Origin of the sequence: Pelomonas sp. V22 (genome assembly GCF_030014915.1) — a bacterium.
GTDB lineage: Bacteria > Pseudomonadota > Gammaproteobacteria > Burkholderiales > Burkholderiaceae_C > JAUASW01.
Genome location: NZ_JAGIXS010000008.1, coordinates 53,972 through 111,642, shown reverse-complemented (window position 1 = coordinate 111,642; position 57,671 = coordinate 53,972). Strand labels below are relative to the sequence as shown.

Annotated in this window: 48 protein-coding genes (2 of these 48 running past the window's edge); 13 read left to right on the top strand and 35 right to left on the bottom strand. The window is 67.1% G+C overall.

Annotated features, from left to right (window positions below; all coding sequences use genetic code 11):
• Positions 1–361, bottom strand: the beginning of a protein-coding gene (locus J7U46_RS21455; protein WP_282829265.1) for a methyltransferase domain-containing protein. 425 nt of this gene lie to the left of the window's left edge; the window shows 361 of its 786 coding nt (coding positions 1–361); its start codon is at positions 359–361; its stop codon lies off the left edge, out of view.
• A 44-nt stretch (positions 362–405) separates the two neighbouring features.
• Between J7U46_RS21455 and J7U46_RS21450 the strand changes: the two genes are divergently transcribed.
• Positions 406–618 (top strand): DUF3820 family protein, encoded by a 213-nt coding sequence (locus tag J7U46_RS21450; protein ID WP_282829264.1) that lies wholly within the window; start codon positions 406–408, stop codon positions 616–618.
• 10 nt (positions 619–628) lie between these two features.
• On the opposite strand, the gene J7U46_RS21445 is transcribed toward J7U46_RS21450, so the two are convergent.
• Positions 629–1,285, bottom strand: a complete 657-nt coding sequence (locus tag J7U46_RS21445; protein ID WP_282829263.1) for a hypothetical protein — start codon at positions 1,283–1,285, stop codon at positions 629–631.
• A 93-nt stretch (positions 1,286–1,378) separates the two neighbouring features.
• Complete coding sequence (locus tag J7U46_RS21440) at positions 1,379–1,633, bottom strand: hypothetical protein (RefSeq protein ID WP_282829262.1); 255 nt, start codon at positions 1,631–1,633, stop codon at positions 1,379–1,381.
• Positions 1,634–1,829: 196 nt separating this feature from the next.
• On the opposite strand from J7U46_RS21440, the gene J7U46_RS21435 reads away from it, so the two are divergent.
• Positions 1,830–2,768 (top strand): M14 family metallocarboxypeptidase, encoded by a 939-nt coding sequence (locus J7U46_RS21435; RefSeq protein ID WP_282829261.1) that lies wholly within the window; start codon positions 1,830–1,832, stop codon positions 2,766–2,768.
• A 280-nt stretch (positions 2,769–3,048) separates the two neighbouring features.
• Positions 3,049–3,513: a hypothetical protein gene (locus J7U46_RS21430; protein ID WP_282829260.1), complete on the top strand. Its 465-nt coding sequence runs from the start codon at positions 3,049–3,051 to the stop codon at positions 3,511–3,513.
• A gap of 14 nt (positions 3,514–3,527) precedes the next feature.
• Here the strand turns inward: J7U46_RS21430 and J7U46_RS21425 are convergent, their stop codons facing one another.
• From J7U46_RS21425 to J7U46_RS21340, 18 genes are all read right to left on the bottom strand, one after another.
• A complete protein-coding gene (locus tag J7U46_RS21425) occupies positions 3,528–4,418 on the bottom strand; it encodes a hypothetical protein (RefSeq protein ID WP_282829259.1) in 891 nt (296 codons plus the stop codon).
• An 84-nt stretch (positions 4,419–4,502) separates the two neighbouring features.
• A complete protein-coding gene (locus tag J7U46_RS21420) occupies positions 4,503–4,754 on the bottom strand; it encodes a hypothetical protein (protein WP_282829258.1) in 252 nt (83 codons plus the stop codon).
• A gap of 71 nt (positions 4,755–4,825) precedes the next feature.
• Positions 4,826–5,797 (bottom strand): glycoside hydrolase family 43 protein, encoded by a 972-nt coding sequence (locus tag J7U46_RS21415; RefSeq protein ID WP_282829257.1) that lies wholly within the window; start codon positions 5,795–5,797, stop codon positions 4,826–4,828.
• An 8-nt stretch (positions 5,798–5,805) separates the two neighbouring features.
• Positions 5,806–6,786: a galactofuranose ABC transporter, permease protein YjfF gene (yjfF, locus tag J7U46_RS21410; protein WP_282829256.1), complete on the bottom strand. Its 981-nt coding sequence runs from the start codon at positions 6,784–6,786 to the stop codon at positions 5,806–5,808.
• The gene (locus J7U46_RS21405) at positions 6,783–7,742 is read right to left on the bottom strand and encodes an ABC transporter permease (protein WP_282829255.1); all 960 of its coding nucleotides are present in this window, start codon (positions 7,740–7,742) and stop codon (positions 6,783–6,785) included. The genes yjfF and J7U46_RS21405 overlap by 4 nt, the downstream gene beginning before the upstream one ends.
• Positions 7,739–9,250: a sugar ABC transporter ATP-binding protein gene (locus J7U46_RS21400; RefSeq protein ID WP_282829254.1), complete on the bottom strand. Its 1,512-nt coding sequence runs from the start codon at positions 9,248–9,250 to the stop codon at positions 7,739–7,741. Before J7U46_RS21400 ends, J7U46_RS21405 begins: the two co-directional genes overlap by 4 nt.
• A 1-nt stretch (position 9,251) precedes the next feature.
• Positions 9,252–10,211 carry an ABC transporter substrate-binding protein gene (locus J7U46_RS21395; protein ID WP_282829253.1) on the bottom strand — a complete coding sequence of 320 codons (960 nt, stop codon included), beginning with the start codon at positions 10,209–10,211 and terminating at the stop codon, positions 9,252–9,254.
• A gap of 78 nt (positions 10,212–10,289) precedes the next feature.
• On the bottom strand, positions 10,290–12,644 hold the full coding sequence (locus J7U46_RS21390) for a glycoside hydrolase family 127 protein (RefSeq protein ID WP_282829252.1): 2,355 nt from the start codon (positions 12,642–12,644) through the stop codon (positions 10,290–10,292).
• A gap of 3 nt (positions 12,645–12,647) precedes the next feature.
• Positions 12,648–14,252 carry a glycoside hydrolase family 43 protein gene (locus J7U46_RS21385; protein WP_282829251.1) on the bottom strand — a complete coding sequence of 535 codons (1,605 nt, stop codon included), beginning with the start codon at positions 14,250–14,252 and terminating at the stop codon, positions 12,648–12,650.
• Positions 14,253–14,254: 2 nt separating this feature from the next.
• A complete protein-coding gene (locus J7U46_RS21380) occupies positions 14,255–15,799 on the bottom strand; it encodes an alpha-L-arabinofuranosidase C-terminal domain-containing protein (RefSeq protein WP_282829250.1) in 1,545 nt (514 codons plus the stop codon).
• Positions 15,800–15,841: 42 nt separating this feature from the next.
• The gene (locus J7U46_RS21375) at positions 15,842–17,431 is read right to left on the bottom strand and encodes an aldehyde dehydrogenase (NADP(+)) (RefSeq protein WP_282829249.1); all 1,590 of its coding nucleotides are present in this window, start codon (positions 17,429–17,431) and stop codon (positions 15,842–15,844) included.
• Positions 17,432–17,449: 18 nt separating this feature from the next.
• Positions 17,450–19,207 carry an IlvD/Edd family dehydratase gene (locus tag J7U46_RS21370; RefSeq protein ID WP_282829248.1) on the bottom strand — a complete coding sequence of 586 codons (1,758 nt, stop codon included), beginning with the start codon at positions 19,205–19,207 and terminating at the stop codon, positions 17,450–17,452.
• A 140-nt stretch (positions 19,208–19,347) separates the two neighbouring features.
• A complete protein-coding gene (locus tag J7U46_RS21365; protein WP_282829247.1) occupies positions 19,348–20,298 on the bottom strand; it encodes a glycoside hydrolase family 43 protein in 951 nt (316 codons plus the stop codon).
• A 96-nt stretch (positions 20,299–20,394) separates the two neighbouring features.
• The gene (locus tag J7U46_RS21360; protein WP_282829246.1) at positions 20,395–22,986 is read right to left on the bottom strand and encodes a TonB-dependent receptor; all 2,592 of its coding nucleotides are present in this window, start codon (positions 22,984–22,986) and stop codon (positions 20,395–20,397) included.
• A 212-nt stretch (positions 22,987–23,198) separates the two neighbouring features.
• Positions 23,199–24,104, bottom strand: coding sequence for a TIGR02285 family protein (locus J7U46_RS21355; RefSeq protein WP_282829245.1), 906 nt, complete (start codon positions 24,102–24,104; stop codon positions 23,199–23,201).
• Positions 24,105–24,111: 7 nt separating this feature from the next.
• Positions 24,112–24,345 (bottom strand): DUF2805 domain-containing protein, encoded by a 234-nt coding sequence (locus J7U46_RS21350; protein ID WP_282829244.1) that lies wholly within the window; start codon positions 24,343–24,345, stop codon positions 24,112–24,114.
• A 20-nt stretch (positions 24,346–24,365) separates the two neighbouring features.
• Positions 24,366–25,649, bottom strand: coding sequence for an AGE family epimerase/isomerase (locus J7U46_RS21345; RefSeq protein WP_282829243.1), 1,284 nt, complete (start codon positions 25,647–25,649; stop codon positions 24,366–24,368).
• Entirely contained in the window at positions 25,642–26,190 is a 549-nt protein-coding gene (locus J7U46_RS21340; RefSeq protein WP_282829242.1) for an adenine phosphoribosyltransferase, read from the bottom strand. Before J7U46_RS21340 ends, J7U46_RS21345 begins: the two co-directional genes overlap by 8 nt.
• Before the next feature lie 142 nt (positions 26,191–26,332).
• On the opposite strand from J7U46_RS21340, the gene J7U46_RS21335 reads away from it, so the two are divergent.
• Entirely contained in the window at positions 26,333–27,343 is a 1,011-nt protein-coding gene (locus J7U46_RS21335; protein ID WP_282829241.1) for a Gfo/Idh/MocA family oxidoreductase, read from the top strand.
• On the opposite strand, the gene J7U46_RS21330 is transcribed toward J7U46_RS21335, so the two are convergent.
• Both J7U46_RS21330 and J7U46_RS21325 read right to left on the bottom strand, forming a co-directional pair.
• The gene (locus J7U46_RS21330) at positions 27,328–30,009 is read right to left on the bottom strand and encodes a serine/threonine-protein kinase (protein WP_282829240.1); all 2,682 of its coding nucleotides are present in this window, start codon (positions 30,007–30,009) and stop codon (positions 27,328–27,330) included. The genes J7U46_RS21335 and J7U46_RS21330 overlap by 16 nt on opposite strands.
• A 61-nt stretch (positions 30,010–30,070) precedes the next feature.
• Entirely contained in the window at positions 30,071–31,510 is a 1,440-nt protein-coding gene (locus J7U46_RS21325) for a hypothetical protein (protein ID WP_282829239.1), read from the bottom strand.
• A gap of 102 nt (positions 31,511–31,612) precedes the next feature.
• On the opposite strand from J7U46_RS21325, the gene J7U46_RS21320 reads away from it, so the two are divergent.
• From J7U46_RS21320 to J7U46_RS21300, 5 genes are all read left to right on the top strand, one after another.
• A complete protein-coding gene (locus J7U46_RS21320) occupies positions 31,613–32,209 on the top strand; it encodes an ECF-type sigma factor (RefSeq protein WP_282829238.1) in 597 nt (198 codons plus the stop codon).
• A 69-nt stretch (positions 32,210–32,278) separates the two neighbouring features.
• Positions 32,279–32,797 carry an RNA polymerase sigma factor gene (locus tag J7U46_RS21315; protein ID WP_282829237.1) on the top strand — a complete coding sequence of 173 codons (519 nt, stop codon included), beginning with the start codon at positions 32,279–32,281 and terminating at the stop codon, positions 32,795–32,797.
• Positions 32,797–33,786, top strand: a complete 990-nt coding sequence (locus tag J7U46_RS21310) for a FecR domain-containing protein (RefSeq protein WP_282829236.1) — start codon at positions 32,797–32,799, stop codon at positions 33,784–33,786. Before J7U46_RS21315 ends, J7U46_RS21310 begins: the two co-directional genes overlap by 1 nt.
• A gap of 174 nt (positions 33,787–33,960) precedes the next feature.
• Positions 33,961–37,206, top strand: coding sequence for a TonB-dependent receptor (locus tag J7U46_RS21305; RefSeq protein WP_282829235.1), 3,246 nt, complete (start codon positions 33,961–33,963; stop codon positions 37,204–37,206).
• Positions 37,207–37,259: 53 nt separating this feature from the next.
• A complete protein-coding gene (locus J7U46_RS21300; protein ID WP_282829234.1) occupies positions 37,260–39,830 on the top strand; it encodes a zinc-dependent metalloprotease in 2,571 nt (856 codons plus the stop codon).
• Positions 39,831–40,011: 181 nt separating this feature from the next.
• Here the strand turns inward: J7U46_RS21300 and J7U46_RS21295 are convergent, their stop codons facing one another.
• The 3 genes from J7U46_RS21295 to J7U46_RS21285 are packed head-to-tail and all read right to left on the bottom strand — an operon-like array spanning position 40,012 to position 42,805.
• The gene (locus J7U46_RS21295) at positions 40,012–41,301 is read right to left on the bottom strand and encodes a TRAP transporter large permease (RefSeq protein WP_282829233.1); all 1,290 of its coding nucleotides are present in this window, start codon (positions 41,299–41,301) and stop codon (positions 40,012–40,014) included.
• Positions 41,292–41,780, bottom strand: a complete 489-nt coding sequence (locus J7U46_RS21290; protein WP_282829472.1) for a TRAP transporter small permease — start codon at positions 41,778–41,780, stop codon at positions 41,292–41,294. The genes J7U46_RS21295 and J7U46_RS21290 overlap by 10 nt, the downstream gene beginning before the upstream one ends.
• A 53-nt stretch (positions 41,781–41,833) precedes the next feature.
• Positions 41,834–42,805 (bottom strand): TRAP transporter substrate-binding protein, encoded by a 972-nt coding sequence (locus J7U46_RS21285; protein ID WP_282829232.1) that lies wholly within the window; start codon positions 42,803–42,805, stop codon positions 41,834–41,836.
• A gap of 147 nt (positions 42,806–42,952) precedes the next feature.
• Between J7U46_RS21285 and J7U46_RS21280 the strand changes: the two genes are divergently transcribed.
• Complete coding sequence (locus tag J7U46_RS21280) at positions 42,953–44,269, top strand: hypothetical protein (RefSeq protein ID WP_282829231.1); 1,317 nt, start codon at positions 42,953–42,955, stop codon at positions 44,267–44,269.
• A gap of 53 nt (positions 44,270–44,322) precedes the next feature.
• On the opposite strand, the gene ubiA is transcribed toward J7U46_RS21280, so the two are convergent.
• From ubiA to J7U46_RS21235, 9 genes are all read right to left on the bottom strand, one after another.
• Complete coding sequence (ubiA, locus tag J7U46_RS21275; RefSeq protein ID WP_282829230.1) at positions 44,323–45,228, bottom strand: 4-hydroxybenzoate octaprenyltransferase; 906 nt, start codon at positions 45,226–45,228, stop codon at positions 44,323–44,325.
• The gene (locus J7U46_RS21270; RefSeq protein WP_282829229.1) at positions 45,225–45,602 is read right to left on the bottom strand and encodes a hypothetical protein; all 378 of its coding nucleotides are present in this window, start codon (positions 45,600–45,602) and stop codon (positions 45,225–45,227) included. Before J7U46_RS21270 ends, ubiA begins: the two co-directional genes overlap by 4 nt.
• 142 nt (positions 45,603–45,744) lie before the next feature.
• Entirely contained in the window at positions 45,745–46,239 is a 495-nt protein-coding gene (locus J7U46_RS21265) for a hypothetical protein (protein WP_282829228.1), read from the bottom strand.
• Between the two features lies 1 nt (position 46,240).
• Positions 46,241–47,476: a hypothetical protein gene (locus J7U46_RS21260; RefSeq protein WP_282829227.1), complete on the bottom strand. Its 1,236-nt coding sequence runs from the start codon at positions 47,474–47,476 to the stop codon at positions 46,241–46,243.
• Positions 47,477–47,513: 37 nt separating this feature from the next.
• Positions 47,514–48,713 (bottom strand): hypothetical protein, encoded by a 1,200-nt coding sequence (locus J7U46_RS21255; protein ID WP_282829226.1) that lies wholly within the window; start codon positions 48,711–48,713, stop codon positions 47,514–47,516.
• 178 nt (positions 48,714–48,891) lie between these two features.
• Positions 48,892–49,350, bottom strand: coding sequence for a hypothetical protein (locus J7U46_RS21250; protein ID WP_282829225.1), 459 nt, complete (start codon positions 49,348–49,350; stop codon positions 48,892–48,894).
• On the bottom strand, positions 49,347–52,037 hold the full coding sequence (locus J7U46_RS21245) for a hypothetical protein (RefSeq protein WP_282829224.1): 2,691 nt from the start codon (positions 52,035–52,037) through the stop codon (positions 49,347–49,349). The genes J7U46_RS21250 and J7U46_RS21245 overlap by 4 nt, the downstream gene beginning before the upstream one ends.
• A 74-nt stretch (positions 52,038–52,111) precedes the next feature.
• Positions 52,112–53,002 (bottom strand): caspase family protein, encoded by an 891-nt coding sequence (locus J7U46_RS21240; RefSeq protein ID WP_282829223.1) that lies wholly within the window; start codon positions 53,000–53,002, stop codon positions 52,112–52,114.
• On the bottom strand, positions 53,002–56,028 hold the full coding sequence (locus tag J7U46_RS21235; protein WP_282829222.1) for a CHAT domain-containing protein: 3,027 nt from the start codon (positions 56,026–56,028) through the stop codon (positions 53,002–53,004). Before J7U46_RS21235 ends, J7U46_RS21240 begins: the two co-directional genes overlap by 1 nt.
• Here J7U46_RS21235 and J7U46_RS21230 point away from each other — a divergent pair.
• From J7U46_RS21230 to J7U46_RS21220, 3 genes are all read left to right on the top strand, one after another.
• Complete coding sequence (locus J7U46_RS21230; protein ID WP_282829221.1) at positions 55,997–56,527, top strand: RNA polymerase sigma factor; 531 nt, start codon at positions 55,997–55,999, stop codon at positions 56,525–56,527. The two genes, J7U46_RS21235 and J7U46_RS21230, sit on opposite strands and share 32 nt — an antisense overlap.
• Positions 56,517–57,068: a hypothetical protein gene (locus tag J7U46_RS21225; RefSeq protein WP_282829220.1), complete on the top strand. Its 552-nt coding sequence runs from the start codon at positions 56,517–56,519 to the stop codon at positions 57,066–57,068. Before J7U46_RS21230 ends, J7U46_RS21225 begins: the two co-directional genes overlap by 11 nt.
• A gap of 77 nt (positions 57,069–57,145) precedes the next feature.
• A protein-coding gene (locus J7U46_RS21220) for a YebC/PmpR family DNA-binding transcriptional regulator (RefSeq protein WP_282829219.1) crosses the window boundary here: on the top strand, positions 57,146–57,671 show its 5' portion. The gene runs 176 nt beyond the window's last position; the window shows 526 of its 702 coding nt (coding positions 1–526); the start codon lies at positions 57,146–57,148; its stop codon lies beyond the right edge, outside the window.

The following is a 57,671-nucleotide window of genomic DNA, read 5'->3' as shown; positions in this document are numbered from 1 at the left end:
CCTTGGGGTCGGGCACGAAGAACAGCACCAGGGCCATGGTGGCGGCATCGCAGCTGGCATCGGCCAGCGGCAGCTGCATCGCGTCACCGAGCTCCCACTGAACCGGCGATCCGGCGGGCAGCCGGCCGCGCGCGTACTCGATCTGAGCAGGCGCCGGGTCGAAAGCCTGCACCCTCGCCGGCTGGCAGCGCTGCACCACCAGCTCGGTGAAGGCGCCGTTGCCGCAGCCGATGTCGACCCAGGTCGATGCCGGCGGCACGCCAATCCAGTCGAGGAAGCGCTCGCCGACGATGCGGCTCCAGCGGCCCATCATCAGCTCGTAGCTGGCGCCGTCATCGAAACGTATGGTCTGGTCGGTCATGGGGCCCCCTTGCCTACACTGTGCGTGCACTGTAGCCGCGCACGATGAATCCTGAAGACCTGCAAAAACTCGTCAGCCAGACCATGCCCTTCGGCAAGCACCAGGGTGTGCTGCTGGCTGATCTGCCGGCCAACTACCTCGGCTGGTTCGCACGCGAGGGCTTTCCCAAGGGTGAGATCGGCCGCCTGCTGGCGCTGATGTACGAGATCGACCACAACGGCCTGGGCGATCTGCTGAAGCCGCTGCGAGGGGGCTGAGGGCGCGCGCCTACTGGGCCTTCAGGCAGCGTGCGCAGGCCTCGGCCGTGAAGCGGAAACGGCAGATGTTGCGCCCCGGGTATTTCTGCTCCAGCTCGATCTGCTGCTGGCAGCTCTCGGGCCGCAGGGTGTCGATGGCAGGAATCTGCTGCACCACCTTGCGCTCGGCCTCAAGGCTCATGCGGGCCCCGTTGTCATCGGTGCGGAACTCCAGCGCCCGCTGCTGGCCGCCAAGGCGCAGCGCGGCCGCTTCCTCCTTGTCCGGGCCCACGACCATGTGGGCCACCATGTGATGCTTGGAGTCGAGTGAGAGCATGGCATTGCTGCCCGTGTCCATGGTCACGTAGCCGCCGCGCTCTATGCCTTCCTCGTCGTAGATCATGAAGCCGGCGGCCTTGGTGCCGCGCTTGGCCACGCGGCCGCCCGCCATCACGGCATCCGGCATGTCGCCGCTCATGCGGGCGCGGACCACGTTGTTGGCATCGACCACCAGGATCTCGCGGGCCCGTATCGTGTCGACCGTGTTGTCGCCGCCGGCCCGCGAAATGCCGGCATAGGCACCGAGCACGATGGCCAGGCCCGCGACGCTCTGCAGCGCGAGCAGCTTGCGCAATCTGCGGTTCTCCTGCTCGCAGGCCAGGACGCGCTGATTCAGTGGTTCTTGCATGTCTCCCTCTTCCCCTCGTTCACTTGCTGACTTGGCTTGTCGTCGTCGGCGCCCTCTGGCGGGGCGGCCGACGCGCTGTCGATGACCTGTCGATCAGATGGACTGGCCGTCCGGCGTGATGGCGGCCACATTGCGGTCCAGATGGGCCACCGTGCGGCCGAGGATCACCACTCGCGGCAGTTGGGCCGTCACGGCCGAGGCTTCGGCACGCTTGCCAGTGATCACCACGCGTTCCAGCTTCACGATCTCGCCTCGAGGGGCGGTACCCTCGGCGAGGGCGCTGCCGACGAAGGCGGCGCCGGCCACGGTGGCGATGGCGAAGACGAGGGCTTTGGCGGTGGTGTTCATGGTGGGCTCCTTGCGTGTGTTTGCTGTGTCAGTGAATGCAGTGTCCGAAAGGCGCGGGGCCGGCGGAAGCGGTCCGCGACAGTCCGCACGAACGGCGGGCTGAGATGCAGATGGCTTCGATACGCGCGTTCGGAACGCCAGGCTGCATGGGCTGGCGGTGTATCGTGCGCGGCGTCGTCCCAATCTGGTGCAACCCGTGAACACTGAACCGACCCATGCTCCATATCCGATCGGTACCCCCGGCACCCCCTGGGGCGCGGCCGAGAAGGCGCTCTGGCTGTCGCGTCAGCGCGTGCAGCGCAGCTATGCAGACGAGGTCGTCGCTCCGCTGAAGGCGGGCCTGCCGGCGCAGGCCGAACTGTTCAGCTACGGCCAGATCGACTACGCCCGCCTGGGCCAGGGCAGCCACGCGCTCTACGCCGTGCGCAGCCGCCACTGGAACCCGGCCCTGCCTTCGGTGCTGGTGACCGGCGGCGTGCATGGCTACGAGACCAGCGGCGTGCAGGGCGCGCTGCAATGGCTGCGCGATTGCTTCGACGGTGAGGCGGGCCGGGTCAATCTGCTGGTCCTGCCCTGCATCAGCCCTTGGGCCTACGAGACCATCAACCGCTGGAACCCGGATGCCATCGACCCGAACCGGCAGTTCAAGGCCGACAGCCCGGCGCTGGAGGCCGCCCTGGCCATGGCATGCGTGGCGGCGCAAGGCCCGGGTTTCGACCTGCATGTGGACCTGCACGAGACCACCGACAGCGACGAAAGCGAGTTCCGGCCCGCCAAGGCCGCGCGCGACGGCGAAGTCTACGAATGGCATGCCGTGCCCGACGGCTTCTACCTGGTGGCCGACAGCGAGCGCCCGGCGCCCGCATTCCAGAAGGCGCTGATCGAGGCGGTACGCCAGGTCACCCACATCGCCGAGGCCGACGCGCACGACGCCATCATCGGCAGCCCGCTGCAGCAATGGGGCGTGATCGAGTACCCCAAGCGCTCGCTGGGCCTGTGCGGCGGCATGACGGCAGCGCGCTATGTCACCACCACCGAGGTCTACCCGGACAGCGCCACGGCCAGCCCGGCCGAATGCAATGCGGCGCAGGTGGCGACGGTCACGGCGGCGATCGACTACCTGCTGCGTGGCTGAGGCTGGCCTTCCAGCAGAACTGCCGCAGCTCCCAGACAGCCCAGTCCGCCATCTGCACCCTGCCAGGCACCGTCACGTCGAGTTCTTGCCCGATCAGGGGCGAGACCAGCCGGGCTTCGACGCCGCGCGCTTGGCAGCAAGTCGGGTTGCTCAATCGACAATCCGCGCCCTTTTTCTGTCAGAGCATGTGATCCGTGTATGCTGCGGCCGCCAAAAACCACCCTAACCATTCATTCGGTTAACGCCCATGCATAGAAAGTTGATACTGCTGCCGCTGAGCATGCTGATGGCCTCCTGCGGACTGATGCCGCCTGAGCCCAAGCATCTGTATGCCGGGCCGCCGCGACCGGCCGAGCAACTCGCAACGCTGTCCGAAGGCGCACGCGGCTGGATCCATGTGGTGGCAGTCGATGGACAGCCGGTTGTGGATCCGGTGCTGGGTGCCGCCCGGCTGACACAGGGTCTGCTGGTACCTGCAGGGGTGCGCACGGTCAAGGTGCGCTACATGAATTTCGACAACTACACCCTGGGCACCACCGGGGCGAAGCTGACGCTCGCCACCTCCGAAGCCGTGCTCGAGGTCAATGCGGCGGCCGGTCACAGCTATGTGCTGCGCGGACAGCGCCGCGGCGACAAGTACGACTTCTGGTTCGATGACAAAGGCAAGCTGTACAACCAAGCCTGTCTGTCAGACGAAATGTATTCGCGGAAGTATCTGCGCAAGGAGGCAGTGTCCGACTGCTGAGGTGCGCTACCTGATCACTTCCCCGGCACCTGCTTGACCGGCCCGACCTCCACCTCCACCTTGCCGCGCACCGACTGGTAGGCCGCCTTCTCCACGAGGGCGCTCAGGTGGCTGACCAGCTCGGCCGGCGAGATGCCTTCGACGATGTCCATGGACTTGGCATTGGGGTCGCTGTACTTGGTGTTGGCGTACAGCGGCTGGCGTGAGAGCACGCGCAGCGTCTTGGCGTCGAGCGTCAGGCGTTCGAAGTAGATGTAGGGCGCGACGAAGGCCGTGTCCTTGCCCTTGACGCCGCTGTGCGGGTTGACGGTGTCGTAGGCGTCGGCCTTGTACTCATTGGTGCGGTCCACGCCTTCCTCGTCGGTGATGGACCACTCGCTGCCCACCGGCTGGATGAAGATGCCGATGCCGCCGATGCGGCGCGGCAGGCCGTCCTTCTCCACATGGGAGTAGCTCGGCACGATGGCCTCGATGCGGTCCCAGTCGGCGCGCTGCGGCATCTGGCTCAGTTGATGGATCAGGGCAGCGAACAGCAGCTCGTCGGCGTTCTTGACCGTGGCGCTGCGCAGCTGCGCCGTCAGCTCCTCGGACGGCCGCCAGCGCAGCATCACGCGGCGCGCCTCAGGCTCGGCGGCGGCCACGGCGGCATCGAGGCCGCGCAGCACCGAGTAGTTCAGCAGCTGGGCATCGACCTGCAGCGGCTTGCGCGAATAGGGCTCGACGTCGCTCGCGCGCGTCGGGCGCTTGCGGACGATGGTCAGCTGGTCACCGAGCGTGGCGATCAGGGCGATGACCTGGGGTTTGGTCTCGGCGTCGGCGGCTGCAGCAGCAACAGCCACAGACGGCAGGATCGGCAGCAACAGGCCGGCGCACAGCGCAGTGCTCAACAGGGTTCGCAGCAGCATGGATGATCTCCTGGGCGAGCGCCCATGCTACGGCCAGCGCGGGCCCGGCCTGGGCGACTGGCGCATCTGGCGGGCGCGAGCGGCTTACTCGCCGAGCCCGGCACCGAGCCGGAACACATGGCCGTCCGGACGCATGATGCGGCACTCGCGCACGCCCCAGGGCTCGTCGGTCGGCGGCCACAGCACGGTGGCGCCATTCGCGACGGAGAGCGTGTGGGCTTCGTCCACCTCGGCCGGACTCCCGAGCCAGAGGCTCATCCAGTTGGCGCCCACGTCGTCGTCGCTGTCAGGCACGCTGGTGACGTTGAGGATGGGGGTGATGCTGTGGATCTTCATGGCGATGCGGTCGTGGCGAGCCTCCGGTCGCCGCAGTAGACCGCAAGGCCCGCCTCCCCGGCAAGGCGCGGCTACTTGCCGCTCTCGCACCCCGGGCTTGGGTTCGCCTTGGGCCCTTCCCTGGTCTGCACGATCGGCTGGATCGTGCCGTCTGCGTTGTAGTGCACCTCCTCCACCGCCACCGAGCGCCGCCATTCGCCACCGCCGGGCAGCTCGGCGTTGTGATACAGCACATAGGACTTGCCGTTGAACTCGATGAAGGCCTGGTGGATGGTCTTGGTCTTGGCGTTCTTGCCCATGATCACGCCACGTGGTGTCCAGGGCCCGGTCGGGCTAGTGCCGGTCATGTAGGCGATCTCTTCCGGGAAGTGCTGGGCGTAGCTCAGGTAGTAGAGGCCCGCGCGCTTGTGGAGGTAGGGCGCTTCGGTGAAGTTGGGCACCTCCACCACGTGGATGGGCCCGTCGAACTCGGTCATGTTGCGCTTGAGCTTGGCGTACTTCAGCACCGTGTTGCCCCAGTACAAGTAGGCTTGGCCGTCGTTGTCAATGAAGACGCCGGGGTCGATGTCGTCCCAGCTGATCTGGGTCTGCGTGGTCATGTCGTTGGTGACCAGGGCCGTGCCGCGCGCATCCACGAAGGGGCCGGTGGGGCTGTCGGACACGGCCACGCCTATGGACATGCCGGGGATGGTCTTGTGCGCGACCGGTGCGTAGAACCAGTACTTGATCTTCCCGTCAACTTCGCGCTTGACCACGTCGGCCGCCCAGGCCTTGTCGCGCGCCCAGCTGAAGGTGAAGGGCGTGAGCGGCACGCCGTCGTCGCGCCAGTTGACCATGTCGCAAGTGGAGTAGACGCGCCACTCGTGCATCACATAGTCCTTGTCCTCCGGCTTGGCCTCGTCGTGACCCACATAGAGGTAGACGCGGCCCTTGTCGACGATGGCCGCTGGGTCGGCGGTGAAGAGCTTGGGGAACAGCGGGTTGCCGGCCTGGGCGCCCAGCGTGGCCAGGCCGAGCGCCAGCGCGGAGATCAGAATTTTCATGGAAGCTTTCATGACACGCGGCGAGCCAGCAGACGCTGGACGACGCAGAAGACGAAGAGCAGGGCGCCGATGACGATCTTGGTCCACCAGGAACTCAAAGTGCCGTCAAAGGCGATCAAGGTCTGGATCAGGCCCAGCACCAGCACGCCCGACAGCGCGCCGGCCACATAGCCATAGCCGCCGCTGAGCACCGTGCCGCCAATCACCACGGCGGCAATCGCATCCAGCTCGGTGCCCTGCGCATGCTGGCCGTAGCCCGAGAGCATGTAGAGCGAGAACAGCAGGCCCGCCAGCGCGGCGCAGAAGCCGCTCAGTGCATAGATCAAGACCTTGCTGCGGCCAACATTGAGGCCCATCATCAAGGCCGACTGCTCATTGCCGCCGATGGCGTAGACCGCGCGGCCGAAGGCGGTTCGCTGCGAGACCCAGATGCCGATGACCAGCACGGCGAGCGCGATCACCGCGCCCGGCGAGACGAAGGCGCCGAACAGCGTCCATTGCGTTTGCGAGAGCGCGACGAACATCGGCGAGGCTATGGTGATTGAGTCCACGCTGATCAGGAAGCACAGGCCGCGCGCCAGGAACATGCCGGCCAGCGTGACGATGAAGGCCTGCAGCCTGAAGCGGTGGATCAGCCAGCCTTGCACCGCACCAAACAGCGCGCCGCCAAGCAGCACCACGGCCATCACCAGCAGCGGCGGCCAGTGCACCACCTGCAGCAGCCAGGCCGCCACCATGGTGGTCAGGGCCAGCACCGAGCCGACGGAGAGGTCGATGCCGCCCGACAGGATCACGAAGCTCATGCCTACCGCGATCACCAGCAGGAAGGCGTTGTCGATCAGGAGATTGAAGACCACCTGCAGGGAGGCAAAGCCGGTGTAGTTGGCGGCGCCGGCGCCGAACAGCGTCAGCAAGAGGGCGACGCTGACCAGCGAGGTGAACGATGGCGCGGCAGCAATGGCGCGCAGCTTGTGCATCAAGGCCTTCATGCGCGGCTCCCATTGCTGCGCAGAGCTGGCGACTGAGCAATGCAGACCGCGAACACCACCACCGCTTTCACGACCATGGTGACCTGCGGTGGCACGCCCAGCGCGTAGATCAGGTAGCTGAGCGTCTGGATGATCAGCGCGCCGATCAGGCTGCCGGCCAGGCTGAACTTGCCGCCGGTGAGCTGGCCGCCGCCCAGGGTCACCGCGAGGATGGCATCCAGCTCCAGCAAGAGGCCGGCGTTGTTGGCGTCGGCACTCTTGATGTTGGAGGCGATCATCAGCCCGGCCAGGCCGGCGCAGGCACTGCAGAACAGGTAGGCGAAGAAGATCAGCGCCGCGGTGCGCACACCGGCCAGCCGCGCGGCCACCGGGTTGATGCCCACGGTCTGGATGAAGAGGCCGAGCGCCGTCTTGCGCATCAGGAGCGAGGTCAGGCCGAACATGGCGGCCACGACGAAGAGCGAGAACGGCAGGCCCGCGAGATGCCCGCTGCCCAGGAAGAAGAACGAGGCCGGCTCGTAGACGGTGATGATCTGCCCATCGGCGAACAGCTGGGCCAGGCCGCGGCCGGCCACCATCAGGATCAGAGTGGCAATGATGGGCTGCAGGCCCAGCGCCGCGACCAGAAGCCCGTTCCACGCGCCGCAAACGAGCGCAGCGCCCATCGCGGCGGCCAGTGCGACCCAGAGGCTTTGCTGCGCGGCGACCAGCGCGGCGGCGACGGTGCCCGAGATCGCCACCACGGCGCCGACCGACACATCGATGCCCCGCGTGGCAATCACCAGGGTCATGCCCAGCGCGGCCAGCATCAAGGGCGCGGCGCGGTTGAGGATGTCGATCAGGCTGCCATAGAGATGGCCGTCCTTGATTTCCAGATGGAAGAAGCCGGGCACGCTGAACAGGGCGACGATCAGCAGCAGCGCGAGCGCCGCAAGAGGGCGGGACAGTTCCTTCATGCAGCCTCGCCGGCAATCGCTTCAAGCACGGTCTTCTCGTCCAGCTCGCCGCGCCGGTACTCGCCGCCGGCCTTGCGGTCGCGCAGCACCAGCAATCGGTCGCTGCAATGCAGCACCTCGGGCAGCTCGGAAGAGATGAAGAGCACGGCCATGCCGCCCTCGCGGTGGGCCAGGCCGGCCACGTGGTCCATGATTTCTTCCTTGGCCCGCACGTCGATGCCGCGCGTGGGCTCGTCCAGTATCAAAAGCGCCGGGTCGGTGGCCAGCCAGCGGGCCAGCAAGGCCTTCTGCTGATTGCCACCGGAGAGCTGGGCTATGGGGGTGTCGGCGCTCGGCGTCTTGATGCCGAGCTTTTGAATGAAGTCGTCGGCCAGGGCCTGCGCCTCGGCATGGCTCATCACCAGCCGCAGGCCCTCGCGTGCCTGCAATGCCAGCACGATGTTCTCGCGCACCGACAACGCCAGGATGGCGCCCTCATGCTTGCGGTCCTCGGAGCAGAAGGCGATGCCGGCGGCAATCGCCTCGCGCGGCGAGTTGAAGCGCTGCAGCTGGCCCTTGATCTCGATGCCGCCGCAGTCTGCCGCATCGGCGCCAAACAGCAGGCGGGCGGTCTCGGTGCGCCCCGAGCCGAGCAGGCCGCACAGGCCCAGCACCTCGCCGCGCCGAATCTCCAGGTCCAGCGGCTGCAGGGCACCCGTGCGGCCGAGGCCCTTGGCATGCAGCACGGTCTCGCCAGCCTGGCTCGCACTGGCCGTGCGCTCCCGCGCCTCGGCCTGCGACTCGCCCACCATCTTGTTGACCAGGGCCAGGCGGCTCAAGTCAGACGCCAGGTATTCACCTTCGGTCTCGCCGTTGCGCATCACGGTGATGCGGTCCGAGATCGCATAGGTCTGGTCCAGAAAGTGGGTGACGAAGAGGATGGCCATGCCTTGCTCGCGCAGGCGGCGAAGGACGGTGAACAGCCGCTGCACGGCAGCTTCATCAAGGCTCGACGTGGGCTCATCGAGTATCAGAACGCGGGCCGAAATGCTGAGCGCGCGCGCAATCGCCACCATCTGCTGCACCGACAGCGAGTAGCGCGACAGCGGAGCGTCCACGTCGATATCGGCAATGTCCATCTGCGCCAGCACGCGGCGGGCCTCGGCCCGCATGGCCCGCCAGTCGATCTGCCCCCAGCGGCGCGGGTAGCGGCCGATGCAGATGTTCTCCGCCACCGAGAGATTGGGGCAGAGGTTGACTTCCTGGTAGACCGTGCTGATGCCCAGCTTCTGCGCTTCTTCGGTCGAACGCGGAGCGATCTCGGTGCCGTTCAAGACGATGCGGCCTTGCTCCGGTGTGTAGAGCCCGGTGAGCACCTTGATCAAGGTGGACTTGCCGGCGCCGTTCTGGCCCATCAGCGTGTGGACCTCGCCGGGGAAGAGACGCAGACGCACGTCCGAGAGCGCCTTGACGCCCGGGAACTCCTTGTGGATGCCGGAGAGCTCCAGCACAGGCGCGGCACCAGTCATCTCAATACTTGCGATTGGGCAGCTCTTTGGCGGCGACCTCGGCCGGGAACACACCCTCGATCACCGTGATGCGCTTCTCGACAGGCTTGCCAGCGACGACATCGCGGGCCAGCTGCATCAGCTGCGGACCCAGCAGCGGATTGCATTCGATGGTCACGTTCAGCTTGCCCGCCAGCATGGCCTGGAATGCGCCCTTCACGCCGTCAATGGACACGATGACGATGTCCTTGCCCGGCTTCAGGCCTGCTTCCTCGATCGCCTGGATTGCGCCGATGGCCATGTCATCGTTGTGTGCGTAGAGCACGTCGATCTTCTTGTCCTTGGCCTTCAGGAAGGCTTCCATCACTTCCTTGCCCTTGGCCCGCGTGAATTCGCCCGACTGCGAGCGGATGATCTGCAGCTTGGGGTTGGCCTTGATCACTTCTTCAAAGCCCTTCTTGCGGTCGATGGCCGGGGCCGAACCCACGGTGCCTTGCAGCTCGACGATGTTCAGCGAAGCGCTCGGCGTCTTGGCCGCACGCTCCAAGAGCCAGCGGCCGGCCTTGCGGCCTTCCTCGACGAAGTCGGAGCCGATGAAGCTGACGTAGAGCGAAGGGTCCGACACATTGACCGCGCGGTCGGTCAGGATGACCGGGATCCTGGCCGCCTTGGCCTCCTTGAGCACCGTGTCCCAGCCCGACTCCACCACCGGCGAGAAGGCGATCACGTCGACCTTCTGCGCAATGAAGCTACGGATCGCCTTGACCTGGTTCTCCTGCTTCTGCTGAGCGTCAGCGAACTTCAGGCTGATGCCGGCTTGCTTGGCCGCATCCTTCACCGAGGCGGTGTTGGCGCTGCGCCATTCGCTCTCGGCGCCCACCTGGGAGAAGCCCATCACCAGCGGCTTGTCGGCGGCCATCGAGACAAGTGGTGCAAGGAGCGCGGCGGCCAGCAGGGTGCGGCGCAGAAGGGTGGTCGTCATGGTTGTCTCCGGTTCTTGGTTTGAAGGGATGGTAGGAAGCGGCGGGTGGCGGCGGTGCTCAACCTGGCGAGCGTTTCGTCAGCGGAGCAAGCGCAGGCTGTAGAGGCCGCCGGCGATGGAGCCGGGCTTGGCGACGAACTTGATGCTCAGCTTGCCGCCCGAGGCTTGGACCAGCTCGGCCGGCAACTCGAAGTCCCGGCTGTAGATCTCTTGCTCGTTGGCGGAAAGCAGGATCTCGCTGATCAGCTGTCCGTTGACGATGAGGTCGAAGCGTCGGCCCGCATCGCCGCCCGAGAAGCTCAGGCGCAAGGTGCGAGCCTGCAGCTCGCCGTCGCTCAGCTCGTAGCTGAACCATTGCCGCGCATGGCGCCAGCGCGAGTTCTTGTGGATGCCGCTCTCCACGCCTTCGCCCTTGAAGCCGTGGTCCGATTCCGGCTGCTGCTCGCCGGGCGCGACCTGGTCGATGGTCTGCGCATCGAGCTTCAGACGCTCTGACTCGGCAGCGGCCATCGAGCTGCGCAGCATGCTCTGCTGGGCCGGCGTGGCGTGCGCCCAGTACAGCATGTAGCGCGAATCGTGCAGGCGAAAGAAGGGGATCAGCCGCAGGTGCTCGGTATTGCGCCCTTGGATCAGGCCCGGCGCGGTGAAGGTCAGCGGCTGGCCCTTCACCGGCTTGAAGCGGCGCTCGAAATCCCTGCGGTCACTGACGAACACCGGCGCGGATTCCTGCGGGCAGACCGGGCCCTGCGCGATATGGCCCATGCGCGAATCGTCGGCGCGGAAGTTCAAGTGCTCTCCGGCCGGGCCTGCGGTCTTGGCGGCCAGCACGATGGGTCCATGCAGCACGGCGTAGTAGTTCTTCAGGCCTGGCATGGGCTCGAGCTGCGTGCGCATCGGCAGCTCGATGTCGACGGTGTCGCCAGCCGTCCAGCTGCGGCGAATCTCGATGTATTCGCCCGGCTTGCCGCTCAGCTTGAGTGCGCGGCCGTTGAGCTTGAGCCTCATCGCGCCGGCAGCCACCCAGGACGGATAGCGCAGCTTCAAGGCAAACCTGCCGGCATCGTTGATCGTGATGCGGCTGCGGCCCTCATCCGGGAAACGCGTGCTCTGCGTGATGCGCACGCTCCGCTCGCGCCAGTTCACGGTCGAGGCGATGAACAGGTTCACGTAGAGCGCATCGCCCTCATGCGCATAAATGAACTCGCCATGTCGCGCGTGGCTCTCGATGCCGGATCCCACGCAGCACCACATGCCTTGATCCACCTGCGAGTAGACGCGGTAGTGCTGTGGCCGCATGGGCGTGAAGTAGACAAAGCCGCCGCTGCGCGGATGCTGGGCCGAGAGGATGTGGTTGTAGAGCGTGCGCTCGTAGTAGTCGGCATAGGCGCCGCCCTGGGCCGCATCGGCGCGGTAGAGCGCGGCGCTGAGCTTCAGCATGTTGTAGCTGTTGCAGGTCTCCGGGCCTTCCACTTCGTTGAGCATGGGCTGGAAATCGCCGTCCGGGTGGAAGTGCTCCTTGACGCTGTTGCCGCCGATGGCGACCGTGCGCTTGTCCACCACGGTCTTCCAGAAGAAGCGGGCAGCCTGGTGCCAGGTCTTGTCTCCGCCCGTCTCAGCGATGCGATCAAAGCCGATGACCTTGGGAATCTGCGTGTTGGCATGCAGGCCGGTCAGCGCGTCGCGCTCTTGCAGCAGCGGCTGCAGGAGGGCCTGGTGCGAAAAGCGCTGGGCGAGCTTCAGGTACTTGGCATCGCCGGTGATCTGCGCCACATCGGCAAACACCTCGTTCATGCCGCCGTGCTCGCTCCTGAGCATCTGCTGCATCTGCTCGTCGCTCAGCTTCGCGGTGAGCTGCAAGGCCCAGTCGCTGAAGCGGACCAGCATCTGCTTCGCGTCTTCGCTGCCCGCGTGAACATGGGCGTCGCGCAGGCCGGCGAAGAGCTTGTGCAGGTTGTACCAGGGCACCCAGCGGCCGTTGACCGAGAAGCTGTCGACCTTGAGCTGAGCTTGCGCGACCTCTGACCAGGCGGTCTTGCCGTCCGGGATGCCGCCGATGTAGCCGCTGCCGATCTGATCCTGGCAGCGCTTCAGTTCGGCAATCACGTAGTCCAGCCGCTGCTTGACCTGCGCATCGCCCGTGGAGGCCCACATCAAGGCCAGCGCCGAGACATAGTGGCCGCCCATGTGGCCGTCGAGCCCGCTGGACTCCCAGTTGCCATAGCTCGGCTTCGGCAAGGGCAGGCCGGCTTCGCGGCGGAAGGGCGCGAGCAGGCGGTCTGCGTCCAGCGCCATCAGGTACTGGCGGTCGGTGTCCTGCGCTTCGAGAAAGGGGCCGTCTTTCAGGCGGACGTCGCTGAGCGGAAACAGCTGGGCCGCAGCTCCTGCGAAGGAGGCTGCGCCGCAGAGGCTCAGGGCGACGATCAGCCTCTTCATGCTTCAGTCCCCGGTCCTGGCAGCCCAGATCGAGACTCCAGCCGCAGACTGCCCACTGAAGCTCACCACGAAGGCATTGGCGTTCGTATTCCACTGCCGGGAGAGCACACCTGCGAACGTACCGCCGCCGGTGCCGGTCAGGGTCACCGAGGCCTTGTTGCTGCCCTTGTGCACCCAGGTGCCCGTCGCGCCGCCGCTGACCGTGCCGTCTGCATTCAGCTTGATCGCCACCGAAGTCTTGATCGTCGCGGTGATGTCCTTGCCGTGGTTGATCAGCTTGTAGCTGCCAACTGTCTGCGCGCTGCTCACGTCGGCTGTTTGCGCAGGCGTGGCCAAGCTCAGCGGCGCATAGCGGAACGGCGCCACCACCAGCCAACCGTCCTCGTTCAGGTGCATCTCATGCACGCGGATCTCGTGCAGCTCGCCGGTGCCCGGGAAGCGGCTGTGGAAGATCAGGAAGTACTGCTGGGTCGTCGCGTCGTAGTACGCCGAGTTGTGGCCGGGCGAGACATAGCCCAGCGCCGTGCCGCTCTCGCTGCCGACCATTTGCCACTGGTGATTGCCCATCAGCTTCTGGCCGTGCGGCGCGATGCTGGCGTCGTCAAACACCGTGCCCGCCGCGCCCATCACCGTGGCCATGTCCTTGCCAGCGGCATCGACGTAGGGGCCGTCGGCTTTCAGCGAGCGAGCGACGCGCAGGTTGTAGGCGCCGCTGGCATCGAGCCCGCCGAAGGAGGTGAACAGGTAGTAGTACTTGCTCTGCGGGCTGTAGAGCACATAGGCGCCCTCGATGCGCGCATGGTTGCCGCCCATCAGGTGCTTGCCGTAGCCCTGGCCGGCGATGGGCAAGCCGGTGGTCTTGTCGATCTTCAGGATGAAGATGCCGCCGGAGTAGGAACCGTAGATCATCCAGAGCACGCCGTCGGCGTCCTTGAACACCTGCGGGTCGACGACGTTCGGGTGCTTGGTCGCGTCGTAGATCGTGCCGTCTTCGCTGGCCAGGCCCCATTGGCCGGACTTCAGGATGATCTGCTTGTTGACGTAGGGGCCGTCCACCTTGTCGGCCACGGCCACACCCAGCGCCGAGCGGGGCGAGTCTCCCTTGCAGGAGTTGTAGTACATGTAGAACTTGCCGTCGTCCAGGCGCGCCACATCGGCGGCCCAGAGCCCGGTGACCTGCGACCAGGCAAAGGTCTCGGCCAGCGCCGTGGTGACCTTGTTGAACAGCGGGTTGGCGTCGTTCACGCCTTCGGCCAGCTTGGTCCAGCTCATCAGGTCGCCGCTCTTGGCGGCTGCCAGGTGCGAACCGAACACGTAGTAGCTGCCATCGACCTTGATGACCGATGGGTCGTGCACGGAGGCATTGGTGAAGGGCACGGCGGCCTGCGTGGCGGGCGCCGGGGCTGGCGCGGGGGCCGGTGCAGGTGCTGGTGCCGGTGCCGGTGCCGGTGCCGGTGCCGGTGCCGGTGCAGGGCTCGGCGCGGGAGCAGGCGTTGGCGCCGGCGCGCTGCCGCCACCACCGCCACCGCCACAGGCCGTCAAGGCCAGCGAAGCGCCCATGCTGCCCGCTGCGACCAGGAAGTCGCGACGCTGGTTCGGGGTCGTCACGCTCAGCGCTCCACCGCCAGCACGACGATGGCCTTGGCCGGCAGCTTGACGACCAGCTTGCCGTTCACCGCCTGCGCCTCGAAGGGCTCGGGCTTGATCGCATTCGGTGCCTTGAAGCTGTTCTCTGCATCCATTGCAGCGGCCGTCAGGATGCGGCCCTTGGCCGACTTCACCGCGGCACCCAGATCCAGCGTCAGCTCCTGCGGCTTGGTCGCATCGGCGTTCACCAGGCCCACCCAAAGCTTGCCGTCCTTGGCCAGCGCCGCCGTGGCGCTGATCGTTGGCATGCTGTGCGCGGCCACGCTGTAGGTCGGGTTGTTCTGCACCGTGACAGGCAGCGAGGTCGCGTCCTGGAAGGGCGTGTACATCTCGAAGGCGTGGTAGGTCGGCGTCAGGATCAGCTGGTCCTTGGTGGTGATGATCATGGCCTGCAGCACGTTCACCATCTGCGCGATATTGCTCATGCGCACGCGGTCGGCGTGGGCGTGGAACACATTGAAGTGCAGGGCTGCCAGCAGCGCGTCACGCAGGGTGTTGCGCTGGACCAGGAAGCCGGGGTTGCTGCCGGGTTCGGGGTCGTACCAGCTGCCCCATTCGTCCATGTAGAGGGCGAGGCGCTTCTTCGGGTCGTTCTGGTCGAGGATGGCCTTGTTCTTGACGATGGTCTGCTCGATCTTCAGCGTGTTGGCGAGCGTCGAGATCCACTGGTCTTCGCCAAAGCCCACGGCCGGGCCCTTGCCCTCCCACTTGCCGGAGGGGAAGGTGTAGTAGTGGTGCGCGATGGCGTCGAAGTTCCAGCGGATGTTCTTGCTGAGCACCTCGGTCCACTTGGTGTCCTGGTCGTTGCCGCCGCTGGCGATGAAGAGCGGGCGGTTGTTGGCCGGCGTCTTCAGGAAGGTGGCGACCTGGCGGTACAGGTCGGCGTAGTACTCCGGCCGCATATTGCCGCCGCAGCCCCAGGTCTCGTTGCCGATGGCGAAGTAGTGGACGCGGAAGGGCTTGTCGCGGCCGTTCTTGCGGCGCAGGTCGGCGAGCGTGGACTTGCCTTCGGCCGTCATGTACTCCAGCCACTCGGCCATCTCCTGCGCGCTGCCCGTGCCCAGATTGCCGTTCACATAGGCTTCGGCACCGAGCTGCTCCACGAGGTCGAAGAACTCGTGCGTGCCGACCGCATTGTTCTCGGGCACGCCGCCCCAATGGGTGTTGACCTTCACGGGGCGCTTGTTGCGCGGGCCAATGCCTTCGCGCCAGTGGTACTCGTCGGCGAAGCAGCCGCCCGGCCAGCGCACCAGCGGCACCTTGAGGTTCTTCAAGGCGCCCACCACGTCCTTGCGCCAGCCGCGCACGTTCGGGATCTTGGAGTCGGGGCCGACCCAGATGCCTTCGTAGATGCCGGTGCCCAGGTGCTCGGCGAACTGGCCGTAGATGTTCTTGTTGATCACCGGGCCGGGCTTGGCCGCGTCAACGACGACCTTGATCTCATCCGTTGCGAAAGCTGCAGCGCTCAGGGCGAGTCCGGCCGCGAGGGCCAGCAGTTGCTTCTTCATTTGTTTGTCTCCGTTGTTGTCTTGTGCAGGCCGCTCAACGCATCAGTTGCGTGTCAGCGTGCCGTCGCGGCGCCGCCAGACACCGCGCTCGTTCGGCTCGCGCAGCACCTCCGGCAGCAGCGCGCGCGGCAGGTTCTGGTACGACACCGGGCGCAGGAAGCGCTGGATCGCGGCCGTGCCCACCGAGCTGCTGCGGCCGTCCGAGGTGGCCGGGAAGGGCCCGCCATGGACCATGGCGGTGGACACCTCGACGCCCGTCGGGAAGCCATTGGCGAGGATGCGGCCGACCTTGCGCTCCAGCGCCGGTAAGAGGCGGCGCGCGGCGGCGAGGTCGCTCTCGCTGTCTTCCTGCAATTGCAGGGTGGCGGTGAGCTGGCCTTCGAGGCCTTCGATGATCTGCAAGAGTTGGTCGAGGTCGCGGCAGGCCACGAGCAAGGACGCCGGGCCGAAGATCTCGGCGGAAAGCGCATGCGTGTTGGCGAGAAAGGCATCGCCGCTGACCGTGAACAGGCTCGGTGCACCCTTGCAGCCGGCCGACTCGCCTCGCACGAGCGAAGTGACAGCGTCCTGCGAAGCCAGCGTGTCTTCGCCGCGTTGATAGGCCTGGGCGATGCCAGCGGTCAGCATCGTTGCTGCCGGCAGTGGCTTCAGCGCCTCGGCTGCAGCGGAGGCAAACGCATCGAACTCCTTGCCCGCGAGACCGAGCAACAGGCCCGGGTTGGTGCAGAACTGGCCCACGCCCATCGTCAGCGATGTCGCAAAGCCCGCCGCAATCTCGGCACCGCGCGCGGCCAGGGCGCCGGGCAGGAGCACGACCGGGTTGATGCTGCTCATCTCCGCATAGACCGGAATCGGTTGCGGGCGCGAGGCCGCCGCCGCCATCAGCGCGAGGCCGCCGCTGCGCGAGCCGGTGAAGCCCACGGCCTGGATGGCCGGATGCTTGACCAGCGTCTCGCCGATGCCGTGGCCACTGCCGCTGAGCAGGGCAAACGTGCCGGGATGCAGTTCGCAGCGGCGCACCGCCTCGACCACCGCGCGGCCCACCAGCTCCGACGTTCCTGGGTGCGCCGAATGCGCCTTCACAACGACCGGGCAACCCGCCGCCAGTGCAGCTGCGGTGTCGCCGCCTGCAACAGAAAACGCCAGGGGGAAATTGCTCGCGCCGAACACCGCCACCGGCCCCACGCCGATGAAGCGCAGCCGCAAGTCGGGCCGCGGTGGTTGGCGTTGCGGCAGGGCGCTGTCGATGCGCGCGTCCTGCCACGAACCTTCGCGCAGCAACTCCGCGAACAGCTTCAGTTGATTGACGGTGCGGCCGCGCTCGCCTTCGAGGCGCGCGCGCGGCAGGCCGCTCTCGGCCATGGCACGCACGATCAGCTCGTCGCCCAGTGCCCCGATCTGCGCAGCGATCTGTTCGAGGAAGTCGGCGCGCTGCTCGTCGGTCGTCGCACGGAAGGAATCAAACGCCTGGCCGGCCAGGTCACAGGCCTCGGCCACTTGCGCTGCGTTGACCGCACGGAACTCCGGCTCGATGGCCAGTTCCAGATTCGGGTCGAAGGCCTTGAAGGTGGCGCCTGCGCCGATGACGGCCCGGCCGCCGATCAGGGCTTCGCCCTGGATGCTGTTGCTCACTGGGGAATCCTCAGGAATTCAATGGGAGTGGCGGGGAACCGCCGAGCCGCGCTTGCCGCGCAGGAAGTCGAAGTCGCAGCCTTCATCGGCCTGCAAGACATGCTTCACATAGAGCTGGCGATAGCCGCTGGCATCCATCGGGTCGACGGTCTGCCTGGCTTCCCACTCGGCCAGGCGGCGCTCCATCTCGGCATCGCTGATGTCCAGGTGCAGGCGGTTGGCGGCGCAGTCGAGCTCGATCCAGTCGCCGTCCTGCACCACGGCCAGCGGGCCGCCGGCACGCGCTTCCGGCGCCACGTGCAAGACCACGGTGCCGTAGGCCGTTCCGCTCATCCGTGCGTCGGAGATGCGCACCATGTCCTTCACGCCGGCCGCCAGCAGCTTGGGCGGCAGACCCATGTTCCCGACCTCGGCCATGCCGGGGTAGCCCTTGGGGCCGCAGTTCTTCATCACCAGCACCGAGGCGGCATCGACCTCGAGATCGGGGTCGCCAATGCGCGCCTTGTAGTGGTCGAAGTCCTCGAACACCACGGCGCGGCCGCGGTGCTTCATCAGTTCGGGCGTGGCGGCCGAGGGCTTGAGCACGGCGCCGCGGGGCGCCAGGTTGCCGCGCAGGATGCAGATGCCGCCGTCTTCGATCAGCGGCTTCTCGATGGGGCGGATCACCTCGTCGTCATAGATCGGCGCGTCATGGCAGTTCTGCCACAGCGTCTTGCCGTTGACGGTCAGCGCGTCCTTGTGGACGAGCAGGTTGTTCTCGCCCAGGCGGCGGATCACCGCCGGCAGGCCGCCGGCGTAATAGAACTCTTCCATCAGGAAGCGGCCCGAAGGCAGCAGGTCGACGAGCGTGGGCGTGCCCTTGCCGATGCGGGTCCAGTCTTCCAGCTCCAGGTCCACGCCGATGCGGCCAGCAATGGCCTTCAGGTGGATCACGGCATTGGTGGAACCGCCGATGGCCGCGTTGACGCGGATCGCGTTCTCGAAGGCCTCTTTGGTCAGCACCTTGGACAGCGTGAGCTGTTCCCAGACCATCTCGACGATTCGCATGCCTGACAGATGCGCCAGCACATAACGGCGAGAATCCACGGCAGGAATGGCCGCGTTGTGCGGCAGCGAGGTGCCCAACGCCTCGGCCATGCAGGCCATCGTGGACGCCGTGCCCATGGTGTTGCAGGTGCCGGCCGAGCGCGAATGGCCGGCCTCGGCGGCCATGAAGTCGTGCATGGAGATCTCGCCGGCCTTGACCTGCTCATGCAGTTGCCAGACGACGGTGCCCGAGCCGATGTTCTTGCCCTTCAGCTTGCCGTTGAGCATGGGCCCGCCGGTGACGACGATGGCCGGCACGTCCACGCTGGCCGCGCCCATCAGGAGGGCAGGCGTGGTCTTGTCGCAGCCGACCAGCAGCACCACGGCATCCATCGGGTTGCCGCGGATCGACTCCTCCACGTCCATGCTCGCGAGGTTGCGCGTCAGCATGGCCGAGGGCCGCAGGTTGGATTCGCCGTTGGAGAACACCGGGAACTCGACCGGGAAGCCACCCGCCTCGATGATGCCGCGCCGCACATGCTCGGCCAGCTTCCTGAAGTGGGCGTTGCAGGGGGTCAGTTCCGACCAGGTGTTGCAGATGCCGATCACCGGCTTGCCCTGGAACTCATGGTCCGGGATGCCCTGGTTCTTCATCCAGCTGCGGTACATGAATCCGTTCTTGTCCTGCGTGCCGAACCACTCGGCGGAGCGCAGCTTGACCTGCTTCTTCTTGTCGTCACTGATCGTCATGGGGTAGGTGCTCTCGTGATGCCTTCGGGCCATGCTAGGCAAGCTCGAAATTGCAATCCAATCAATTCCTGCGGCCGCTTGATATCGTTATCGACATACCGGCCGCTGTTCGCTCAATCGGCTGCGTGTTTGGCCCCGATTCACTCGGCCAGCGAGGCCTTGCCAAACACCGGCATGCCGTCCTCGCTCCAGCGCATCGGCTTGATGAAGGTGTGCCGGTCCGGGTTCCACAGCGGGTCGCCCTCGATCTCGGTGTAGGTGCGGGCGTGATAGACCAGCAGCACTTCTTCTTCGCTGGCGCCTGTGGTGAAGCTGTTATGACCGGGGCCGTAGACGCCGTGCTCGTGGCAGGTGCTCATCACCGGCGTTGGCGACTTCTGCCAGCGCTTCGGGTCGAGCAGGTCGGCATCCTCATCGGCCCACAGCAAGCCCATCGCGTAGCTCTCGTCCGTCGCGCTGGCCGAGTAGCTGATGAAGACCTTGCCGTGGCTTTGCAGGACGGAGGGCCCTTCGTTGACCAGGAATCCGCGGCATTCCCAATCGAACTCCGGCCTGCTGAGCATGACCGGCGGGCCGGCCAGCTGCCAGGGCGTCTTCATGGGCGCGATGTAGAGGTTGGAGTTGCCCGCGATGGCCGGGTCCTTCTGCGCCCACAGGTAGTAGAGCTGGCCCCGCTGCGTGAAGGTGGTGGCATCGAGGCAGAAGGTATCGATGCCGGTGTCGACCTGGCCGAGGAATTCCCATCGGCCGGTCAATGGATCTGCGTCGCGGCAGCGGATGGCATACATGCGGTGCTGGAACAAGCCGTCCTTGATCGCGCGGGTCGGTGCCGCCGCGAAGTAGACGTACCAGGCGCCCTGATTGAAATGCAGCTCGGGCGCCCAGATCAGCTCGGAGTACGGGCCCGTGTCGGGCTTGCGCCAGATGTCAATCAGCGGCGCATCAACCAGGCCTTCGATGGTCGATGCACGACGCAATTCGATGCGGTCGTACTGCGGCACCGAGGCGGTCATGTAGTAGTGGCCATCCGCATGGCGCGAGATGTGCGGGTCGGCGCGCTGCAGGATCAGCGGCTTCAGAAGCTGGCTCATCGAAGAAGCTCTGGAAGAGGAGAAACAAAAAGGGCGTTGCCGGGTTTCGCCGCGCAACGCCCCGCCGGATCGACAGTTCAGCGATCCAGAGTCCTCTTACATCTTCCAGCGCACGGAGATGCCGTAGGTGCGGTCGTAGTAGCGCACGTCACGCACCATCGCCGGGTTCTTGTCGAAGTAGTCGTGATAGGCCTGGTTCAGCAGGTTCGTGACGTCCAGCGAGACGGTCAGGTTCTTGTTGATCGTGTAGCCGGCCGAGGCATCGAGCGTGGACAGCGGTGCGACCCAGAGTTCACGGCCCGTGGTGCGGTACGGGTACTCGGCCAGGAACTTCGAGCGCCAGTTGTAGGCCAGGCGGCCATACACATCATTCTTCTCGTACAAGGCGACCAGGTTGATGGCCCGCTTCGACTGGCCGAGGAAGGTGCTCTCCAGACCGTTCTTGTCGGTCTGCTTGCCGCTCATGTAGGTGAAGTTGGCTTCCATGCCGAGGCCGCTGAGCATGCCCGGCAGCCAGTCGTAGAACTGGCGGTAGCTCAGCTCGTAGCCACCGAGATTCGCCTTGTTCAGGTTGATCGGCTGGCTGGTGTTGTAGCGCACGCCGTTGATCGTCGTCTGGCCGGAGTCGATCACCACGCGGTTCTTGAACTTGTGCTCGAAGACGGTGGCCGTCAGCGAGCCGGTACGGGCAAAGTAGTACTCCAGCGCCACGTCGATGTTCTTGGATTCGGTCGGCTTCAGGTTGGGGTTGCCGCCGGAGGCGCTACCGAAGGTCACGCCACCGCCGGGCGGCGTGTAGGTGACGCCCGGGTTGTAGTCGACGAAGTTCGGGCGCTCGATGGCCTTGCCCAGCACCAGGCGGCCGATCAGCTTCGGGCTGAATTCGGCCTTCAGCGCCAGGCTCGGCAGTGCGTCGCTGCGCGAGGTGTCCACATCCACCGGCGTGATCACATTGGTGGCGGCGTTGCGCGAGTTGCCCATCAGGTGCTGCTGCGTGCGCACCAGGCGCAGGCCGGCCACGCCGCTGACGGGCACGCCGCCCGCGTTGAAGCCGAACTTGGTCTTGCCGTACACGGCGCTGGTCTTCTCCTCGTCGTCGAACAAGGTCATCGGGTCGTAGGCGGTCAGCGCCGTGCTGCCGGTCAGCATCTTGCGGAAGGCCTCGCCGTTGTCGAGCAGCCATTCGCGGTCGGCGTACACATACTGCTTGACGCCGAAGTTGCCCCAGGTGGCCGGCGACACCGAATAGATGCCTGGGAAGTTCGACACCTGCTGGCCCACGGCCGAGAAGCTGGTCGTCCAGGGCATGCTGGTGTTCACCGCCATGGCATGGCGCTTGGCCAGGCGCACGCCGGTGCTGAATTCCTTGAAGAAGCTGTTGCCGGCCACTTCATAGACCGCGTCGGCGCGCCAGTCGGTCGAGTCGCCGCTGCGCTCGCCGCGCACGTCCACGCCGCCGTTGATGCGGAAGTTCGTGGCCTTGGTCAGGTCCAGCGTCGGGTAGTCGATGTAGCCGCCGCCGTCCTGCACCTTGCCGATGGTGTTGGTCGGGCTGTAGCCGGTGTCGAGGATGCGGTTGACCCAGTCGATCCGGCTCTTGGTGTGTGCGAGCTCGCTGCTCACGCGCAGGCGGTCGCTCACATCCCAGTGGCCGCCCAGCGCGAACTGGTTGTTCGAGGCTTCGTCGTGCTTGGCCTGGGTCGAGGTGAAGCCCCAGCCCGGGTAGTTGGTGTTGGTGACCGTGTCGAGATTGTTCGTGCCCGGCTTGGTGGTGATCACCGACGTGGGCTCGTAGACCGGGATGCCGGCCACCAGGAAGGACTGCTGGAAGCGGTGGTCGATCTTGGTGGCAAAGCCTTCCAGGAAGAACTCCATGTCGGCGTTCGGCTTCCACTGCAGGGCCAGGTTGCCGGCCAGGCGCTTGCGGTCACCGAGGTCGAGCACGCGGCCCATGGCATCGGCGCCGAGGATGCTCTTGCCGCCGTAGTTGAAAGTCACCGGGTCGCCGACCCAGGCGCGCTCGTCGTGATACGTGCCCTTCTGGTACGACAGGCCCACCAGCGCGCCGAACTCGCCCTGGTCGGTCTTCCAGCGGTTCGAGGCCATGCCGCTCAGGTCGGGGTTGTCGGCCTTGGCCTTGTCGCGGTGCTCCAGGCGGCCATTGATGACCACCTGCGAGTCCTTGAAGTCGAAGGGCCGGTTGGTGCGCACGTCGATCACGCCGGCGGTGCCGCCCTCGGGCAGGTCGGCGCCCTGGGTCTTGTAGACGTCCAGGCGCTGCAGCATGGTGGCCGGCACATCGGCCAGATAGAGGCTGCGGCCCGAATCGGAGAAGAACTCGCGGCCGTTCAAGAGGGTCACGATGCCGCCCAGGCCGCGCACGATCACGCTGCCGGCTTCGCCGTTGCCGCGCTGGATCTGCACGCCGGTGACACGGCCGAGTATCTCGGCCACGTTCTTGTCGGGGAACTTGCCGATGTCGTCGGCGACGATGGAGTCGACCACCTGGTCGGACTTCATCTTGATGATTTGCGCGCTCTCGGCCGACTTGCGGGCGCCGGTGATGATCACGCCTTCCAGCTGCTGAGGCTCGGCGGGTTTGGCTTCCTGGGCGCTGGCGGCAATCGCAAGTCCCAAGGTCATGGCGGCGGCAGCGGTGCTGCGCAACACGAATGCGGTCTTCTTCATCTTGTCTCCTGGATCGTTTTTGGGGGCAGTCCGTCGGGGCAAGCTGGCTGTGTCGGCGGCAGGCCGGGGCAGCGCTTGTTCTTGTTGGGAGCGGATGCTAGGCAGCCCATTGATCCAGGGCTAATCACATTTTTGGACCTCTCGATGCTGGTTTTCGCATCGCGTCCTTGGGTATACCCGGGGTTTTTGCCGGGCCTCCCGGGGCGCAGCAATCAAGGCTGTGCGCGTTTGCCAGGCCTGAGCTCGCGCAGGTCGTTCAGCATCCGTTGCCGCTGCGCCTCATCCTTGATGCGCAGCACGGGGCCGCGGAACTGTGGGTCGTCCCAGTAGCGCACCAGCAGGGCATTGATGTGCTGGATGAAGCGCTGCCCCCACTCGGTCTTGGGCGCGACGATGTAGATCGGGATCCGGCGTGGCAGGCCGGCGATGGGCAGTTGCACCAGCTCGTCGCCGCTGTGGCTGCCCAGCTGTTCGAGGAACAGGCGGCGCTCGCTCTCATAGGCGATGGTGTAGTCCAGCCGGCCCAGCTTCATCATGCTGACCAGCCCCTCCGAGAGCCGCTCTGCGACTGTGCGCACCTGCACATGCGGGTCGTTCAGGTGGCGGGCCAGCTCGGTGTCCAGCGTGGCGCCATAGGAGCGGCCGGCCGTCAGGCCCAGGTTCAGCTCGCCGTTGTTGATCAGCTCAGCCAGCTGTACCTCGCCCTGGGCATTCAGGTAGGGCTTGATGCGCGCGAGGCGGCTGCGCAGCGTGATCAGGGCCGGCGGGTGGGTGGTGTAGAAGGGCAGCGAGAACAGCATGGACTGCTCGCGCTCCTCATTGCGCTGCATGCCGGCGCAGACCAACTGCTGTTCGCGCATGTCCTTGATCAGGCGGGGGATGCTGGAGAGCTGGGTCTTGTGCTCGTACTGCGGCAGCTTGCTTTGCAGGAAGCGCACATGCTCCTGCACGCTGCCCTTGCCGGCCTCGGGGCCGGTGACGATGTACATGGGCGGCAGGTCGAAGCTGCACCAGGTGGCCGTGCCCTCGGCCGGCGGCTTGGGCGCGGCCTGCAGCAGCGACGCGCAGAGCAGGCCGGGCAGCAGCACGGCGAGCTTCAGGCGCAGCTTCGTAGGCATGGCTTGCTCAGCGGCCGTGCGGGAAGGTGGATTTCACTTTGGCCGGCTTGACGGCCTTGCCCTGGGCGGCCCAGGTCTTGTAGGCGCTGGGCGTGAGCTCACGTTTCATCAGCTGCACCAGCTCGCCCTGGCCGAGGCCATGCTCCATGAACACGCGTTGATAGGGCGGACGGTCGGCGAAGGCGGTCTTGATGATGCGCTGGATCTCGTCCGGGCTGAGGCGGGGAATCGGTTTGGCCATGGCGCGATTGTCCTCCGTCCTCAGCGGCCGGCGGTACCGATTCCTGCCGCCCGCAAGGCTGCCATGTGCATGGACAGCATGTGATACGGGTCGGGCTGCACATCGTCGCAGCCGCCGCGCCGGCACAGGGCCGGCCGCCAGCCGCCCTGCTCGGTGTCGATCAGTTCGGCCCGGACCAGCTGCAGCGTCTGGTCGTAGCGCCGCCACAGCTCGTTGCGGCCGCTGCCGCTGGCGGCCTGGATCAGGGCATGCAGGCACTCGGCCTGCTGCCACCAGCCCTTGCCTTTCCAGGGGGGGGCGTCCGGATAGACCTGGTTGATCGCGCCGCCGTCGATTTCGTCATAGCCCTGCTTCAGCGCGAAGTCGAGCAGGCGTTCGCTGACGGCCGCGTAGAGCGGCGAGACCCCGAGGCCGTGGGCGCTCAGCAGCAGGTGGCTCCATTCGAACTGGTGGCCGATGTCGGTATAGCCGCCGGCCTGCTTGGTGGCCAGCGGCCGCCACTGTGCGTCGTACCACTCGGGGATGCTGGCCGTGCCGTCGGCCTGGCCCTGCATCAGCCGGTAGACGATGAAGTCGCCCAGGCGCCGCGCGCCATTGCGCACGGCCACGTCGCCGGTGGCCTCCAGCAAGGCCAGCTGCGCCTCGAACATGTGCATCAAGGGGTTCTGGCTGGGTGTGCCGCGCGGCCCCTGCACGAAGCTGCGCGAGGTCTGGGCATGGAAGCCGCCGGCCGGGTCGGCCAGGCCCTGCTCGATGTCGTGCCAGGCCTTCAGCGCGGCCTCCTGCCAGCGAGCGTCCTGCGTGATGCGGTACAGGTGGGCCAGCGCAAACAGCGCGAAGGCATGGCCGTAGCTGCGCTTGGCATCGCTCAGTACCTGGCCCTCGGGCGAGAGCAGGTGGAAGAAGCCGCCATGCTGCGGGTCGGCGAAGTGCTTCAGCAAGAACTCGCCGCCCTTCAGCGCGGCCTGCAGGTAGCGCTGGTCCTGGCTCAGCTCGTAGCCGGTGGCCATCGCGTAAATCATGCGGCCCTGCAGCGTCAGCTCGAGGCGCTGGTCGTCCTTGGCACGCCAGTCGCGGCCGAAGTTGATGCGGAAGCTGCCATTGGGATTGGGCGCATGGGCCAGCCAGTGGGCGAGATGGCCGTCCAGCGCGGCGCGGCGGTGCCAGTCGGCGTCGATCTGGCGCTCGGCCTTGCTGCGCGAATCACAGCCGGCCAGCGGCAGCAGCGGCAGCAGTGGCAGCAGCGGCAGCAGCGGCACCGAGGCCAGGCCGGCCAGCAGCCGCCGGCGGCGCGGGCTATTCATCGAGCCCGTAGCTGAGCAGGGCGAACACCGGCAGGCCGGCCTCGCGCAAGCGCTGCGAGCCGCGCAGCGCCGGCAGGTCGATCACCACCGCGCATTCCAGCACCTCGGCACCCAGGCGCTGCAAGAGCTGGGCGCCGGCGCCCATGGTGCCGCCGCTGGCCATCAGGTCGTCGACCAGCAGCACGCCCTGGCCCGGCTGCACCGCGTCCACATGCAGCTCCACCGTGGCGCTGCCGTATTCCAGCAGGTAGCTTTCCTCTATGCATTCGAAAGGCAGCTTGCCCTTCTTGCGGATGGGCACGAAGCCCACACCGAGGCGCTGGGCCAGGGCCGCGCCGATGATGAAACCGCGCGCCTCCAGCCCGGCGACCAGCGCCGGCTTCGCGGCCTCGTAGCGCTGGGCCAGGGTTTCGATCATCAGCCGGAAGGCGGCCGCATCGGCCAGCAGCGGCGTGATGTCGCGGAACTGCACGCCCGGCACCGGCCAGTCCGGCACGGTGCGGATGTGGCGGCGCAACTCGGTGGCAGCATCTAGAGGCATGGCGGCGATCTTACGGTGACAATGCCCCCGCGCCGAAGGCGCTTCACGGAGGAAACAAGATGCTGCAAGGATTCCCGCTGGGCCGCCTGGTTGGCCTGTTCACCTCGGTCGGCGAAGGCGGCAGCAGCATGACCCGCAAGCTGTGAGCGAAGCCGGGGATTTCGGCTGGGCCGTGATCGGTCCGGGTCGCATCGCCCAGCGCTTTGCCGAGGCGGTGCAGGCCCTGCCCGAGGCCCGCATCGCGCGGGTCCATGCCCGCGACCCGGCCAAGGCGCTCGCCTTTGCCACGCGCTGGGCCAGGCCGGAAGCCGCGTGTCGGTCTTTGGAGGAGCTGCTGGCCGATCCGGCCGTCGATGCCGTCTACATCGCCACGCCCCATGCCCAGCATGGCGAGGCGGTTCGTGCCTGCCTGCTGGCCGGCAAGCCGGTGCTCTGCGAAAAGCCGCTGGTGCCCAGCCTGGCACAGGCCGAACCGCTCTTTGCGCTGGCACGCGAGCGCGGCGTGTTTCTGATGGAGGCGCTGTGGACGCGCTTCCTGCCCGCCTATGAACTGCTGGGGCGATGGCTGCGCGAAGGCGCGATCGGTGAGCTGCGCGGCATCCAGTCGAGCTTCTGCTTCCCGGCACCCTACGACCCGGCGAGCCGCTTGTTCGCGCCCGAGCTGGCCGGCGGCGCGCTGCTGGACATCGGCATCTACAACCTGGCGGCCACCCGCTTCATCCTGGAGCAGGCGCTGGGTGCCTGCCCCGAGCCCGAGCGCATCACCGCGCAGGCCGATCTGGCGCCCACCGGCGTCGACCGCCAGCTCAGCGCCAGCCTGTACTTCGAGGGCCTGGCGTCGCAGTTCGTCTGTAGCTTCGATGCGGTGTCGGTCAATGGCCTGCAGATTCTGGGAACCCGTGGCCGCATCAGCCTGCCGCAGAGCTTCTCTCAGGCCACAGTGCTGGAGCTGCAGCGCACGGGCGAGCCGGTGCAGCGCGTGGAAGCGCCGTTCCGCATCAATGGCTTCGAGGGCGAGATCGAGGAGAGCATGGCTTGCGTCCGTGCCGGCCTGGTCGAGAGCCCGCGCATGCCGCATGCGGAAAGTCGGGCCTTGCTGAACTGGATGGATCGCCTCCGCGCCCAGGTGGGAGTCCGCTACCCCTTCGAATGAGCGGCCTCTGCCAGCGACTCCAGCCAGGCCCGGTGGTCGCTGCCCAGGGGCCGCAGTGCGGCGGCAGCCTCCAGCGCCACGCGGGCGGCCGCTCGCCGCTCGACTGAGCGGGCCGGCTGCAGCGCCACCAGCAGGAGCTGAGCCTCGGCCACCGCCAGCAGCGCATCGCGGCCCTGGGCCGGGTGGGCCTGCAGCGCTTGCAGCGCGGCCAGTGCCTGCTCCGCGAGGCGCACGGCTGCCGGGCCCTGCCCGAGTGCCTGCATCGAGCGGGCGCGCTGCACCTCGAGCCAGGCCTTGCGGCGCTGCGCATTCGGGTTCTCGCCCTGGGCCAGCACGGCGCCCCAGTGGTTGATGCCCAGGTCGAACACCGGGATGGCCTGCGCATGCCGCCCGTTGAGCGCCAGCGCGCGGCCGTACTGCGGCGCCAGGAAGGGCGGCACGCCGGCCCATTTGCTGCTCGGGCCTTGCTCACGCGCCAGCTGCGCGGCGGTGTCCCAGCTGAGTTGCGCAGCCTCCAGGGCTGGCGCGGCCTCGCCCAGGCGGATCAGCGCAATCGCCAGCGTGTTGGACTCGACCATCAGGCCGTCGCGCCAGGTCGCGTTGCGTGGCTCGGCCGCGACGTTGGCGCGGCGCATGGCCAGTGCGGCCTCGGCCTCGCGCCGCATCGCGGCCAGGTCTTCGAGCCGCAGCTGCACCAGCGCACGGCCGCCGAGGATGGTGCCGATCTGGTGGCGCAGGTAGACATCGGTGGCCGGGTCGCCGGGCACGGCCGTGCGTTCGATTTCGGCCAGCAGGGCCTTGTCGTCCAGCATGCTGCGCAGGTCGGCCTCGGCCAGCGCGTAGTAGTGCAGCGCCTGCTGCGGCTGGTTGAGGCTGGCCACGGAGACCTGGTCATGCAGCTGGGCCATCAGCAAGGTGGCGTTGGCGCGGGCCGCGATCAGATGGGCCCGCGCGACCACGCTGGCCTCGTCACGCAGGGCTTCGCCGGTTCGCGCCAGGGCCTTGCCAAGCGCCGTCACGCCTTGCTCAGGCTTGCCGGTGGCGCGCAGCAGCTGGGCCTGGATGGCCAGCGTGCGCACATGCCACAGCGCAAAGCGCCAGTCCTGCGCGGGCGTGCCCCACAGCGGCTCGGCCACGGCCAGCGCGCGCTGCACCGTGGCGAGTGCTTCAGGCACGCGCTCCGGCGCGGCCTGCGTCTGGTTGCCTTGCAGCTCGGCGATGCGGCCCAGGGTCGAGGCGATCAGGGCCTGCAGGTCGGCGTCCTGCGGGGCCTGCCGCGCCAGCGCTTCGAGCTGGTCCAGCGTCTGGCGCAGCATGGCTTCCTGGGCCTGCGGGCCGCCGGGCAGGGTGGTGGTCGTGTCGCCGTAGCGAAACACCAGCTCGCGGGTGATGTGCTTGACGGCGGCCAGCTGCGCGCGCGCCTCGTCGCGCGCCAGGCGCGCCGCATGGGCCTGCCAGGCGGTGGCCGCCATGCCGCCCGTCAGGGCCAGCACCGCCAGCGAGGCCAGCGCCACCGGCAGCCGGTGGCGGCGCACGAACTTCTTCAGCAGATAGCCGGCACCGGCCGCATGGGCGCTCACCGGCCTGCCGTCCAGGTAGGCCTGCACGTCTGCGGCCAGCTGCTCGACGCTGGGGTAGCGCCGCGCCGGCTCCTTCTCGAGTGCCTTCAGCAGGATGTTGTCCAGGTCTCCGCGCAGCCGCTGCCGGGTGGCCAGCCAGGCCTGCGCGTCCGGGCCTTCGCCCGGCGGCAGGCTGGAGGGCCGGGTGGGCGCCTCGTTCAGCACCGCCTCGGCCATCTCGGCCGGCGTGCGGGCCGCACGGCCGTAGGGGCGTTGGCCGGTCAGCAGCTGGTAGAGCAGCACGCCGAGCGAATAGATGTCGGTGGCCGTGGAGACCGGTTCGCCGCGCACCTGCTCGGGGCTGGCATGCGTCGGCGTGAAAGGGCGCTGGCCGGCCTGGGTCTGCCAGGCCTGGCCCGCATCTTCCAGCGGGTCCAGGGCCTTGGCGATGCCGAAGTCCAGCAGCTTGACCTGGCCCTCGGGCGTGACCAGCACATTGCCGGGCTTCAGGTCGCGGTGCACCAGCAGGTGGCGGTGCGCATGGGCCACGGCCTCGGTCAGCTGCAGGAACAGCCGCAGCCGCTGCTCGACTGTCAGGCCCTCGCAGGCCTTGTCGATGGCCTGGCCGTCGACCTTCTCCATCACGAAGAAGGGCAGGCCCTGCGGGCTCAGGCCGGCATCGAAGAGTCGGGCGATGTGGGGATGGGCCAGCCGCGCCAGCGCCTGCCGCTCCTGGGCGAAACGCTGCAGCACGGCCGCCGAGTCCATGCCGCGCTTGAGCAGCTTGACTGCCGCCTCGCCTTCGTAGGCACCGTCGGCGCGGCGCGCGCGCCAGACCTCGCCCATGCCACCGCTGCCGAGCGGCTCGATCAAGAGCCAGGCTCCAAGCCGCTCGCCGCTGAGGCCGGCCGCGGCGGCCGGACCGGCCAGAAAGCCGGGATCGTCGCTGCCGCCGCCGGTGCTGTGGGCCAGCAGCGAGAGCAGCTCGGCCTGCAGTTCCGGCGAGGCGCCACAGTCACGCACCCAGGCCTCGCGCTCGGCGGCCGGCAGTGCGAGCGCGGCATCGAAGAGGCGCTTCAGCGCGGTCCAGTCGGCAGCAGCAGTCATGTGTTCAGTGTGCAGGGGCAGGGGCGGGCCAGGCAAGCCCTGACCCCCTGAACAGGCTTCATCAGCGCGCTGCCTTCGTGACCGCAATCAACTCCTGCGTCGTGGTCACCGCGCCGGTGGGCGCCGGCAGCGTGCTGACGGTCACGCTCTTGGGCAGCATGAACGGCACGGCGTTGCTGCTCCACAGCGTCACCTGGGTGGGCACGACGAAGCTGGACTGCAGGACGGGCAGCATCACCGTGAGCAGCGGGCTGGAGGCCGCTGGACCCAGCACCTGGAAGTCCTTCAGCACGAACTCGACGCGGAACTTGCAGCTGCTCGCAAAGCTGCCGGCCGGCACCGTGACCGTCTCGTTGGCATCACGGTTGATGGCGAACTCGTACTTGATGACGAGGGCCGTGGCCCCGCCCAGCGAGGCAAAGCCGTCGGTCACGCTCTTGCCGGTGAGGGTGGCTGTGACATTGATCTTGCCGCTGCCCCCGGCCACGACGCCGGCATTGGCCAGGCGGGCCTGCCAGTCGGCCGGCTCGTAGGTGGTGATGGTGTCGCCGGCGCCGGCCGTGGTGGTGTCCTGGCCCAGGGCCGCACCGGTGACCGGGTCGAGGTAGATGTTGGCCAGGCCGGTCGATGCCGCTGTAGCGCCGCTGAGCGTGAGCAGGCCCACGATGGCCGCCTGGCCCTTGTAGCTGCCGTTCGAGAAGTCGTACTTGACCGTGTAGGGCGCGCTGCCGGCGCTGTTCGACGTCTGGCGGTAGGTGACCGAGTCGCCCGCCCTGGCCACCAGTGGCGCGCATTCGCCGCCGCTGCCGCCCCCGGAGGGACTGGGGGCCGGCGCCGGTGACGGCGCGGCGCTCTTGGGCGTGGTGCTCTGCATGTAGCGTCCCGAAGTGGTTGCCGAGCCCAGGTCGACGCCAGACATGTAGAGCCCGCTGAAGGCGGGAGCGAAGAAGTCGACATGGCGCTCGGCATCGATCACCGCCACCACGCCGATGGCATTGCCGCTGGCATCGGTGTTCTGGCAGACCTTGGCAACCACGGCGCTGGCGGCGCTCGCGCCGCTCAGACCGGCGCCCGGCGTGTAGCTCAGCACGCCGCCCGACAGCACCAGCGTGGCACCGCCCAGCTCGCTGCCACTGCTGGAGAAGACCCGGGCCGCATAGCTGCCGTCATGGGCCGACAGGGCGGCAAAGCTCAGCTCCTTCAGCGTTCCGCAGCTTGCGCTGCTGGGGGCAGGAGCCGGCGCGGGTGTGGGGCTGGGTGCAGGTGCAGGCGTGGGTGCAGGTGCAGGTGCAGGTGCAGGAGTCGGGGCAGGTGCAGGAGCCGGTGATGGAGCGGGAGTTGGGGCGGGTGCCGGGGAAGGCGCCGGTGACGGAGCCGAGCTGGGCGGCACCACCGGGTCGGGGGATGGATCGCCGCCGCCACAGGCGCTGAGCAGGGTGCTGCCGAGTAGGATGGCCAGCGGGGCCAGGGTCTTGGGGGCGGGTGCCTTGCGGGTGATCATGGCGAAGCCTTTCGGGTGCGTGAAAAGGGGGTCTCCCTGGCATACGCAGCGCCGCACCGGCAGAAGGCTCATCGAGCGACATTCAAATGGGGGGGAGACTTCATGCAGGCAGAAGATCAGCAGCCGGGTCCGGACCTGGCCGCGCTGACCCAATGGCTCAGCGCCCAGCCGGCCGACGCGCCCGGCGTGGGCAACCAGCTGTTCGCGCTGCTCTATGAAGAGCTGCGCCGGCTTGCGCGCTCCCACCTGCGCCGCGAGTTCGGCGCCCACACCTTCTCGCCCACCGTGCTGTCGCACGAGGCCTGGTTCCGTCTGGCCGAACAGAGCCGCACGCAGTGGCGCAACCGCAGCCATTTCCTGGCCGTGGCCTCGCTGATGATGCGGCGCATCCTGGTCAACCATGAGCTGGCGCGCCGTGCCGACAAGCGGGCCGCCGAGCTGGTGCCGCTGACGCTCTCGGGCCTGGACCAGCTGGCCCTGCCGCCGGACCGCGACCTGGTGGCCGTGCACGAGGCCTTGCTGGCGCTGGAGCAGGTCGACCCGCGTGCGGCCAAGATCGTGGAGCTGCGCTTCTTCGGCGGGCTGGAGAACGAAGAGATCGCCGAGGCGCTCGCCATCTCGCTGGCCACGGTCAAGCGCGACTGGAGCCTGGCGCGAGCCTGGCTGCATCGTGAACTCAGCGGTGCTACTGGCGCATGACCCCCAGGATGCGCGCACCGCGTACCGCGCTCGCCTTTCGTCGGGGGCTTGGCATATAGTCGCCGCCCCATGAGCCTCCTCGACATCTACCGCGCACGCCGCAAGGCGCTGGAACGTTACGTCCAGCGCCTGCTCGGCAATGCGGACGAGGCGGCCGAGGTCTCGCAGGAGGCTTTTCTGCGCGTCTATGCCGCCGAGCTCGGCGAGCAGACGCCGGTCAGCGAGGCCTTGCTCTACACCGTGGCGCGCAACCTGGCGCTGAGCGAATTGCGCAAACGCATCTCGCGGGCCACCGACGCTGTGGGGGATTGGGACGACTTGCGCGTTGAAGACACAGGCCCCAGCGTGGAAGCGCTGCTGCAGAACCGCCAGCGGGTGGCGGCTGTGGAGGCCGCGATGGAAAGGATGGCGCCCAAATGCCTGGAGGTGTTCCGTCTGCGCAAGATCGACAATCTCTCGCATGCCGAGATCGCCCGGCAGCTGGATATTTCTCCGAAGACGGTGGAGCGCCACATCACCCGCGCGCTGCAGCTGTGCCATGAAGCCATGGCCGAACACGATGGTCTGCAACGCAAGGAAGTCCGCTGATGCAAGCCAAGGTGCTGGATTTTGAAAGAGGCGGCGGCACGAACGCCGCCGACGAGGCGCGCCGCTGGATCGCGCGCATTGACGCGGGCGACCTGAGCAGCACCGAGCGCCAGCAGTTGAAAGACTGGCTGGCTGAAGACAGCGGCCATGCCCGCTTGCTGGACGAGCATGCGCTGATCTGGGCCGCCGCCAGCCAGGCGCGCTTTGCGCCGGCCTCCACCGCCACCGCTGCCAGCCGCCAGCGTCGCGTGTCGCCGCGTTGGGCCTGGGGCGGTGCTGCCCTGGCTGCCGGCGTGGCGGCCCTCGCCCTCTTCCTGGCCCGCCCGGATGGCGACGCCGCTGCCTATATGGCCGCCCACCACACCGGCGTGGGCGAGCAGCATTCGGCCCTGCTGCCGGATGGCTCGCGCACCACGCTCAATGCCGCCTCCTCGCTGGCCGTGGCCTATGGCGAGGCGCACCGCCGCGTCACGCTGGAGCGCGGCGTCGGCCTGTTCGAGGTGGCCAAGGACAAGACCCGACCCTTCGAGGTGCTGGTCGGCAGCACCGTCGTGCGTGCCGTGGGCACGCGCTTCCTGGTGCAGCGCCATGCCAATGGCGCGGTCGAAGTGACGGTCTACGAAGGCGTGGTCGAGCTGGAGAAGCCGGGGACGCCGCCGGTGCGCCTCGGCGTGGGCCAGGTCGCGCTGGACCAGGCCGAGCAGACGCGGCTCTCGCTGGCCTCCAGCGCCGAGCTGGAGCGCAAGCTGGCCTGGCAGCAGGGCCGCATCGTCTTCGATGACACCAGCCTCGCCGCCGCGCTGGAAGAGGTCAACCGCTACAGCACCGAGCCCATCGAACTGGCGGCCGACCCCGGCCTGCAGCAGATGCGCATCTCGGGCGCCTTCGCCACCACCGACGTGGCCGTGTTCCTGCGCAGCCTGGAGCAGGGCTTCGGCCTCAAGGTGCGCCAGCAGGACGGTCGCTGGGTGGTCAGCCGCAACCACTGAATCTCCGCATTCGCCGAATCCCTAGGGTTTTCCTTGTGGGGGGAGGTCTTGCCTGGCGCGTCGTATCCCTTGTCCCGGACGTCGCCAAAACAAGATCAACCGTAAAGCCCCAGGAGAGTCCCTGTGTCGCGAAGCAAAAGATTCGCCAGCCATCCGCTTGCGTTTGCAGCCCTCGTGCTGACGGCCCAAGTGCATGCCCAGGCCCAGCAAGCCGCCACCGAAGTGCGGCCCGTCGAGATTCCCGCCCAGCCCGCCGCCCAGGCGCTGCAGGTCTTCGTCAAGCAGCACAACTTCCAGCTGCTCTATGCGCCCGAGCTGGTGCGCGGCGTCAACAGCAAGCCGGTCAGCGGCAGCATGAGTGCCCGCGAGGCACTGACGCGCATGCTGGATGGCAGTGGCCTGCAGATCGTCGACACCGGCCCCAATGCCGCCACGCTGCGCCAGGTTGCCGCACCGGCACCACGTGCCTCGGGTGCGCAGACCGGTTCCGGCGGCGCCAGCGCGGCGGCCGATGGCGCCGAATCGGAGGCCGACTCAGGCCCAAAAGCAGCTCCCGTCGCCGCCTCGGCGGCGGTGCGCGTTCTTAGGTTCGACCTGGCCGCCGGCGATGCTGCCGACACCATCAACAAGGCCGCCGAGCTGGCGGGGGTCAAGGTCAAGTTCAAGGATGAAGACCTGCGGGGCATCCGCACCAATCGCATCAACGGCGACTTCAGCTTCATGCAGGCCATGCAGGAGATGCTGCGCAACACCAAGCTCTCGCTCGGCCAGAACATGAACTCCGGCGAGTTCGTGGTGCGCAAGGTCGAGATCATTGCGCCGGTCGAAGTCACCGGCTCGCACCTGCGCTCCATCGTCGGCGAGCAGGGCATCAACCAGGTCGAGGTGCTGACCCGCCAGGACATCGAGCGCTCCGGCGTCACCACGCTCGCTGAGCTGCGCAACCTGATTCCGCAGCTCTCTGTGGGCGCCTCTGCCAGCTTCGACGGCAACAGCTCGCGCGGCGCTCCAGATGGCCGCCTGCTGTTCAACCTGCGCGGCCTGGGCCAGGGCAACGCCCTGATCCTCGTCGATGGTCTGCGCCTGCCGCGCACCGGCTCGCGCACCGTGGCCGAGGCCTACGAGGCTACCGGCATCCCGATGTCGGCCATCGAGCGCGTGGAAGTGCTGCTCGGCGGTGGCAGCGCGATCTATGGTGCCGATGCCGTGGGCGGTGTGGTCAACATCATCACGCGCAAGCGCTATCGCGGCACCGAGATCGAGTACGCGCTGGACAACACCATGGACACCGACGCGGCGAACAACCGCCTCGGCATCTCGCATGCGTTCCGCAAGGACAAGTTCTCGGCGCGCGGCTCGGTCTCGGTCGAGACCCAGAACGCCCTGGCCCTGCGCGACCGCGAATGGCTGGCCACCGACGACCGCCGCTGGCTCGGCGGCTCCGACGGCACGGCCAACAACCTGCCGATGGGCGGCTATGTGCAGGCCGTCACGGGCAACCTGCCCGGCATCGGCAAGACCACGGCCTACATCCCGACCGGTGCCAATGGCAAGACGGCCACCATCGCCGACTACCTGAACGCACCGGCCACGGCCCGCTATGACGCCGGCAAGTACCTGAACGCGGTCAACGAGTACAAGCGCAGCGCGGCCTCGGCGCATGCCGAGTACGAGTTCGCGCCCTGGGCCCAGGCCTACGTCGACCTGATGTGGTCCAAGAACGAATCGCAGGCGCCGAGCGATCCGGTGCAGCTGAGTGGCTACACGCTGCCCGCCGGCTACCAGGGGAACCCGTTCGGCGTGCCGATCCGCGTCTACAAGTACATGTGGGAGCTGGGCACGCCCGCCCGCCACTACACCTACGAGCAGCAGTCGACCTCGATCGGCCTGCGCGGCGACCTGGCCAAGGACTGGCGCTACCGCCTGAACCTCAGCGATGCGCGCAGCAAACCATCGCTGCCCGAAGGCGTCTTCCAGTTCTATGCGCCGCGCATGAATGCGCTGATCGCGGGCAGCACGCCGCCGGTGCTGCTGCACGACAGCTACTCGCTGATCGGCAAGGAAGGCTCGGCGCCGAATGCCGCCGGTGTGCTGGAGTCGGCCTACTACAAGGACGAGAGATACGACACGCCGATCACGCGCATGTACAGCTTCAGCCTGGACGGCCCGGCCTGGCAGCTCGACGCCGGCCCGATCAACCTGGCCGTGGGCGTGGAGCGCCGCGTGGACTCGGTGAAGTTCACCAACGTGACCGACAGCACGGGCATCGACACCACGCAAGCCGCCGAGCCCAAGCAGGACCGCATCACCAACTCGAGCTACCTCGAGACTTCGGTGCCGCTGCTCTCGCCCAAGAGCAGCCTGCGCATCCCGCTGGTGCACAGCCTGTCGATCAGCGGTGCGCTGCGCCGCGACAGCTACAACGACTTCGGCTCCGCCAACAAGAAGTTGCTCGGCGGGCAGTACAAGCCGGTGTCGTGGATGTCGCTGCGCGGTTCGCGCAACGAAGCCTTCCGCGTGCCCTACCTGATCGACATCACGCGGCCCCGCTACGTCACCAACCAGACGGTGCCAGCCACCGGCTCAAGCTCGCTGATCGACCTGTACCGCAAGAACGAGCCTTACACCGGCCTCATTGCCACCACGCTGGGCGGCAACCCGAACCTGAAGCCCGAGCAGTCGGTGCACTACAACGCCGGCATCCAGATCGAGTCGCCGTTCGAGGCGACCAAGGGTCTGTCGTTCTCGGTGGACCGCTGGCGCTCCAAGATCCTGGATCGCGTGGGTACGCTGAGCCGCCAGGAGTACATGCTGTACTTCCCCGACGCCTACACGCGGGCCGCGCTGACGCCCGAGGATGCCGCCGCCGGCTACACGGCAGGCAAGATCACCGGCGTCGACTTCACCTCGCGCAACATCGCCAAGTACCAGGCCTCGGGCTATGACTACTCGCTGCGCTACGTGATCCGGACGAACGTGGGCGAGTTCTCGCTGAACGGCCGCATGACGCGCACCGACAAGCTCGAGGTGGTGGCCACGCCCGCCGCGGCGCCGAGCCCCTACACCAACGCTCGCCTGCAGCCGCGCCGTGCGGTGGTCAGCATGGCCTGGGCTCACCAGGGCGCCGGCGTCAGCGTCACCGGCATCCGCCAGAGCGGCTTCCCAGTCAGCCTGTTCCCGCCCATCGTTGACTACCCGGGCACCACGACCTGGAATGCCAACGTCTGGTACGACTACGGCAACGGCCGCTGGCACGACAAGGACGGCCTGATCGCCAAGCTGATGGGCGACACGCGCATCTCCCTGGGCCTGATCAACGCCACCGATGTGGCGCCGCCGCTGAGCCCCACAGGGACGGTGAACGCTTCGGTCGACCCGCGAATGATGCGCTACACGTTCACGCTGCGCAGCCGCTTCTGAGCGCCGCCAGCATCTCTCTCTCGCTCTCTCTCCAACAAGCAGACATGAACGCCATGAAGTCTTCCCACATCCGCCGCCTGCCGCTGGCAGCGCTGCTCTCGCTGGCCCTGGGTGCCGCTTTTGCTCAGGACACCCCGCCGGCCCCGGCCGAAGGCGCGGCCTCGGCCGCCCGCCCGGGTGGCCCCGGTGCCACGCCGGCCGCCGATGCCGCCGAACCCAAGGCCTATGACAAGGTCATCACCAAGGAAGCCAAGAGCCAGAAGGGCCTGGTCACGGTTCACCAGGTCAAGACCAAGCTCTACTTCGAAGTGCCCAAGGCCCTGCTCGGCAAGCAGCTGCTGATGGTGGCCAACGTCACCTCGGTGCCGTCCGACGTGGACCACGTGGGCAAGGCGCTGAACCAGGAGGTGGTGCGCTTCTTCATGAAGGGCAACAAGGTCTACTTCCAGGCCGTCGACCATGCCTTCTCGCTGGACACGGCACGGCCGAACGCCGAGGCGGTGCAGAACTCGCAGCGCGATGCCATCCTCGCGAGCTTCAACGTCGAGGCATTTGCTGCCGACGGTTCGCCGGTGATCGAGGTCAGCCGTTTGTTCCAGGCCGAGGTCGGTGAGTTCACCGCCCGCCGCATGGTCAAGGGCACGGGCCTGGACGCCTCGCGCAGCTACGTGGAGGGCACGCGCGCCTTCCCGGGCAGCATCCGTGTCGATGCGGTCCACACCTATACCGCTCCGGCCATGGTCAACGGCCCGTTCGGCCCGCAGCCGGCGCCTCCCGGCTGGCCGGCTCGTTCGGCCACCTTCAACCTGGCCTACAACCTGGTCGAGCTGCCAGAGCAGGCCATGATGCCGCGCCTGATGGACGACCGCGTCGGCTACTTCTGGGTCAACCGCACCGACTATGGCCATGACCGCCACACCGTCGAGCGCGAGCGCCTGATCACGCGCTGGCGCCTCGAGAAGAAGGACCCGAACGCTGCCGTGAGCGAGCCGGTCAAGCCCATCGTCTGGTACATCGACAAGTCCACGCCGACCAATATGGTCGCCTACGTCAAGAAGGGCATCGAAGCCTGGAACGTGGCCTTCGAGGCCGCCGGTTTCAAGAACGCGGTGCAGGCCCGCCCGTTCCCGACCAAGGAGCAGGATCCCGAGTTCGACCCGGAAGACGTGCGCTACAGCATCATCCGCTGGGTGCCGTCCTCGATTCCTAATGCCTATGGTCCGCACCTCAGCGACCCGCGCAGCGGCGAGATCCTGAACGCGAACATCGTGATGTATCACAACATCCAGAAGATCCTGCGCGACTGGTACATCTCGCAGGCCGGTGCCGTGGATCCGCGTGCGCAGCAGCTGCCGCTGCCGGACGACCTGATGGGCGACCTGGTGGCCATGGTGGTGACGCACGAGGTGGGCCATTCGCTCGGCTTCCAGCACAACCAGAAGGCCAGCTCGCAGTACCCGTTCGAGAAGATCCGCGACGCCAAGTGGCTGAAGGAGATGGGCCACGTCTCGTCCATCATGGACTACAGCCGCATGAACTATGTGGTGCAGCCCGAGGACAAGATCGCGCCGGGATTGCTGATCCCCAAGATCGGCCCCTATGACATCTTCGCCACCAAGTGGGGCTATGCACCCATCCCGTCGGCCAAGACGCCAGACGCCGAGAAGCCCCTGCTTGATGCCTGGGCCCGGGTGCAGGACGACACGCCCTGGCTGCGCTTCCAGGCCAACCTGAATGGCGACTACGGCACGGTGATGGAGGCCGTGGGTGATGCGGACGCGGTCAGCGCCACGGCCCTCGGCACCAAGAACCTGCAGCGCATCGTCAAGAACCTGCCCAAGATGGCGATCCGCGGCGGCGAGACCGACCGCGAGCTGAGCGACCTGTACAAGGCCGTGTGGGGCCAGTGGACCCGCGAGCTGGGCCATGTGCTGGCCCTGGTCGGTGGCTATGACCACCGCACCAAGTCCGGCAGCCAGCCGGGCGCCATCAGCACGCCGGCCAGCAAGGCGCAGCAGGCCCGTGCCGTGTCCTTCCTGAACGAGCAGCTGTTTGCCGGCTACCCGCAATGGATCCTGGAACCCAAGGTGCTGGAGCGCCTGGCTCCCGGCGTGGGCCCGGGCCTGGTGGTCTCGGCCCAGCGCGGCCTGCTGGGCGCGCTCTTGAGCGGTGATCGCCTGGGCCGTCTCTACACCCAGGAGCAGGCCCAGGGCGACAAGGCCTACCGCATCGAGCAGCTGCTGGCCGACCTGCGCGGCGGCACCTTGAGCGAGCTGAAGACGGGCGTCGCGCCGAACAGCCAGCGCCGCAACCTGCAGCGCAGCTATGTGGACGTGCTGACCGCCAAGCTGTCTGACGGCTCCAGTTACGACGACGGCCGCGCCGCCATCCGTGCCGAGGTGAAGTCGCTGAACAAGCAGTTCGCCGAGAAGGCGCGCGCTGCGACGGACAGCAGCATCAAGGCCCATTGGGAAGAACTGGCCGACCAGACCAGCAAGGCCCTGGACCCCTTGACCGCCGCTCGCGGTGGCCAGAGCCGTCCGCAAATGGGCCTGCACCAGCCGGACGAAGAGGTCTTCGGCTGCTGGCACCAGGACGAAGTGCAGCTGCCCCAGCTGCGCTGAAGCTGAGGAGATTGCTCGGGGAAGCCGTTCCCCCGGTTGCGTGAGCGGCCGGGGCTCGTGAAGGAGACCTGCGCCGTTGTCGCTCCAATCCTTGCGGCAGCAGGTCCGTCGAGACGGCGGTGTCATCAAAGGGGATGGGTGGGCTCTCAGCCATCCATCCCCGGCACCTTTCAGCGCGGGCTCAAGCTATCAAGCCCGGCAGCCAGAGCGAGAACGCTGGCACATAGGTGACCAGCAAGAGCGTGACGATCAGGGCGCCGTAGAAAGGCCAGATCGAGCGCATCACCTGGCCCACGGAGATGCCGCCAATGGCGCAGCCGACGAACTGCGTCGTGCCCACTGGTGGCGTGTTCAGCCCCAGCGCGCAATTGATCAGCATGACGATGCCGAACTGCGTCGCGTCCATGCCGTACTGCTGGCAGATCGGCAGGAAGATTGGCGTGCAGATCAGGATGGTGGCCGACATGTCAAGAAAAGTGCCGAGCAGGAACAGCAGCACATTCACCATCAGGAAGATCACCCAGGGGCTGCTGGTGAAAGACTGCATCAGCTCGCCGGTCTGCTGTGGCACCTCATAAAGCGCCATGAAGTAGCCAAAAGCAGAGGAAATGCCGATCAGGAGCAGCACCACGCCCGTGGTCTTGCAGGCCTTGGCGCAGGCGGCGAGAAAGCTGCGCCAGGAGAGCGAGCGATAGACCAGCACGGTGACGGCCAGCGCCCAGCACACGGCCGTGGCCGCCGACTCGGTGGCGGTGAACACGCCCGAGAGGATGCCGGCCAGGATGATGACCACCACCAGCAGGCCCGGCAGCGCCGCGCCGAATGCCTTCAGCACCGCCGGCCAACCGGGGAAGGGCCCGTGCACCGGGTAGCCGCGCTTCACGGCCACGCCGTAGGCTGCGGCCAGGTTGGCGAGGGTGAGGATGAGGGCCGGGATCAGCGCCGCCAGGATCAGCTTGAACACGCTGACGGAGGCAATGCCGGCGGCGGCCAGCACGAAGATGATCAGGTTGTGCGAGGTCGGCATCAAGGCGCCGACCAGGGCCGCATGCGTGGTCACATTGACCGCGTAATCGGCGTGATAGCCCTCTTTCTTCATCAGCGGAATCATCACCGAGCCCATGGCTGACACATCGGCCAGCGGCGAGCCGGCCACGCCGCCGAACAGCGTGCAGCCGAGCACATTGCTCATGCCGAGACCACCGCGCACATGGCCCACCAGGCTGTTGGCAAAGCGCACGATGCGCTCGGCGATGCCGCCGTGCAGCATCAGCTCGCCGGCAAAGACGAAGAAGGGAATGGCCAGGAAGGAGAACACCTGCATGCCGCCGACCATCTTCTGGAACACGATGGCGACGGGCAGGTCGGCCGCGATGATGGTGGCGATGGAGGACAGGCCGATGGCGAAGGCGACCGGTACGCCGAGGATGAGCAGCAGCGCGAAGCTGAGCCCAAGAATCATCAATTCCATGCGGGCTCCACGCTGCGGCCGCGCAGCAAGGCAACGATGTGCTCAATCGAAAACAGCACGATCAGAACGCCGCCCATCACCAGCGGCAGATAGTCCATGCCCTCGGGCACGCCCAGCATGGGCTTGGCTTCGTCCCACTTGAGCGTGGTCCAGGTCCAGCCTGAATCGAGCATCAGGGCGCCGAACAGCGCGACGAGGGCATGGATCAGCACTTCCAGCTTCAGCCGCAGCTTCTCCGGCAAGAGCACCAGCAGCGACTCCAGCCCGATGTGGCCGGCATCGCGCACGCCCACCGCCACGCCAAAGGCGGTGATGTAGAGCACCAGCAGCAGGGCCAATGCTTCGGTCCAGGTCGGCGAATCGTTGAAGAGGTAGCGACCGATGACCTGGTACTGCACGCAGATCAGGACGAGGATCAGGCCCAGCACCGCAGCCATCAAGGCGACCTTGGAGAGGCCGGCGCAGAGCCGGGTGAACAGCCGCGTCGGCGCCCAGGGATCCGGTCTTGCCTCGGTCGAGGCTGGCTGCTCGCTCATTTCACGTCCTGCAAGGCCTTGACCAGGCGCTGCAGGTCCGGCGTGCTCATGAACTTGGCGTAGACCGGCGCCATCTGCGCCTGGAACGAGGCCTTGTCCACGTCCACCACCTCGGCGCCCTTGGACTTCACGAGGGCCAGCGACTTGGCCTCCTGCTCGTCCCATTTCTGGCGCTGGAAGGCGACCGAGGCCTTGGCCGCCGCGCGCACCAGGGCCTGGTCGGCCGGGCTCAGCTTGTCGTACGAGCGCTTGCTCATCAAGAGCATCTCGGGCGCCATCGAGTGCTCGGTGCGCGAGTAGTACTTGACCGCCTCGTAGTGCTTGTAGCCCTCGAAGGAGGGCACGTTGTTCTCGGCCGCGTCGATCAGGCCGGTCTTGAGCCCGGTGTAGACCTCGCCCAGCGGCATGGGCGTGGCGTTCGCGCCCATGGCGCCGACGATGGCCACCCAGAGCTCGGACTGCGGCACACGGATCTTCAGGCCCTTGGCATCCGCCACGGTCTTGATCGGCTTCTTGCCGTAGATCGAGCGGGCGCCGCTGTCGTAGAAGGCGAGGCCCACGAAGCCCTGCGGCTCGCAGCTGCGCAGGATCTCCTCGCCGGCCGCGCTGTCCAGCGCACTGCGCATGTGGTCCACCGAGCGGAACAGAAAGGGCATGGTCGGCACCAGGGTCTTGGCGCAGATCGCGTTCATCGGGCTGACGTTGACCCGCGCCATGTCCAGCGCGCCGACCTTGACCTGGTCGATGGTCTCCTTCTCGGTGCCCAGCGCCCCCTTGTTGAAGACCTTGATCTTCAGCCGCCCGTTCGTCTGCTTGGCGAGCAACTCGCCCATGTGCTTCACCGCCACGACGGTCGGGTAGTCATCGCTGTTGTGGATGTCGGCGGCGCGCAGGGTCTGGGCTTGTGCCAGGCTGGCCAGGGCCGGCAGCAGCGCCGCAAAAAGGACGCAGGTCTTCAGGGTCTTCATCGCAGTCTCCGGGCCTCAGGGTCTGTACCGTTTCGAAAAATTCAGGGCCTGAACCAGAATAGCGAAACAGCGTTTCAGATTCATGAGTGGTTTCATGGGGGTGGCCGGATGAGGCAAACGATCTACAGCCTGCTTGGAATTGCGGCAGTGTTAGTGCTGGCTCCGGTGCAGGCGCAGACCGGTGCTGTTGCGGCCATCAACCGGGCCAGCTACGACGTGGCGGGCTGGGCAGCCGGCACCCAGGGCGGCCGCGGGGGCCGCATCCTCCGGGTCACGACCCTGGCCGAATCGGGCCCGGGCTCGTTGCGCGAGGCGGTCGAGGCCGAAGGGCCGCGCATCGTGGTCTTCGAGGTGGGCGGCGTGATCGACATGGCGGGCAAGGAGCTCAACATCCGCCACCCGTTCATCACCATCGCTGGGCAGACGGCGCCCCATCCGGGCATCACCCTGATCAAGGGCGAGACGAACATCCGCACCAGCCAAGTCATCATCCAGCACCTGATGTTCCGGCCCGGCGAGTTCGGCCGGCCCAAGAAGGGCGGGGCGGACCAGGACGGCATCTCCACGCAGGGCGCGGCCAGCCAGGTCATCGTCGACCACTGCAGCTTCTCCTGGGCGACCGACGAGAACCTCTCGGTCGGCGGCCCGCGCTTCAATGGCGGCGACAAGCCGGAAGACTGGCGCCTGAACACCTCCCACCAGATCACCTACAGCCACAACCTGATCTACGAGGGCCTGGCCAATTCGGTGCACGAGAAGGGCGAGCATTCCAAGGGTAGCCTGATCCACGACAACGCCACCGGCATCCTGCTCTACGCCAATCTCTACGCCTCGAACATGGAGCGCAACGCCCTGTTCAAGGGCGGCGTGCACGCGGCCATGGTCAACAACCTGATCTACAACCCGGGCTGGAAGGCCGTGCACTACAACCTGGTGGCGCATGAGTGGGTGGGCCGGCCCTTCCAGCTGGGCAAGGTGACGCTGATCGGCAATGCCTACCGCCAGGGGCCGGACACGCGGCCGAGCACGCCCTTGTTCGCCCTCGGCGGCCATGGCGACGTGGAGCTGTTCCTGCAGGACAACATCGCCGTCGACGAGGTTGGCAAGCCGGTGGCGCAGACCGGTGTCTACACGGCCGGCACAGCCCGCATCCTCAAGGCCGAGCAGCCCTACCTGCCGCCCGACATCCGCATCCACGCGGCGGCGCGTCTGGAGGCGGAGCTGCCACTGGCCGTTGGCGCGCGGCCCTGGGACCGCGACCCCATCGACTTCAAGCTGCTGTCCGACGTGGCCGAGGGCCGCGGCCAGATCATCGATTCAGAACTGCAGAACGCCCACGGCCATCCGCACGGCAAGCTCTATGCGCCGACGCGGCGGGCGTTCGATCCGGCGCAGTGGAATCTCGGCGACATGAGCCCCAGGGAGGGCTGGGACTCACTCTTTGTGAACCAGAAGGCGCAGTGAGGCTGCGCGGCTGAGCTGGGGGCCTGCCTGGGCAGTGCCCCAGGGCGCCTTGTTCAGCGCAGCGCCAGATCCACCACCGTCCCAACAAACACCGCAAACCCCAGCCAGTGGTTCTGCCGGAAGGCCTTGAAGCAGCCTTCGCGCGAGCGTTCGCGTATCAGCGTGTAGTGCCAGACCACCTGTGCGGCGGCGACGACCACGCCCGCGATGAAGTACTTGCCGAGGCCGAAGCGCAGCCCGAGCCCCGTCCAGGCGGCCAGGTAGATCACATAGAAGACCATCACGCCGATCACGTCGAAACGGCCCAGCGTCAAAGCCGAGGTCTTGATGCCGATGCGGATGTCGTCATCGCGGTCCACCATCGCGTACTCGGTGTCGTAGGCCAGCACCCAGAACAGGTTGGCGACGAGCAAGGCCCAGGCTGACAGCGGCACGGCCGCATTGAGCGCTTCCAGGCTGAAGACGGTGCCGCCCTGGGCGGCCGAGAAGGCCATGGGGATGCCGAATGAAAAGGCCACGCCCAGCACGGCCTGCGGCATCGCGACCAGGCGCTTGGCGTACGGATAGACCAGGGCCACGGCCAGGGCCGCGAACGACAGCAGGATGGTCGTGGCGTTGGTCGTCAACACGAGGCCAAAGGCCGCCAGCGCAAGACCTGCCCCCAGCAGCAGGGCCTCCTTGACCGACACCGCGCCGCTGGTGACCGGCCGGTTGGCGGTGCGCTTCACATGCTTGTCGAAGTCGCGGTCGGCCACATCGTTGATGCAGCAGCCGGCCGAGCGCATCAGGATGGTGCCAAGCGTGAACACCACGAGCAGGTGCCAGCCGGGCCAGCCGTCCGCCGCTATCCAGAGGCAGCCCAGCGTGGGCCAGAGCAACAGCAGCCAGCCGGCCGGGCGGTCCCAGCGGATCAGGTCCAGGTAGAGGGAGAGGCGGGAGCGGGGCGCGTCGGGGCTCATGGAGGCATTGTCGCCGGCCGAGCCAGCGCTGACGCGGTCGGACGTGCGTTGGTCAGGGCGCCTCGTCCTTGAAGGCCACCCGCTCGCGTGCCATCGCTTCCGGGGGAATACCGCAGCAAAATGCGCAGCAGCGTGCCGTCCTGGTGGATGGCCTGTAGGGCCTTGCGGATCTGCTGGCAGCGACCCTCGCTGAGGGTCTTGCGCGAGAGGTAGATGCCCGCCAGGAAGGGCTCCCCCTCAGGAATGGGCAGCGGGCGTATGTCGGCACCGCCGGCAATCCGGCGGAGGGTGACGAAGTAGGCAGGTGTGGTGATCAGGCCGTCGTAGCGACCAGCCAGCAGGCGCGGGATCAGGCCTATCGAATCGGACCTCACGGGACCGGGCGCTTCACGAGTCTTTCGAATGTTGCTGACGCGGCCTGATTTCAATGGGCAGTTGAGCGGCGTCGCATATCGGCTGCGGTGCCTCACATGCCGAATGAACGGAGACTGGGCAGGTTCAGCGACGCTTCCCCTGCTAGTTGCATTTCTGGCTCGCTGCCATTTCCAGCGACGCCGCCGAGTTGTTGAACCCAGCTCCCACGCTGCCCCACTTGCCGTTCTTGTCGCGGTACAGCTTGTGCTCGGCGCCGCTGCGACAGCGGACCACGAAGATGGTGTGCCGCGTGTCGAAGCCGAACTCCGAGAAGCCGCCTTCGTACTGCCTGACGATCTTCCATGCGCTGCCCGTGGCTGCTGTTGAAGGGTTGCTGTTGGTGCTGCTGGGGCCTGCGGCCGCCTGCTCTGCCTGACGCTGCTTGTTGCGCCGGTCCGTTTCGTCCACCTGGGCGCCCAGTGCGCTCCGGGCCCGCGCGATGTCGCTGCGGACTGATGCAGCGACGCTCAGTTCGACCTTGTTGCCCGAGCTGGCGTCTGCCTTGCGGTAGGCGTCATCGACGGGATTGGCCTGGCCAGAGACGCTGACGAAGACATACAGCAGGGCGAAGCAGGCGATGTGTTTGTAGGTGCGCATGTCAATTCGGCAGAGGCCGCCCCTTGCTGTCGAACAAGCCGGCGAAGCTTCTTCCGGACTTGTCCGTGACCTTGCCGCAGCGTGGGACGAAGCCGATCTCAAAGGTCGCATAGTCCCTGCCGCTGATCTGCTCGGTGCTGATGAAGGCGGTGCCCAGCGGCTCAGCCTCCCGTGAGCTGTTGGAGTAGATCTGACGCAGGCAGAGCTCATAGCCGCTGGCATCGAACTCGAGCGAATCGGACTTGAAATAGTGGACGGGAGACTGTCGCCATTGCTCACGATGCTCGTAAAAGGCGGCCATGAAGTTCCCTGCGGGTGTCTGGAGGCGATAGATGTAGTCGCTGGTGAGCGGCCTGGTCGATGTCTTGTCCGGCCGGACCGAGTTCAACAGCACGGCAGCCGAGGTGTTCTCCATCTGGAAGTCGAAGCGGCCGGCCACCGAGAGGGTCGGCGTCGTTGCATGGTGGGGCCAATCCTGGCGTCGCTGCGGGGAGACCAAGGTGCCAGTCACTGCCTTGAGATCGAAAGTCGCGCGGATGTACTCGTTGAAGCCACTCTTGAAATGCAGCACACCCAGGCTGGCTGCCTGCGCTGTTCCAGACAGGCTGAAGGGGTCATGCCGGTACTGGGAGGTCCCGGTCACGTCGACATGGTGGCCGGACACCCTGAGATCGACAGCCCCGTGCTCGTCATAGGCCAGCGTGCGCGCGGTCCACTTGTGGGACTGGCCGGCGATGTCAGCCTCATCCATCTCCAGGCGCACGCGCCCATTGACCTTCACCATCCTGACGCTGCCCGTGCGCGCCTTGGCGACGACGCCATTGCAGGCGATCGTGTTGTCGGCGGGCTGCCCTTCGCGAAAGTTGACCAGGCAGGCCAGGCCTCGTCTTTCGAAGGGCTTGCCATTCGCTCGGCTGATGACACGCTGAGCCGACTCCACCGTGCTGTTGATCTGTTGCCCCAGATCTTCCTTGGGCTTGCGTACATGGAACACGTGCTGCGGTCCATCCGGCAAGCCGTTGGCGAACTCGCCGATGAGCAGCATGTCGCCCATCGACGCGATGCCCTTGCCCTGCAGCTGACCGGCCTGGTTGCAGGAGCCGCTGTGCCGGAACCAGCCCTGCGTTTGCTCCTGGCATTGCACGTTGCTGCCGATCTGGTAGCTCTGAGCCCATGCCGACGAGGCGGGCAAGGCAGTCACAAGCAGCGTGATTGCCGCGGTGAGAGTCGTCCTCAAAGTGATTTCCTTTCCATGGGATGGCCGTTGGTGGCGCTCACAGCGGTTTCAAGGACTTCACTTGAAACTGCATGTCGAACCGTCCATCGGCCTTGAAGACGCGTGTGCCGCCCATCAGCAGTCCACTGGCGGCACCCGAGCCGCCGGAGATCGACTTCCACTCGATGTCGCGGCTGCCGCTGACCCGGTACTGGCCGTTGCGGCTGAAGATGAGCGAGACGGGGTACTCGAAGCTGCGACTCGTGGGTTCGTCCTTGATTTCGCATTTGTCGCCCCACAGGAAGCCGCAATTTCGCTCGCCGCTTTGAACGCCGTGGGCCACCAGGACGAGCACGCCATCGACCGCGTAGTCGAAGCGCGGCGCATAGATGTCGGTGCGGAGCTGACCGCTGAAGCTGAGCAGGGCGCGAAGCTTGGTCTCGACGACGCGGGCGATGACCACATTGCTGTCGTTGGCGTCGACGCGCCCGGTGCCGGCCAGAGTCGCCTTGAAGTCGAACAGCTTGTCCTGCAGAGACTGCATCACAAGCAGTTCCACCTGGGCCCGCTCTGCGTCTGTGGTGGCTGCATCATGCGCAACGCTCAGCAGCTCGCGGCGCTTGTTGATGGCATGCACTTTCAGCAGCGAGTCGACGCGACGCCCCTCGAGCGCCAGCCGTTGTGCCAAGGCAAGCGCCTTTGGCGATGACTCGACGCCATGGATGGACAACGCACGCTCGACCGTGTTCTCCGGCCCGGTCCGCCGGAGCAGTGCCTCCAGCACGCGCGAATCCTTGGTGGCGCTGTAGGTCTTCAATAGCGATGCGTCATCGTCAGACTCCAACGCCGCGCGGATGGACCCTTCCTGTAGCAACTGCCCGACGTCGATCTTGGCAAGCAGCAGGCCTGCGTCGGTGAGACAGTGCCCGCCCCATCTGCACACGGGCTGCGCCAGACCGAAGCGCGCGCGCTCGTTCAGCAATGACGGATCCAGCGGCTTGCCGTACTTGAAGAACAGGGTGCCTCGCCTGTCGGCCCAGTAGCGAACGCCCTGGTCGTTGGTCTTGATCGATGCAGACACGGCGGCGGGGCCTGGGATGGCAATGTCGTCGATCACCAAGGCCAGGTCGGTGAAGCCGCAGCGTCCCGAGTAGGGCCTGTCGATCTCGATCTCCACAAAGCCGTTGCGCTGGTACACGGCGTGGCGCAGCGTGCGGCAATCACCTTCACCAACGATCACACGGTCGGAATTGAGCAAACCCGTCACAGGTGCTGGGGGCACGGTTGCGGCAGTCTGAGCCGGCGCGGTTGTGGTGGTGCGCGCTGGTGGTTGTGTCGGCGGCGGGGGCGGGGCGCCAGCGCAGGCCGTCAGCAGACCCGCGATCCACACCATCACACTCCGAATCTGTATCCCACGTGTCATTGCGTCGACCTCATCATCGTGAACTCCGGCACTCCCACTGCGCCGACTCCGCCAGGCTCTTGGTGACCGGGCCGGTACTGGATTGCCACCGGCCCGAGTTCAGCAGGTGGACTGAGAACTCCTCCCTGGCCTTGCGTCCAAAGTTGCAGCGCACGCGCACTTCCTTCTGGTACCAGTGCGCCAGGCCACCGCCCTTCTTCTCGCCGAGCACAGTCCAGTCTGCGCTGCTGCGGTCTTCATAGGCCTTGTCGGCTGCGGCCGCCGCCGCCATCTCACGGCGGCGCTGTTCGAGCTCGGCATGGCGCTTGGCCACCGCCTGGGCTGACTCATTGGCGGTCTTGTTCACGCTGGCGTCGACCGTGCTCGTCGTCTTCGCCGGCTTGTTCTGGGCGTCCAGCAACTTGTCGATGTCCTGCGCGCGTGCCAGCACAGACAGGCTGCCCAGCACCGCGATCGCGAGCAGCACTCTCATGGCAGCAGCTTCACCGACTCGATCGAGGCCACGCCGGCAAAGCCGCTGATGGCCTCGCCGGATTCGGTGCCGAACAGCGCCGAGGTGCGGGCGCCGTCGAGGCTCAGTTCAAAGCTCCCCTTGGCGCGGTAGCCATTCGTGGTGTCGAGAACGACCTGGACCTCCCGCACGTAGGGCACGGTCCCAACGCGGTCCGAGCAGGCTGCGCCCAAGCAGGTGCGATGCGTCTTGTCGACTTTCAGACCTACCTTGAGCGTGACGGCGTAGCGCCCCTGCTTGAGCGGCAGCAAGGCCGTCTCCGGTGCCAGCGACCAGCTGAACTTGACCGGGACGGAGCTGGACACCGACCTGAAGAAGCCCAGCAGCCTCTCGGCGTCTTCCGTGCCAGCGGACTTGCCGCTGCCCTCCACACGGGAGGACAGGGTGAGCACCTTGTCGAAGCCGGCGAGCTGCATGAGCGTGTACTCGAGCCGTGCGCGCTCGGCGGGCGATGCCGCCAGTGCCTGAGCGCGTTTGAGGTCGTCCTTGTTGCCCTTGGCCTGGTAGGCGCTCAAAGCGGCCTCAAAGGTCTTGGTGGCATCGCCGCCGGACGCGCTGCCGGCAGCCGCGCTCGCGCTCAGCCAGGCCTGGCGTTCACTCGACAGGTCTTTGCCGGACAGCTTGGGAATGCAGTCGGCATAGGTGGCGCAGTCAAAGGCCTTGCTGCCCTGCTTGAACCAGCCGATGTCGTTGACCCGCTCGCCCGAGCAGCCGGCGGCGCCGCATCCGCTGGCAGACTTCGCTGTGCCGTAGCCTTGCAGCTTGCCCTCACGGAACATGCCGGACTCGATGTAGACCGTGTAGTTGGTGACGGGCGCAAAGGCACTGAGCAGCGCCCCCATGGTGCCTGAGCCCATGCTGGGCCTGCTGCCACCCCGTCTGCCTGTCCGAAACCCGACCCCATGGGGTTGACCATCCTTGCATTGGCCCCGGTAGTCGTCCTTCTGGCAGTAGTCGGGCACGAAGGCCCAGTACTTTTCACAAGGCACAAAGGCTTCGGTGTTCGATTTCTCGGTGGGCTTGGAGTCTTTCAGGCAGGCGATGTCAACGGGAACGCCTTTGTGGCGGGTGATGACGATGCCGGTGGTGGCAAAGCCGGCGATGTTGCACTGGCCAAGAAAATCGTTGCTGCTATCGGGGCCGGGATAGAGGTTGGAGACTTGTGCCTTGGCACAGCGACTCACGCCCGCCTCAGTGGATTCGATTGTCGCGACCTGCGCTGCCAGCCGCTCGAACTTGATGCCCCCGTTGAGCCTGACGCATTCTTGGTCGGTCTTGCACGGCGTGCTCAGACGGTCCTTGGTCCAGATGCCCCGATCCACGCGTCCATCGGCATAAACGCGTTCACCGTATCCCCCAAAAAATCCATCTGCCCAGTAGCCGTCGAAGTACCCTGCATTCGGCCAGCTGTACCGCCCCCTGCCGGCGAGCCTGTCGGCTACCCACTCGCCATCGTACTGATTGCCGCCTGCCCAGATCACGCGACCGCTGCCGCTGCGGATGTTGTAGTCAATACTGAAGGGCGTGGCGGCTTTCGAGGGATCACCCTCGGCGTCGCCCTCGTAGGCACTGCCATCGGAATAGACAATGGTTCTGGTCACGACGGGCCATCCCCTGGCGCTGTACCGCCCCAGTTTCACTGTCAATGATGGGCCTAGCCTGTCTGCATCAACACGCGTGTAGACCAGCTTTGAGGTATCGACGGTGGCGAGGACCCGCGCTTGTGCTCCGGCTTGTGCTCCTGCGAGCACTTCGTCGCTGATGAGCTGGATCTCCGTCGAGTCAGGCTTTGAAAAGCGAAGTTGCCACGAACCACTGCGGACGTACCAACCCGATTGATTGGCATTTTTCTTCATGACTGCCTGCAGCAGTTCGTCTGCCAGCGGAAGCGCTGCGTAGCTGACGCCGTCCGCGTCCACTCGGACTGAAAAGTTGCTTGACCCCACTCGGAGCAAAGTCTCAACGAACCCGTTGTCGATGAGTCGCATGTCCAGAATCTGCGCGTGTGCATCGAACTGCACCGATCGTAGCAAAGTGCCCGTGCGGGAGTACTCGGAAACGCGGCTCGAGTATTCAGTCATCAAGAGACTCTTGTTCCTGGTCTTGTGAAGGTCTCCTACCCAAGGCGTGTCCAGGTCCAGACGCTCGAGGGCCTTGAGCTTCCCGTCATTGATGGCGTAGATCACCAGCTGCGTTGGCCGGTTGGCGTCTTTGAGATACGTTGACCTTCTTCCGGAAACGACTGCGATTTCGCCGTCGCCGAGGTCGTACAGGTCGCCCCAGGTCTGCGAACTTCCGAAAGGCAGTGCGGAACTGGACATCAGTTTCTTCTCCAGGTCATAGACCCGAACCATGCCTTCGCCGCCTGTGGTGGCGGTGACGAAGTAGCGCCCGTTCTGCACCGCAACGCTTGACAGCACCAGCGCCTTTTCTTGCGCCGGCAGATTGGCCAGCAATTTCCCGTTTGCATCCACCAGCTTGATCGCCGGATTGGGGCAGCTGGAGCAGGTCTTGTTGGTCAGCACGATCCTGCGCCCGTCGGGCAGCAGCGTTTCTGCCTCGGCCAGGGCGAGGCCGCTGGCGCAAAGCATGAGCAGTGATATGGCGAGGCAGCGCAGCCGGCGCGGCCAGGGGAAGGGAGTCGTCATGGGAGCTTTCAGCGGTCTGGCGAGTGGCACCTTGCTTTGGTGCCAGTCACCGTCTCGATATCAGCCCCGTTCCCTCAGTGCTTACCCGTAATCGCTCCGCCGGCAAACAGGGGTACTGGCTTCGTTCGCCCTTCGCTGGCATAGCGCCGCTGGAGCGCTTCCATCAGCGAGCCAGCGTCGCCGAGACCCCGCTCACGCAACAGCGCCGCCACGTGCCAGCTGAACACGCCATGGCGCTGCGTGGCTGCGAAGCCGGCTCCGCGAGGCAGCCATTCCTCGGCCACGCGCTCGTGGCTGCGGCCGGCGAAGACGAGCACGCGGCCGTCGAGGCGGGGACTGCCCAGGCTGCGTGTGGCGCGCGGCTGGGCTTCCCGGGGCAGGCCCAGGTCGGCCGGCGCCACGGCGCGGCTGAGCGGCTTGCTTGCACCACGCGCCATGCCCGCGGCATGGCAGGTGTCGAAGAAGGCCCAGACCGTGGCGCCCTTGTCGACGAGCGCATCGATCCAGTCGCCGATCTCGTCGTCGATGATGGCATTGGGGATGGCCTCGATCTGCCCGGCGCCTTGCCATCGGCCCGCGTCCGAGGGCAGCAGCACCTCGTCCAGACCGTCCGGCTCGGGGTAACGTGGATGGCTGGGCTGTGGCTGCTGGCTGCCGTGGCCCGCGTAATGGAAGACCACGCGATCACCCGGGCGCACCTGGTCCAGCACGCCCGCCATCGCGCCCAGGATGTCCGCGCGGGTCGGTGCGTCGCTCAGGCTGCTCACCAGGCGCGGGTCAAAGCCGCGGGCGAGCAGTGCCTCCCGCATCAGGCGCACATCATTGGCCGGGCCCTCCAGCCACAGGGCCCTGGGCAGGGCGGGGTATCGGCTCACGCCCACCAGCAGGGCATGGTCGGCCGCGCTGGCGTCCAGGCAAGCCAGCGCGATGACCAGGCGAACCGCCAGGCGAATTTTCAGGCGCATCAGTCGAACCATGTGTAGGCCGCCCAGTAGTGAGGATGTTCGAGAGCGCTGCCTCGGTGCGCATCCAGCCAGCGGCGCTGCGCTGCAGCGAGCCATGCGGCGCTGGGGCGCGCCTGCCGGAGGTCGGTATCGGCCAGCCCGGCGTAGAAGGCGGTGACCCAGTCGGCGGCGGCTGTGTCGGCAATCCGCCAATGGGTGGCCATGACCTGCTGAACGCCGGCCAGCCTCAGGGCGCCGGCCAGGCTGCTGGCGCCGCGCCCGTCGTGGTCGGGCAGGCCGGTCTCGCAGGCGGACAGCAGGGCCAGCCTGACACCACGCCACGGCAGGCGGGCCAGCTCGCTGAGGCTCAGGACTTGGCCATTGCCCAGTTGCAGGTAGGTGGCCGCATCGCCGGCCGGGTCAAGATTGAAATGGCTGGCCACGTGCACGAGGGCCGGTCGCGCAGCCAGGCCTGCGCGCAAGGCCTCCGCGTCGAAGGCGGCGTCCAGTCGCAGCGTGGCGCCCGGCCAGCGCCTCAATGAGTCGATCTCGCGGGAGACGGCCGGCAGTGCCCCGCTGCGGCCGAGGGCGGCGGCATGGCCGAGACCGAGCGGCGCTCCGTGGTTGAGCTCGCCGGGCCTGACGATGCCCGGGCTGCGCTGGCTCACCGACAGGCGCTCCGCGAGGAAGCTGCGGCCGTCGTGCAGCGCCGCGAACGGGAGGTAGCGCAGCACGCCGTCGCTGCGCAACTTCAGGTCCCGTACGTCGGCTGGCAGATGCCTCAGCAGCGGCGCCAGCAGCTGGCGATGCAGGACTTGGGCCTGGCGGAGCAGGTCCTCAAGCGCGCTGTCCGGCCGTTCCAGGGATCGGCGGAACTCCTGGATCTGCCGCGCCAGTTGGGCCCGAGGCAGGGGCAGCTGAATGCGACGTGTCGCGCCCGATGCTGAACGCAGCAGCACATCGGTCCGCTGCTCGCTGACGATGTAGCTGACCTGTGCCTGGCCCGCCCTCAGCCGATCTTGCGGCTCGGCGACCGGTGGCGCCCGACCGCGGCCTTCGGCTCGCAGCTGGTCGGTGGCTGCAGCGATGCGCTGCGCTGCCTGGGTGAGCGCCTCGTCCGCTGCCGCCGAGCGGACGCTGCCCGCAGCCTGCTGAGCGGCCAGGCGGTCGATCTCCGGTTCGAGCGCCAGGGCCTGTTTCAGGAGCGCTGCTCCGGCCCGATCGACGGCCTGGTCCCAGCGGTGTTCGGCCGGGTTGAGTGAGGGCGGTCCCCGCATGACCGTCTGTCTGCGACCTGGTTCGTACAAGGCCTCCTCCTGCAGGAAAGCCAGGGTCTGGTCGGCCTCCGTGAGTCGTCCCTGGTCGAGCAGCAAGGCGATCAGCCGGCGCAGGTGCGGTTCATAACGGCTCATGCTGGCGCGCATCAGCTCGCTGGAGGACATGTCTGCGCGGGCCCGGTGCAGCGCAAGGCACATGCGCTTGTACATCGCGATCGCCACGTGCGGCGCCGCGTCGGCGTGGCCAGCCGCGGCTTCCACCAGGGCCAGGGCCTCGACCGCATGATCACGCCCCATGCTGCCCAGCGCCACGGCTTGCATTCGCGCGGATGCAGCCCGTGCCGGCTCGCGCCGAGCCATCAGCAGGTGCGCCAGCGCCCGGTCTGATTGCAGGGGCGCGGTCCAGCGGTCCAGGAAGCGTTGCAATGCCTGGCGGCCCCAGTTGATCATTTCCTGGTCGTCCTGCTGCTCGGCAACCACGAAAAACTCTTCCAGTGCCTGGGACTGCAGGAAGAAATCGCTGGCGTCCAGTTCCATCAGGACTTCGCGCAGGGCCGGCAAGGCCTGCGGACGACCCAGGCGGAGCATCGCAACGGCTTTGGAAATGCGAGCCGTGATGTTCTCCGAGCGGACCTGGTCCGCCAGCAAGCCGGCGTCGAGGGCCCAGGCCTCGGCCCGTTCGGCGTGCCGCATCACGGCCTCATACCGGCCCAGCGAGAGCTGCTGGCTGGCCAGGTTGTATTCGGCGCGGGCGCCGCGGATCCAGTGGCGCGGCTGGCGGATGGCCCAGTAGTCGGCAACGCGCTGCTGCGACTCCGCGGCTTCCTGCACGCGCCCCGTGTGATCGAGCACCAAAGCCCTTTCGCTTTCGATCCAGGCCAGCAGGTCGGTGCCCGGCCAGGCCTTGGCTGCCCGATGGTAGGCGGGTTCGATCAGCGCGAGGGCTCGTTCGGGCCGGTCGGCCCGGCGGTAGGCTACCGACAGCACACGTGCCATGGCCAGCACGGGGGCCGCCGAGAGGTCCAGCTGACGGAGCAGTTGTCCGTTCAGGGCCTCCATGTCAGGAAGCAATGGCTGATGGCCGTAGAACGACTCGATCAGATGGGCCAGCGCCAGCTCGGCATGGCGATCGCCGGCCTGGATTCGCGCAATCGACGGCGCCAGCACCCGCTGGCCCAGCCATGCCGCGGCCTCGTCGGGCGTGGTGACGTCGCGCAGATGCAGCCAGAGGCTGGCCATCAGCCGCATGCGAAGCTCGGCGGGCAGGGGGGCAGCACTCTCAGCCGTGAGGAGACCATCGCCCACCCGGCGCAACTGTGCAGCGGCATCGGGCTGCACTTTCAGCTGCAACGCGCGGCAACCATGCAATGCGAGCAGCAACCAAGCGGCCTGTTCGTCGTCTGCGCGCCGAGCCGCCAGACCTTCAACCGGCGTCAGCGCCTGTAGGCAGGCACCGGCGTCGCCTGGCCTCGCCCGCATGCGGTTGGCGGCCTCGTTCAGGGCCTGCAGATCGGTACTTACATAGGGTGCCGTTCCTGCCGCAGCGGCTACAGTGGCAACCGCCGTGAGCAGTAGCGCGGTGTGCACATGCCGCCAGGCCAAGATCCGCTGTTGAACTGCCCGCCTCGTCAATCCAAGCCTCCTCATTCCTCGATGGGGCCTTGACTGCCCTCTGAAATGCCGCGCGATGATACCGACCGACGCTGATGCTGCTGCTGCGCTAAACCCTGGGAGTCCGATGGACGGCGGGCTGGCGCGCGAGGTGCCCACGGCCGCCGATCTTGCGGCGCTGTATCCGAAGTGGTACCCGCGACTGGCGCGCTATTTTTCGTCCTGTGGCTGCCATGAAGCCTTGTGCCACGAGCTGGCGCAGGAGAGCTTTGTCCAGGCGTTGCGCGGGCTCGACGGCTTTCGGGGGGGCGCGCAACTGTCCACCTGGCTGTGGGCCATCGGGCATCGAGTGCTGCTGGCCGAGAAGCGACGCCATCGACCGCTGGATCGCGTGGCGGACGTCAATGCGGTGGAGGACCTGATCTTTGCAGAGAGTCCGCATCTGAGCCTTGTCGGGGACTGCGTCCGACGAGGCTTTGCGCGTTTCGCTGCAGCCCATCCCGAGCGGGCCCAGGCGGTATTCCTGGCCTATGTTGCGGGCTGGGCGCACGCGGAGCTCGCCGAGTTGCTGGGCCGCAGCGAGCGGGCCACCACGGTCTACCTGTCTGAGTGTCGTGTGAAGTTGCAACCGTTTCTGGAGGACTGCAATGGCTGTTGAATCCTCCGATCAGCAGGGCCAGGACTGGCTGCGTGGTGTCGCGGGTGCGCCTGCGGGCGGCCACGAGACTGCAGCTTTCGCCGAAGGGCGGCGCCTGCGCGCCGGCCTGGATCGCCTGCCCGAGTTCGCCGCACCAGCCGAGGGGTGGGCGGAGGTCGAGCGGCGCGCCCACGCCCGACCCGCCCGCGCTGCCAACGATGCGCGGTGGCGCTGGGGTGCTGCGGCCGCCAGCCTCGCGCTGGCGGTGGGCCTGGCCCTCCATTGGCAGCCAGCGCAAGACCCGCAGTGGCGAGGCGCAGACGGGGGTGAAGCACAGTGGCGCAGCACGGCACCGCAGGCCGATGCACAACAGCTGGCCGTGCAGTTGCGCGGCTGGGGCGCGCAGGTGGACCTGCAGGCGGCCGCCGATGCGGGCGGATGGTCGCTGGACATCCAGTGCGCCTCACCCTGCGACGCACGGGTCGCGGCCCGCCTTGCCGAGCTGGAAACTGCCTTGCCGCCAACGGGGGGGCTGCGCCTGCTGGTGTTGCCGCGGCGCTGACGGCGCCAGCGCAAGAGGGGGCGGGATGGCGGAGGGTGTATAACCCGCCGCCATCAAGAAGCAATGGAGTACCCCTCATGGGCGCACAGTGGAAAGCCAAACACAAGGACATCGCCGCCAACGCCAAGGGCCGCGTGTTCACCAAGTTGTCCAAGGAAATCATGCAGGCGGCGCGCAATGGCGCTGACCCGGACATGAATGCTCGGCTGCGCATGGTGGTCGAGCAGGCCAAGAAGGCCTCGATGCCGCGCGACACCCTGGAGCGTGCCATCAAGAAGGGCGCTGGCCTCCTCGGGGAGGCGGTGAGCTTCGAGCGCGTGACCTACGAGGGCTTCACGCCGCACCGCGTGCCGGTGATCGTGGAATGCCTGACCGACAACGTGAACCGCACCGTCTCCGAGATGCGCGTGCTGTTCCGCAAGGGCCAGCTGGGCGCCAGCGGCTCGGTGTCCTGGGATTTCGACCATGTGGGCCTGATCGAGGGCTCGCCGGCCAGTCCGGGTGCCGATGCCGAGCTGGCGGCCATCGAGGCCGGTGCCCAGGATTTCGAGGCGACCGACGAAGGCGGCGCGCTCTTCATCACCGAAACGGCCGACCTCGACC

Excerpts from the sequence above, each read along its gene's own strand:
- J7U46_RS21450 (WP_282829264.1), top strand. The coding sequence starts at position 406 with ATGAATCCTGAAGACCTGCAAAAACTCGTCAGCCAGACCATGCCCTTC.
- J7U46_RS21445 (WP_282829263.1), bottom strand. The coding sequence starts at position 1,285 with ATGCAAGAACCACTGAATCAGCGCGTCCTGGCCTGCGAGCAGGAGAAC.
- J7U46_RS21440 (WP_282829262.1), bottom strand. The coding sequence starts at position 1,633 with ATGAACACCACCGCCAAAGCCCTCGTCTTCGCCATCGCCACCGTGGCC.
- J7U46_RS21430 (WP_282829260.1), top strand. The coding sequence starts at position 3,049 with ATGCTGATGGCCTCCTGCGGACTGATGCCGCCTGAGCCCAAGCATCTG.
- J7U46_RS21425 (WP_282829259.1), bottom strand. The coding sequence starts at position 4,418 with ATGCTGCTGCGAACCCTGTTGAGCACTGCGCTGTGCGCCGGCCTGTTG.
- J7U46_RS21420 (WP_282829258.1), bottom strand. The coding sequence starts at position 4,754 with ATGAAGATCCACAGCATCACCCCCATCCTCAACGTCACCAGCGTGCCT.
- J7U46_RS21415 (WP_282829257.1), bottom strand. The coding sequence starts at position 5,797 with ATGAAAATTCTGATCTCCGCGCTGGCGCTCGGCCTGGCCACGCTGGGC.
- yjfF (WP_282829256.1), bottom strand. The coding sequence starts at position 6,786 with ATGAAGGCCTTGATGCACAAGCTGCGCGCCATTGCTGCCGCGCCATCG.
- J7U46_RS21405 (WP_282829255.1), bottom strand. The coding sequence starts at position 7,742 with ATGAAGGAACTGTCCCGCCCTCTTGCGGCGCTCGCGCTGCTGCTGATC.
- J7U46_RS21400 (WP_282829254.1), bottom strand. The coding sequence starts at position 9,250 with ATGACTGGTGCCGCGCCTGTGCTGGAGCTCTCCGGCATCCACAAGGAG.
- J7U46_RS21395 (WP_282829253.1), bottom strand. The coding sequence starts at position 10,211 with ATGACGACCACCCTTCTGCGCCGCACCCTGCTGGCCGCCGCGCTCCTT.
- J7U46_RS21390 (WP_282829252.1), bottom strand. The coding sequence starts at position 12,644 with ATGAAGAGGCTGATCGTCGCCCTGAGCCTCTGCGGCGCAGCCTCCTTC.
- J7U46_RS21380 (WP_282829250.1), bottom strand. The coding sequence starts at position 15,799 with ATGAAGAAGCAACTGCTGGCCCTCGCGGCCGGACTCGCCCTGAGCGCT.
- J7U46_RS21370 (WP_282829248.1), bottom strand. The coding sequence starts at position 19,207 with ATGACGATCAGTGACGACAAGAAGAAGCAGGTCAAGCTGCGCTCCGCC.
- J7U46_RS21365 (WP_282829247.1), bottom strand. The coding sequence starts at position 20,298 with ATGAGCCAGCTTCTGAAGCCGCTGATCCTGCAGCGCGCCGACCCGCAC.
- J7U46_RS21360 (WP_282829246.1), bottom strand. The coding sequence starts at position 22,986 with ATGAAGAAGACCGCATTCGTGTTGCGCAGCACCGCTGCCGCCGCCATG.
- J7U46_RS21355 (WP_282829245.1), bottom strand. The coding sequence starts at position 24,104 with ATGCCTACGAAGCTGCGCCTGAAGCTCGCCGTGCTGCTGCCCGGCCTG.
- J7U46_RS21350 (WP_282829244.1), bottom strand. The coding sequence starts at position 24,345 with ATGGCCAAACCGATTCCCCGCCTCAGCCCGGACGAGATCCAGCGCATC.
- J7U46_RS21345 (WP_282829243.1), bottom strand. The coding sequence starts at position 25,649 with ATGAATAGCCCGCGCCGCCGGCGGCTGCTGGCCGGCCTGGCCTCGGTG.
- J7U46_RS21340 (WP_282829242.1), bottom strand. The coding sequence starts at position 26,190 with ATGCCTCTAGATGCTGCCACCGAGTTGCGCCGCCACATCCGCACCGTG.
- J7U46_RS21330 (WP_282829240.1), bottom strand. The coding sequence starts at position 30,009 with ATGACTGCTGCTGCCGACTGGACCGCGCTGAAGCGCCTCTTCGATGCC.
- J7U46_RS21325 (WP_282829239.1), bottom strand. The coding sequence starts at position 31,510 with ATGATCACCCGCAAGGCACCCGCCCCCAAGACCCTGGCCCCGCTGGCC.
- J7U46_RS21320 (WP_282829238.1), top strand. The coding sequence starts at position 31,613 with ATGCAGGCAGAAGATCAGCAGCCGGGTCCGGACCTGGCCGCGCTGACC.
- J7U46_RS21315 (WP_282829237.1), top strand. The coding sequence starts at position 32,279 with ATGAGCCTCCTCGACATCTACCGCGCACGCCGCAAGGCGCTGGAACGT.
- J7U46_RS21310 (WP_282829236.1), top strand. The coding sequence starts at position 32,797 with ATGCAAGCCAAGGTGCTGGATTTTGAAAGAGGCGGCGGCACGAACGCC.
- J7U46_RS21300 (WP_282829234.1), top strand. The coding sequence starts at position 37,260 with ATGAAGTCTTCCCACATCCGCCGCCTGCCGCTGGCAGCGCTGCTCTCG.
- J7U46_RS21295 (WP_282829233.1), bottom strand. The coding sequence starts at position 41,301 with ATGGAATTGATGATTCTTGGGCTCAGCTTCGCGCTGCTGCTCATCCTC.
- J7U46_RS21285 (WP_282829232.1), bottom strand. The coding sequence starts at position 42,805 with ATGAAGACCCTGAAGACCTGCGTCCTTTTTGCGGCGCTGCTGCCGGCC.
- ubiA (WP_282829230.1), bottom strand. The coding sequence starts at position 45,228 with ATGAGCCCCGACGCGCCCCGCTCCCGCCTCTCCCTCTACCTGGACCTG.
- J7U46_RS21265 (WP_282829228.1), bottom strand. The coding sequence starts at position 46,239 with ATGCGCACCTACAAACACATCGCCTGCTTCGCCCTGCTGTATGTCTTC.
- J7U46_RS21250 (WP_282829225.1), bottom strand. The coding sequence starts at position 49,350 with ATGAGAGTGCTGCTCGCGATCGCGGTGCTGGGCAGCCTGTCTGTGCTG.
- J7U46_RS21245 (WP_282829224.1), bottom strand. The coding sequence starts at position 52,037 with ATGACGACTCCCTTCCCCTGGCCGCGCCGGCTGCGCTGCCTCGCCATA.
- J7U46_RS21240 (WP_282829223.1), bottom strand. The coding sequence starts at position 53,002 with ATGCGCCTGAAAATTCGCCTGGCGGTTCGCCTGGTCATCGCGCTGGCT.
- J7U46_RS21230 (WP_282829221.1), top strand. The coding sequence starts at position 55,997 with ATGGACGGCGGGCTGGCGCGCGAGGTGCCCACGGCCGCCGATCTTGCG.
- J7U46_RS21225 (WP_282829220.1), top strand. The coding sequence starts at position 56,517 with ATGGCTGTTGAATCCTCCGATCAGCAGGGCCAGGACTGGCTGCGTGGT.